Consider the following 57671-nt stretch of genomic DNA (forward strand, 5'->3'; position numbering starts at 1 on the left):
AGCGTCGAGCTGGTGTGAGCGGCGGAGCGGGTCGGGTCGGCGTTACTGCCCGACGGTGTCCCCGAGGTGCGACAGCGACCTGATCTCGACGACCGGACCGGCGAACAGCACCACGAGGGCCACGACGAGCGCGGCACCTGCCAGCACCCAGGCGGTCGCCGTGAGCGGCGGAGCACCTCGGAACGTCGCGTTCTGGTAGTCGCGCCCCGCCCGGATGCCGAGGAAGACCGCGCCTGCCACCCCTGCGTACCAGATCGTGTCCGCGCCGTGCATCGCGATGCCGATCGCGCCGGTCACCAGGAGGACGACGAGGGCGCTGCCGAACATCGTGACACCCCGGCGGCGGAGCCGGATCGCGTCGTCGAGCCGGTTGCGCTGGTACGCCTCGCCCTCGAGGACGCGGTCGGCGAGGTTGAGGGACTGCCCGAGGCGCCCGACGGGGAGGGTGCCGAACGTCGACACCGGCGCCTGGGCGGCGACCGGTGGCGGGACCGGTGCGGCGGTCGGTCTCGTGTGCTCGGTCCATGACGCACCGTCGAACCAGCGCAGCACTCCCGCGGTCACACCGTCGTCGTACCAACCGGCGGCGGGGAGCGAGCTCATCCGCCGATCGTCGCAGGGGGCCGTCGGCCGGTCCGTCAGATTGACGACGATTCACCCGGATACGACAGCGGCACGCGGCTGGGGGAGAGGCGGCGACCGTTAGGCACGTCGACGGCCGTCGTCGTCCGAGGCCTGCGCCCGGGGGAGGTCCACCACCGTCGCGCCGAGCCGGAGGGCGTCGTCCTGGTCGTGGGTGATGAGCAGGACAGTGCGCCCGGCGCACGACTGCGCCACCCGGGCCAGGACCTGGTCGCGGCCGGCGGCGTCGATCCCGGTGAACGGCTCGTCGAGGACCACGAGGTCGGCCTCGGCGAGCAGGGCCCGCGCGATGGCGACCCGCCGACGCTGACCGCCCGACAGGTCGCGCACCGGGCGGCCGAGCGCGTCCGCCGTGAGGCCGAGCGCGCGCAGCTCGGCGGTGACCTCGGCGGCGCCGACGTCGTGGGGCAGCACCAGCCGCACGTTCGCGACCGCGTCGAGGTGCTCGCACAGCCGGTCCTCCTGGAACACGGCCGCGCGCGCACCGCCCAGTCCCCGCACCGAGCCGTCCGCCGGCTCGACGAGCCCGAGCAGGACGCGGCCGAGCGTCGTCTTGCCGCACCCGTTCGGCCCCGTCACCGCGACCACGCCGCCGTCGGGCAGGTCGAGGTCGACGCCGTCGAGGACGGTGTGGCCGCCGAGGTGCACCGTCAGTCCACGGACCGCGATCACGCGGCGGCCCCCGATCCGGCGGAGGAGACCCGGCGCAGGAGCGCCGCGACGACGCGCTCCGCGACGAGGCTCAGGGCGACCACCACACCGGTCCACAGGAACACGTCGGCGCTCTCGAGCAGCACCTTGGCGTCGTAGAGCCGTTCGCCGACGCTGCCGGCCGGCAGCCCGATCACCTCGGCGGCGATCCCGCTCTTCCAGGCCAGCCCGATGCCCACCTGGCATGCGGCCGCGAAGAACGGCAGCACCGCGGGGAGGTCGACCGCGGGCAGCCGGCGCAGGAGCGGGACCTCGAAGACCGCGGCCATCTCGAGCATCGCCGGGTCGCGCTGCCGCACGCCCTCGAGGACCGCGGCGTAGGTCACCGGCAGCACCATCAGGGCGCTGACGACCACCGCGAGCCGGCTGCTGTCCACCCAGATCAGCACCAGGATGATGAAGCTGACGACCGGTGCCGCCCGCACGGCCCCGACCAGCGGCGAGACGAGGGCGTCGACCACCCGCCACCGCGCCGCGCCGACGGCGAGGAGCGCCCCGGCCGTGGTGCCGAGCGCGAACCCCGCGAGGATCCGGACGAGCGAGTACGCGACGCTCGCCCAGAACGGCGCGGTGACGGCGAGCTCCGCGAACCGGGAACCGACCTCCGCCGGGCCGGGGAGCAGCAGGCGCTGCCCGACGGCGAGCGCTGCGAGCTGCCACACGACGAGCCAGAACGCCGCGACCAGGACGAGCCTGGTCGCGCGCGGCACGCGACGGGAGGCCTCAGCCGTCCGCGCGGTAGTAGAAGTCGTCACCGGGCAGGGCTCCTCCCACCGAGGCCGGGTCCGCGGCGTGCAGGACGCCGAGGTACCCGGACAGGGCGGCCTGCATCGGCGCCCCGTCGATGTAGGTGATGTGCGAGCCGGGGATCGCCGCGGTCGCGAGAGGGGCCTTCGGCACGATGCCGGCGGCCGCGATGAGCACGCCGGCCTCGTCGGGGTGCTCGTTGGTGAACTCCGTCGAGGCGGCGTAGTCGGCCAGGAGCTCGTCGAACGCGGCGGCGTGCTCGGCGGCGAACGCCGTGCGGACGACGAGCACTCCGGTCACGAGCTGCGAGTCGGGCGTGACCTTCGCCCACTCGTCCGTCAGGTCGAGCGCGACACGCGCGCCGGGGACCTGCGTGGTCACGACGGTGACGAACGGCTGCGGCAGCATCGCGACGGCGCCCGGCTCAGCCGCGAGCCGGGCGGCGACCTCGGTGTGCTCGCTGAGGTACTCGACCTTCAGGTCGGTGGCCGGGTCGAGTCCGCTCGCGGCGAGCAGGTGCTCGAGGACGAACTGCGGGGACGCCCCCTTGCCGCTCGCGTACACGGTCCGGCCGCGCAGGTCGGCGAGCGAGTGCACGGTGTTGCCGACCTCGACGACCTGCAGGACGCCGAGCGTGTTGATCGCGGCGACCTGCACGGCGCCCTGGGTCTTGGCGTACAGCACGGCGGCCAGGTTGGACGGGATCAGGGCGACGTCGACGTCGCCCTGCAGCACCTTCGGGACGACCTCGTCGGGTGTCCCGTACACGGTGACCTGGTAGTCGTGGCGCGCCTGGCCGTCGGTGACGTCGTCCATCAGGCCGACGAGCCCCATCGTGGTCGGGCCCTTGAGCGAGGCGATCCGGAAGGTCGTGCGCTCGGCGGCGGTCGGCGTGGGTGTGCTCGTCGCGGACCCGGACGCGGTGGGCGCAGCGCCCGGTGTCGTGGTCGACGCGCACCCCGCGAGCAGGGCGACGACGGCGACCGCGACGGCCAGCGCGCGGCCGAACCGGCGGCTCACAGCGCACCGGCCACGGTGGCGTCCTGCGCGGCCGGGCGGAACGGCGCGTACGTGGTGTGCAGCAGGTCGTGCGCCAGCGGCGAGTTCGGTGCTCCGTAGAAGTCCTCGTACAGCCGGAGGACGTCGGGATTCTCCTGGGAGAGCCGCACGGGCGCCGCGCGGTCGATCTGCACCAGCACCTGCTGGCGCTCGCGCACCTCGCGGTCCTGCGGGACGGGGTGGCCCGCGCCGTTGATGCAGCCGCCCGGGCAGGCCATGACCTCGATGAGGTCGTAGCCGACGTCCTCGCCGTCGCGGATCCGGCGGGCCAGCGCGTCCACGTTGTTCAGGCCGCTGATGACGGCCACCCGCACGGTCGTGCCGCCCGCGGTGACGGTCGCCTCCTTGACGCCCGCCAGCCCGCGCACCTCGTGGACGTCGAGGTCCACGGGGGGTGCGCCGGTCAGCTTCTCGACGGCCATCCGCAGCGCGGCCTCCGCGACACCGCCGGACGCACCGAACAGGACGCCCGCGCCGGTGACCCGCGCGTACGGCTCGTCGAACTCGGCCGGGACGATGTCCTCGGGGCGCAGGTGCAGCATCTCGATCATCTCGAGGAACTCGGTGGTGGTGAGCACCGCGTCCACGTCGCGCACCCCGTCGGGGGCGAACTCCGGCCGCGCAGCCTCGTACTTCTTCGCCAGGCACGGCACGATCGAGACCGTGTAGAGCTTCTCGAGCGGGATCCCCGTGCGCTGCGCGAAGTGGTTCTTCACCGTCGCGCCCATCATCTGCTGCGGCGACTTGCAGCTCGACAGGTGCGGGATCAGCTCGGGGAAGCGGCGCTCGACGAGGTTGACCCAGCCGGGGCAGCACGACGTGAACTGCGGGAGGCGTTCGCCGCTGGCGACGCGGTCCAGGAACTCGGTGGTCTCCTCGAGGATCGTGAGGTCGGCCGCGAACGCGAAGTCGAACACCTTGTCGAACCCGACCGCGCGCATGAGGCCGGCCGTGTAGGCACCGGCGGCGTCGGGGGTCAGGCCGTAGTAGTCGGCGATCACGCTGCGCACCGCGGGGGCGACGAAGCCGACGACGACCTTCTCCGGGTCGTGCATCGCCGAGAACACGCCGCCGCGCTCGCGGACGTAGTCCAGCGCGCCGCAGGGACAGGCCCGCACGCACTGGCCGCACGAGACGCAGTCGGTCAGGCCGAGCGGCTGGTCGTTGCGGGTGCCGACGGTCAGGCGCCCGTTGGCGAACTGGTAGGCCAGCACGTCGACGCCCTCGACCTGTGCGCACGCCGCGACGCAGAGCCCGCAGGAGATGCACTTGTTGTCGTCGCGGACGATGAACGGGTGGTCCCGCCTGATCGGCGTGTGCGGCCGCACGTGCAGCGGGGCCGAGAACTCGACGTGGTGGGCGCTCGCGGTGTCCCGCAGCGCGCAGCGGTTCTGCTTGGAGCACCCGCACTCGAGGCACCGGGCCGCCTCGGCCCGCGCCTGCACCTCGGTCAGCCCGAGCTCGACCTCGACGAAGCTGTCGGTCCGCGCGCCCGGAGGCAACGCCGGCATCACCGCGCGGCGGGCGCGCGGCTGCAGCTCGAACTCGTCGCGCGGCAGGTCCTCGAGCGTGCCGCGGCTGCACGTGTAGTCCTCGTGCGACGGACGGACGGCGCCCTCGCGGACGAACTCGTCCATCGCCTGCGCGGCACGGCGCCCGGCGGCCACGGCCTGGATCACGGTCGCAGGCCCGGTCACGCAGTCGCCGCCGGCGAACACGTTCGGCTCCGAGCTCTGCATGGTGGAGCCGTCGATGTCGACGTCGCCCCACTTGTTCAGCCGCACCGGCACGTCGTCCCACAGGAAGCCGGTGTCCGTCGTCTGGCCGATCGCGCCGATGATCGTGTCGGCGTCGATGACGAAGTCGGAGCCCTCGACCATCACCGGGCGGCGGCGGCCCGAGCGGTCCGGTCCCCCGAGCTCCATCCGCGAGCAGTACAGCTGCAGTCGACCGTCGGCCGTCTCGATGCGCGTCGGCGCGGCGAGGAACACCATCTCGACGCCCTCGTGCAACGCCTCCTCGATCTCCAGCGGCTCGGCCGGCATCTCGGCCTGGGTGCGCCGGTAGACGAGCTTCACGGAGCGCGCGCCCTTGCGGAGTGCGGTCCGGACGCAGTCGATCGCGGTGTTGCCGCCGCCGACGACGACCACCGTGTCGCCCACCGGGTCGTCCTTGCCCTTCACCACGCCGCGCAGCCAGCTGATGCCCAGGTGGACGTTCGGCAGGTTCTCGCCGTCGAGCTGCAGCGGCGTGGCGCGCCACGAACCGACCGCGAGGTACACGGCGTCGTACTCGCGCCGCAGGTCGTCGAGCCGCAGGTTCGCACCGAGCGCGACGCCCGTGACGATCTCGACGCCGAGGGCCTGCATGAAGGCGATCTCCTCGTCGAGCGTCGCCTTCGGCAGGCGGTACTCGGGGATCCCGTAGCGCATCATGCCGCCCGGCTCAGGCTGCTTCTCGAAGACCGTGACGCGGTGCCCGGCGAGCGCCGCGTAGTACGCGGCGGACAGCCCCGAGGGGCCGGCGCCGACGACCGCGAGGTGCTTCCCGCTCGGGTCCGCGAGCCGCGGGGTCCACGGCTCGTCCTGCGCCCGGTCCCAGTCGGCGACGAACCGCTTGACGTGGTTGATCGCCACCGGCTCGTCCACGAGGTTGCGGCGGCACTCGGACTCGCAGGGGTGCGGGCACACCCGCCCGCACGCCGACGGGAACGGGTTGCGGTCCTTGATGACCCGGATCGCGGCAGCGAAGTTCCCGGTGGCCACGTGGTTGAGGTACGTCTGGATGTCGATGTTGGCCGGGCACGTCTGCACGCACGGTGCGACGCAGTCCGCGTTGTGGTCGCACAGCAGCTGCTCCAGGCGCACCGCGCGGTACTCCGTCAGGCGCGGGGTGCTGGTCGTCACGACCATGCCCTCGCTGACCGGCGTGATGCAGGCCTTCACGTCCCGGGCGGCGGTGCCGTCGCCGACCTCGACGACGCACAGCCCGCAGCTGCCGTTCGCACGCTCCAGCCGGCTGTCGTGGCACAGCGAGGGGACCTCGACGCCCTCCGCCTGCAGCGCCTTGAGGAGCGTCTCGCCCTCGCGCACCTCCAGCCTCCGCCCGTCCACCGTGACCGGGACGTCTCGCGAACTACCCACCTCGTGCACGCAACCTCCCACGGTCCGTGGCCAGGCGTGGCGGTGCGGTCACAGATCCGGGGGACCGCGACAGCGACGAACGCCTCCATTGGCCCTCGTCATCGACCGTAGGGCCGCAGGTCGGGGCACAAATAGGGACTTCCGACCCAGGTGTGGACGACGGCCGGGAACCTACGTTCACAGAGACCTCGCTAGGTCTGTGAGGACTGCAATGAAGCCCCTCTTCAGGTGTCCGACCTGCCGGGACGACGTCGTCGTCGCCCCGGGGTCGGCGCTGTCATGGAGCCGGTCCGCACGGTCCAGCCCACTTCTCGCCCCCTCGGACGCGCACAGTGACTGCTGACCAGCCCCAGTACCCCGGCCTCCTGGACGTCATCAACGGGAACGGCGCCGTGGCGCACGTGATGAAGCACGTGTGCGGCGGTGTCATCGGCTACCCGATCACGCCCTCGACCGAGATCTCCGAGACGTTCGAGGCCGCCCGTGCCGAGGGCCAGCTCAACGTCTGGGGCAAGCACCCGTTCTTCGTCGAGGCAGAGGGTGAGCACTCGGCGCAGAGCGGCGCCCTGGGTGCAGCCCTCACAGGCGGCAGCTTCATCTCCAACGCCTCGTCGAGCCAGGGCATCCTCTACGCCCTCGAGTCGCACTACGTCACCGTGGGCAAGAAGATCGGCGGCTTCGTCCTCCAGGTCGCGGCCCGCGTGGTCAGCAAGCACTCGCTCAACGTCATGGCCGGGCACGACGACGTCTACGCGCTGCTCCCGGCGGGCTACACCATCCTCTTCGGGTCGAACCCGCAGGAGGCCGCCGACCTCGCTGCGATCGCGTACCGGACGTCGTCCCTGTCGCTGATCCCGGTCGCCAACGCCTTCGACGGCTTCGCCACCAGCCACGTCATGAGCGAGGTGCTGCTGCCCGAGCCCGAGCTCCTCAGGGAGTACCTGGGCGACCCGGCCGGGCGGATCCCTGCCCCGACCGTCGCGCAGGAGATCCTGTTCGGCGCGAAGGGCCGCGTGTTCCAGCTCGGCCGTTACCTGGACCGTCACGCCGCGGACTTCGCGCCCGACGACGTCGGGGCGCTGCGCGCCCACCTGGCCACGATCGCCGAGAAGGTCGAGGACGACGACGCCGGAGGCCTCGTCGCCGAGACGGCCGTGTGGGTGCCCGACGACCTGCGGGCGCAGTGGCGCCGCGCGTGGGTCAACGCGTGGGCCAAGGGCACCCGCCAGCTGGTGCCGGCGCTCGTCGACCCGCACAGCCCTGGCCTCACCGGCCCGGTGCAGAACCAGCCCGACTTCCAGGCCGGCGCGGTCGACCACCGCACGCACTTCGTCTCCGCCGTGCCGTCGCTGGCCCGCCAGGCGATGGCCGAGTACGCCGAGCTGACGGGCCGTGAGTACTCCCCGGTCATGGCGTACGGCTGCGAGGACGCCGACTACGTCATGGTCGGCCTGGGCTCGATCACCGACGACGCCCGCGCCGTGCTGCCCTACCTCCGGGCGCAGGGGCTCAAGGTCGGCGTCGTCTCCGTCAAGATGCTGCAGCCGTTCCCGGAGGCCGAGCTGGTCGAGGCGCTGAGGAGCGCCAAGGCCGTCACGGTCCTCGAGCGGTCCGACGACACCGCGCTGACCCGCCTCGTGACCCAGTCGCTGTTCCGGGCCCGCGCCAACGCGTCCGACCCGTCCCAGCCGGAGTTCCCCGGCATCCCGGCGCTGGCCGCGAGCCCGCGTCTCACGACCGCGATCTTCGGCCTCGGCGGGCACGACGTGCAGCCGCGGCACCTGGTCGCCGCGTTCAAGAACGTGGTGTCGCCGACGGGTTCGCCGCTCGTCTACCTCGGCTCGCAGTTCTTCAGCGACACCGCGTCGGGCGAGCTCGCCGGGATCCAGGAGCAGCTGCGCGCCGCGTACCCGGAGACCGAGCTCATGGCGCTCACCACCGAGCCGAACCCGCAGGTGCTGCCGGACGACGCGCTGCGCATCCGGTTCCACTCGGTCGGCGGCTACGGCACGATCGCCACCGGCAAGCTGCTCACCGACATCCTCGCCGGCGTCCTCGGCATGCACTCGAAGTCGGCGCCCAAGTACGGCTCGGAGAAGAGCGGTGCGGCGACGAACTTCTACATCACCCTGTCGCCGGAGCCGGTACTGCTCACCAACGCCGAGCTCGAGGACGTCGAGGTCGTCGTCTCCCCGGACCACAAGGCGTTCGTCCACACCAACCCGCTCAAGGGACTGGCGGTCGGCGGCACGTTCATCGTGCAGTCCGACCTGGCACCGATCGACGTGTGGCGCAGCCTGCCGGCGCACGCGCGGCGGACCATCCGCGAGAAGAAGCTCACGGTCCTCGTGATGGACGCCTTCAGCGTCGCCAAGAGGCACGCACCGACGCCCGAGCTCGAGACGCGCATGATGGGCATCGCGTTCATCGGCGCCGTCGTCGGCTGGGTCGACAGCATCTCCCAGGGCGCCACGCGCGACGCCATCCTCGAGAAGGTGCGCCACGAGCTGACGAAGAAGTTCGGTCGCAAGGGCGACGCGATCGTCAGCTCGAACATGGCGGTCATCACCGACGCCATCGCGGCGGTCAGCCCGATCGACTACGAGGCCGACGAGTACGGCGCCGTCGACGCCGAGCCGGCCGCCGTGCGGACCCGGTCCGTGGCGCTGTCGGCGTCGATGTGCCCGGTCGCGGCCGAGCCGCGCGCGACGGCGCTGTTCGACCCGGCCTACTACGAGGACCTCGCCGCCCGTCCGTTCCGCGAGGGCACCGTCGGCGAGTCGCCGGTGCTGCCCGGCGCGGGCCTGTTCATGCCGGTCGCCACGGGCGTCCACAAGGACAAGGGCCTCTTCCGGCGCACGGTGCCGGTGTTCGACCCGACGGCCTGCACCGGCTGCCTCGAGTGCGGCATCGTCTGCCCCGACGCGGCGATCCCGAACACGCTGCACGAGATCCACGACCTCGTGCTCTCGGCCATCGGCCAGGTGGACGCCCCCGAGCCGCAGCGCGAGGCGCTGCGCGCGGTGGCCTACACCTGGTCCGAGCGGATCCGCCAGGAGCTCCGGGCGGACGGCGGCGCGACGTCCCTCGCGGCGGTCGCCGCGAAGGCGGTCCCGGACACGGACGAGCGCGCGGTCGCACGGTACGCCGACGCGGTCGTCGAGACGCTCGCGGCCTTCCCGGTCGCGCGGACGCGTCCGTTCTTCGACGCGGCGGAGAAGCAGACGCCGGGTACCGGCGCGCTGTTCTCGGCCGTCGTCGACCCGTGGAAGTGCACCGGCTGCCTGCAGTGCGTCGACGTGTGCGGCCCGCACGCGCTGACCGAGGCGGAGCAGGACGAGAGCCTGATCGACATGCTCGAGCGGCGGTTCGAGACCATGGCCGCGCTGCCCAACTCGCCGAAGCGGTTCGTCGCCGACGCCGTGACCCCCGACGGCGACGTCAAGCGGATGGTCCTCGACCACGCGAACTACTACGCGATGGTCGGCGGCCACGGCGGCTGCCGCGGCTGCGGCGAGGTCACCGCGATCCGCCTGATGACCGCGCTGTCGAGGGCCCTCGGCCAGGAGCGCAAGCGGGCGCACGTCGCGGAGCTCGAGCGCACGATCGAGGAGCTCACCGCCAAGCTCGACACGGTCGAGGACACCGCCCGTCGCAAGCGCCTCGGCGCGCTCGTCGTCGAGCTCGACAAGGCGCTGTACCTCTACGAGGGCGGCCCGACCGGCAACGGCCCGGCGTCGACGGTCATCGCGAACTCGACCGGCTGCTCGTCGGTGTACGCCTCGTCGATGCCGTTCCAGCCCTACCTCGACCCGTGGGTCAACAGCCTGTTCCAGGACGCCCAGCCGCTGGCCGTCGGCCTCTACGAGGGCCTCGCCTCGCAGCTCGTCCCGGAGGTCCGGGCGCTGCGCGACGCGAAGCTCGAGCTGGCCGACTCCTACGACCCGGCGGTCCACGGCAAGGCCGGCGCGACGCTCACGTGGCACGAGTTCACGGCCGAGGAGCGCACGCTCCTGCCGAACGTCCTGACGATCGGCGGCGACGGCGCGTCCTACGACATCGGCTTCGGTGCGATGTCACGCGTGCTGACCAGCGGCACCCCCATCAAGGCGCTCGTGCTCGACACCGGCGGCTACTCCAACACGGGCGGCCAGGCCTCGACGGCCTCGCTGACCGGCCAGGACGCGGACCTCGCCCGCTACGGCAAGGCCCACGCGGGCAAGCGCGAGGTGCGCAAGGAGCTGGGCGTCATCGCGGCGTTCCACCCGAACGTCTTCGTCGCGACCACCGCGACCGCACTGCACGGGCACTTCCTCGCGGCCGCGATGAGCATGCTCGAGTTCGGCGAGGGCGCCGCGGTCATGGAGGTCTACGCCCCCTGCGGCACGGAGAACGGGATCCCCGAGGACCTGTCGAACCGCCGCTCGCGGCTCGCGGTCGAGAGCAGGGTCAGCCCGCTGTTCGTGCACGACCCGCGCAAGGGCGGCACGCTGCCCGAGCGGTTCGACCTCGACGGCAACCCGGACGTCGACAGGCTGTGGAGCACCTCGACCCTCGAGTACGTCGACGAGAGCGGCACCCTGCAGCTGCTGCAGACGCCCCTGACGCCCGCCGAGTTCGCGCTCGGCGAGGTCCGCTTCGCGAAGCAGTTCACGAGGCTCAAGGACGCCGACGAGGCGAACCTGGTGCCGATCGCCGAGTTCGTGGAGCTGTCCGACGACCAGCGGGTCGGCAAGGTGCCGTTCGTCCTCGCGACGGACGCCGACAGGCACCTCCTCAAGGTCGCGTGCTCGCCGGCCATCGTCGCGCTCGTCGAGGACCGCAAGCACCACTGGCAGACGCTGCAGTTCCTCGCCGGGTTCGGCGAGGCGCGGCTGTCCGCGGAGCACAGGGCGGAGCTCGCCGACCTCACGGCCAAGTACCAGGCGGCGTCCACGGCGCGCGAGACCTCGCTCGACGAGATCGCCGCGGCGATGGCCGAGCTCGCCTCGTCCTCGGCCGCACCGGCGAGCATGCCGGCGTTCTCGTTCGGCGGCGGCGCGCCCGCTGCGGCTGCGGCCGCGGCTCCGGAGGCGACGACGGCGGTGGCGGACCGGCCGATCTGGCTGGATCCCGCCGACGAGGTGAGGTGCAACGACTGCGGCACCTGCTACCAGGAGCTCCCGGCGCTGTTCGAGAAGGCCACGATCGTCGTCGACGGACAAGCACGCACCGTCGGCCGCATGAAGCCAGGCGCGCTCGACGGCTTCGTGGTCACGCCGGACGTCGCCAAGCGGATCGCCCGGGTCAAGTCCAACTGCGACGCGGAGTCGATCCACTGATGAGCACCGACACGCCCGTCCACCCGGTCGGCCAGGACGACGTCCTGCGCTGGGTCGGGGCACGCCACGCCCTCGACGCGACGCGCCAGGAGGTGGAGGCTCTCGACGCGACGCGCGGCGTCGCCACGTTCCGGAACCAGCTCGACCTGCTCGAGCGCCGGCTCGTCGCCGACCCGCGCACCTTCCGCGACCTGTTCATCGCGGACGGCATGGCGGCCGTCGCCTGGGAGTTCCGGCAGCCCGAGCTCGGCCGCGACTTCGTCGTGCGCCTGTGGGACATGCTCCTGCGGGACGACGACGTGTCGACGGTGCTCATGCGGTTCATCTGGGACCTGCCCCTCGGCAAGAAGCGCCTCTTCGTCAGGGCGGTCGACGCCCACCTGTCCGACCGCTACCCCATGTTCGCGGGGCTCTCGCACGACTGGCCGGCGGGCAGCACCATCCCGCCGTACGTCCGCGAGGCCGACGACCGCGCCGAGGACTTCGGCCTGGTGAACAAGGGCTACCTCGGCTACATGGACCTCGGGTTCACCCGGCGGGACGTCGACCTGATCGTCTGGCTCGAGGCGATCCGCGACAAGCAGTGCGCCGACGCGCCCTGCGAGCTCGGCGTGTTCCTCGAGGCCCACAAGCCGCCGAAGTTCGGCTGCCCGGTCAAGATCCACATCCCCGTGATGATGGAGCTCATCGGCACCGGGCGGTTCCAGGATGCGCTCGAGCTGCTCGAGTCGTGCAACCCGCTGCCGGACGTCACCGGCCGCGTGTGCCCGCAGGAGCTCCAGTGCCAGGCGGCCTGCCTCCACAAGACGTCGATGTCGATCGGCCAGCTGGAGTGGTTCTTGCCGGAGCGCGACAAGCTCGTGAACCCGGATGGCGACGCGGCCCGGTTCGCCTCGTACCCGAACCCGTGGACCATGGCGGCCAGGCCGCCGGTGGCGATCGTGGGGTCCGGCCCGTCCGGGCTCATCAACGCCTACCTGCTGGCCGCCGAGGGCTTCCCGGTCACCGTGTTCGAGGCGTTCCACGAGCTCGGCGGCGTGCTCCGCTACGGCATCCCCGAGTTCCGGCTGCCGAACGAGCTCATCGACGACGTCGTGCGCAAGATCCGGCTCCTCGGCGGCCGGTTCGTCACGAACTTCGTCGTCGGCAAGACGGCCTCGCTGCAGGACCTGCGCGACGCGGGCTTCTGGAAGATCTTCGTCGGCACCGGCGCGGGCCTCCCGATGTTCATGAACGTGCCGGGCGAGCACCTGCTCAACGTCATGTCGGCCAACGAGTTCCTCACGCGCGTCAACCTCATGCACGCGAACTCGGAGGACCAGGAGACGCCGCTGCCGTTCGTGCAGGGCAAGAACGTCCTGGTGATCGGCGGCGGCAACACCGCGATGGACGCGGCCCGCACGTCGCGACGCCTCGGCGGGAACGTGACGATCGTCTACCGGCGCACCCGCGCCGAGATGCCGGCCCGTGTCGAGGAGCTCGAGCACGCGCTCGAGGAGGGCATCCACCTGCTCCCGTTGCGGTCGCCGTCGGAGTTCCTCGGCGACGGGAACACGGGCTTCGTCAAGGCGGCGACGCTCGACGTCATGGAGCTCGGCGAGCCGGACGCGTCGGGCCGCCGGCGCCCGATGTCGACCGGCAGGACCGACCAGGTCGAGGCAGACCTGGTGATCATGGCGCTCGGCAACTCCTCGAACCCGATCATCAAGGACTCCGAGCCGCGCATCGAGACGTCCAGGTGGGGGACCCTCAACCTGGCCGCGGCCGGGTCGCAGCAGACCACCCTCGAGGGCGTCTACTCCGGCGGCGACGCCACCCGCGGCGGGTCCACGGCGATCAACGCGGCCGGTGACGGCCAGGCAGCGGCGCGCGAGATCATCGGCGACGTCGACGTGCCGCTCGACGACGTCAAGCGGATGGTCGCGGCCGCCCGCACGTACACCGACATGGCGGCCTCGGACGCGGTGATCCTCGCCAAGCGGAACCTCTCGCCCGGGATCGAGGAGTTCGTCGTCCGGGCGCCGGTCGTCGCGAGGTCGGCGCAGGCGGGTCAGTTCGTCCGGGTGTTCACGCGGCCGGGCGGCGAGCTCATCCCGCTCACGCTCGCGGACTGGGACGCGGAGGCGGGCACCGTGTGCCTCGTCGTGCAGGCGGTGGGCGTCAGCTCGATCGAGATGAACGCGATGAAGCCCGGCGACGTGCTCGCGGGAATCGCCGGCCCGCTCGGCCGGCCGTCGGAGCTCCACCGCTACGCGGACGACGAGACGGTGGTGTTCACCGCCGGCGGGCTGGGCCTGCCCCCGGTGCACCCGATCATGCGCGAGCACCTGCGCCTGGGGAACCACGTCACGCTGATCGCCGGGTTCCGGACCAGGGACCTCATGTTCTGGACGGCCGACGGCGAGCGGGTGGCGGACCTCCAGGCGGAGTTCGGCGACCTGCTCGAGGTGGTCTACGCGACGAACGACGGCTCGTACGGGGTCCAGGGCTTCGTCACGAAGCCGCTCGAAGAGATGCTCGAGGCCGGCCGGAAGATCGCCGAGATCGTCACCATCGGGCCGCCGATGATGATGCGCGGCGTCTCCGACCTCACCCGGCCGCACGGCGTCCGCACGGTCGCGTCGCTGAACTCGATCATGGTCGACGCGACGGGCATGTGCGGTGCGTGCATGGTGCCCGTGGTGATCGACGGGAAGCTGGTCCGCAAGCACGCGTGCATCGACGGGCCCGAGATCGACTCGCACCTCATCGACTGGGACAAGTTCCTGCCGCGGTTCGGCCTGTTCACGGCCCAGGAGCAGGCGGCCCGGGCGAGGCACGGCCTGTAGCGCTCGTGCACGTCGGCGCCGGCGGGGCTCCCCCCGGCGCCGACGTGCATGCGTCCTCGCAGCGGTCGAGGTTCGTGACGACGAACGGCTCGATGAGTGCGGGCCACTCCTCAGGAGCGAGTTCGCGACGCCGATCTCGTCACTGTGGCGACAGGATGCGGCCCCGCTCTGCTTCCCCTCGGGCGTCCCGGACCACGAACCCACCATCGAGCCGCTGTGCGCCCGTGAGAGGACCGAGATGAGCAACAAGGACTGGGACGCGACGCTCCGAGAGCGGATCCACCCGCTCACGGCAGAGTCGTACACCGACGGGAAGCTCTCCGACGCGGTCTTCGCCATCGTCGCCGAGTTCGGATCCGCGAGCCGTGGGGCATGGGAGAGAGTCGCGGCAGACCCTGACTCCCCGGAACTCGTGGCCGTCGCCGGCGTGCTCGGGGTCACGACCATCGACCGCAGGAGCAAGAACTACGGGAAGTTCATCAAGGTCATGCACGACCCGGAGCTGACTCGACGGCTGAGCCATCTGCCCGTCTTCCAGATGCTCCTGGCGGAAGCCCTGATGTACTCGTCGGAGGCCGGCGGGCAGAATCTGCTGGAGCAGTCCAAGTCCATCTGCGCTGCCAACTTGCCCGAGTTCGCCGGGCATCACGGCGCGCAGAACCTCATGGTGGAGATCTGTCTGCACATCCTCGACCGCTCACCCGCGGTCGACGAGGAGGTCCTGCGACAGGCCGAAGCGGCCAGCAAGCGCTCGTTGGAACTGTCCGGATACCAGTACGGGAAGTACTTCGCCCACCGCGGGGTCTTGCGTGCCCACAGGGGGCATCGTCTCGAGGGCCTCGCCGACGTTCGCCGCGCGATCGACCTCGAGGCGTCCGAACGCTGGGACTACGCGGCGCGGATCGCCGAGTACGAAGGGACGGCGGCCCGCGTCGAGAGCATCTGCCTGCGGCGGCAGCTCACGGGCGAGGTCGAGGTGGCCAGAGCTGAGATCGAGGGGTCGCGCAGCCAGGTCCTGACGATGACGGGCCTTCTTGCCGCCGTGGTCGCGATCATCGTGGTCAACATCGGGAGCTCGCGGACCACGGCCGCGAGGGCGGACGTCGTTTCCTCCATCTTGGTGGGCAACGGCAGCGTGATCCTGGGGTTCGGACTGCTGATCACGTTGGTGCTCATCCCGCAGAACCGGACGTCCAGGATGCTCTCTGTCATCGTTCCCGCCATCGGCCTGGGCCTGCTCCTCCTCGGTTACTTCATGCCCGAGGTGCCGTCGTCGCCGTGACCAGTGTCGGTCGGCGACGAATGGTCCTTCGTCCAGACGAAGCGAGAGTCAGGAGCTCGTGCACGTGAGCGCGGGCGTGGGCGACGTGCCGCTGCCGAGCAGGCCGAAGGTCGTGGAGCCGCCGGCCGCCAGCCGGCTGTTCCACGACACTCCCTGGACGACGACGCGCCCGCTCTGCGACGACAGCGTGCCGTTCCACACCTGGTCCACCCGCTCGCCGGACGTCTGCCAGCTCACGCTCCACGACGTCGTCGCGGCGCGGGCCAGGACCGTGACCTCGCCCTGGAAGCCGCCGGCCCACGCGTTCACCGTGCGGAACGTGGCGGTGCAGCCGGACGATCCGCCGGTCGGCGTCGGGGTGGGCGTCGGTGTCGGGGTGGGCGTCGGCGTCGGCGTGACCGTCGGTGTCGGGGTGGGCGTCGGCGTGGGCGTCGAGGTGTCACCCCCGGCCGTCGTGTACGTGACCACCGTCCGCGGCGCCGAGCACTTGCCGCCGCAGCTCGCGGGGAGCGAGAAGGAGTACTCGCGGCCGCCGAAGACGTACGCGCCGGTGACGTCCTTGACCCTGATCCGGTAGTCGGTCCCGCCCGCGGTGGTCGGCTTGACCAGGTAGGACTGGCCCATGTCGGTGTTCATCGGGGTCGTCACCCACGCGCCGTCGGTGAAGTGCTCGACGCCGTGGATGCCGTTGGGCAGGTGGTTGATCGAGACCCCGCCCCACCACTTCTCGGAGCCCTGGATGAAGCCGATCTCGATGTCGCCGGAGTAGCTCGGTGCCGGGATGAACTGCCACGTCACCTTGCGGTTGCCCCAGTGCGCAGGCTCGAGGTCGCCGACCGCGGCACCGTTCTTCACGAAGCGGTTGATCGCCTGGTGGGCGAGGTCGATGTGGTACGGGTCGTCACGGCACCACGCGTTGGGGTCGCCGCAGCTGTCGGCGACGAGCATGTCGAGCGTCGCGCCGTTGTACTTGTCCGCGACCCACGCACCGTTGCGGCAGAACGCCTGACCGGCGGCGCCGTCGTTGATGCCCGTGCAGTAGTCGCTGATCGACACCCGCACCCAACGGCCGCAGTTGTGGCCGTTGTCCCACATGCCGATCTTGGGGTCGCCGGCGGCCAGGGGCCGCGAGTACATCGCGTAGTCGCCCGGCGTGTTGAAGACGTTGAGCGCGATCCAGTTCTGCGTCTCGAGCTGGTCCTGCGGCAGGCCGCAGCCCCCGTACGGCGAGCCGAGGTTGTCGAACCACGTCGCGCTGCCGGTGACCGGCTGGGGCTCGCCGCCGGGTGTCAGGGCGTCGGCCGGCGCCTGCGCTGCGACGAGCCAGCCGAGTGCCAGCAGCACGGCGAGCGCACGGCTCCACGAACGGACGTCCCTCTGCCTGGACATGACAGTTCCTCCCGGTGCACGACGGTCGCACCGACTGTGCACCGCCTTGCCGGGTCGGGCGACGGCAATCGCGCGACGCGAGAGGGCCGAATCGATTACGTCCATCCACGGCCCGGCAACAGCGGAGTGAACAAGGTGGGCCCGGTGCGGTACGTGCTGCGTCGTGACCGGTAGCCTGTCCGCCTCGAACCCGGAGGACCTCATGGCCGACACGGACGTCCGCTCGTCCGAGGGCTCCAGCAAGCCCGGCGACGGGCTCGTCGACGAGCAGGACGAGCTCGTCGAGGCCTTCCGTGACGCCGTCGCGCGGCGCATCCCGGACGACGTGCAGATCGTGCCCGCCGACGAGGGCTTCGCGGTCGGCTACCCGGACCCGCTGGTCATGTCCGGACGGGGCGACACGACGTGCACGAGCTTGTGGTCGGTCGTGCGGTGCGACCCACGCACGATGACGTTCACGATCATCGACACGGTCACCGACCGCGAGGTGAGCCGCTTCGGGGCGGGGCTGGCCACGGGCGGGTTTCGTGGCCGCGTCTCGGGCGACCGGGTCGTCCACGTCTACGGCACGCGGCCTGACGGCACCGAGGGGCGGATCGGCACGCACGTCCACAGCGCCCGAGTCCTGCACGAAGCGATCCGCGGCCCCGCGACCGAGCAGGGATGGGTGGAACGTCGACCGGCGTCCGCGATCGTCGGGCTCACCTTCGGACTCGTCGCCGGTGCCGGTCTGGTGGTGGCGGCCGTCGTGCTCGGCGTGCTGTTCCTGAGCGGGCGGCTGCCCTGACCCACCTGCTGCCCTGACCCACCTGCTGCGCGCTCAGCTCGTGGCGAGCTCGTCGACCTGTGCGACGGGCGGGACGCGTCGTCACTCCGACCGCCAGGCGCCGGCGCACGCCTCGATCCATGGAGGTCATCCCCGACGCCGGCGGCCTTCCCCAGATCGAGACCCCGTCACGCCTCACCGAGCTCGTCGGATCCTTCGCCGACCTCCGCACGCCGTCCGGACGCGCCGACGGGTCTGCGTGCGAGTGAGGGGTGAGCGGCGAGCCGGGAGCAGCGGCCCGCTGGCAGGCCGCCGGGCTCTCGACGACAGGCTCGGAGTACGTTGCCCGCATGCCTGCCTTCGCGATCAAGGCACTCACCCAGGAGACGTTCGATGACTTCGCCGCTCTCCTCGAGCGGAGCGCGGGGATGTTCGCCGACTGCTGGTGCACGAAGTTCCATCCCGAGTGCGCGGAGAAGGGCCAGACCGCCGAGGGGAATCGGGCGCTCAAGCGACGTCTGGTGGCCGACGGGCTCGCGCACGCGGCGCTGGTCTACGACGGCGACCGAGCCGTCGCCTGGGCGCAGTACGGATCACCCGAGGAGCTGCCCAGCATCCAGCACCGCAAGGAGTACCTCGCCACTGCCGTGCGACTGCCCGACTACCGGATCACCTGCATCCAGGTCGAGCGCGGCCTTCGCGGTCGAGGCCTCGCCGCGGTCGCCCTGCGCGGAGCCGTGGAGCTGCTCGCGCGGGCCGGCGGCGGCGTCGTGGAGGGCTACCCGCACGACACCGGCGGGGTCAGGAAGAAGAACTCGTCCTTCCTCTACAACGGCACCCGCACGCTCTACGAGCGTGAGGGCTTCGTCTACGACCGACCCAAGGGCCTGGGCAACTGCGTGATGGTGCGCGACGTGGCACCGAGCGCGCGCGACTGAACCGGTCCAGCGCTCGACCCGGAGACGACCACGTCGTCAGCTGGGCTCGACGGCCAGGACCGCGCTGATCCGGCCCCTCACCTCGGCCGGCGAACAGCGGAAGCCCAGGCCTGAGAGGACCGCCAGGGCGGGTGCGTTGGACGCGGCGGTCTCTGCCCGGACCTCCACCGCGCCCCAGTGGCGAGCGACGTCGATGACGGCTCGTAGAGCGGGGTGTGCCCAACCGCGTCCTCGCACTCCGCGTGCGAGCCAGATCCCCGTCTCGAGCGAGCCCGCGTCCCGGGTGCGCTGCAGCCGGACCGACCCGGCGACGCCGTCGGGACCGACGACGGCCCACGTCGTCTCTCCCAGCGGGCCGTCCAGGCCCACACGGCGGTCGCGGTGGAAGGCTGACAGCCATTCCACCCGGCTGGTCGACCACCCGCCGTCGTCGCCGATCGGCGGGGTGACCTCGTCCGGGTGCGCGTCGCGGACGGCGAGCGCGACGAGCTCGACCAAGGTGCGTTCGTCGACCTGCGACAAGGTCACCTCGGCGTCGTGGGTCCCGGGGAGCAGGGGGTCGCCGCGTCGCGTGGGCATGCCACAGCGTAGGAGTCCGCGTGTCCAGGCAGGTCACGACCTGGAGGTAGAGAGGAGGGCAGCAGGTACCGCGCCCGAGCGCCCGTCGTGGGACGAGCTCAGAAGTACTGAGCGAGGGCTGCGGCGCTGCGCCGGTGTGCGTCGGCGCCCTCGGTGTCGCCGGCACCGGTGCACGCGTTCGCCTCGTCCGTGAACCGTCGGACCGCCAGGTCCAGCAGGCTCCGAACGCGACCCTCGGGGTAGGGGCTGCCTTCCTTGAACTCGGCGTACTCGGCCCAACCGAGGACCCTCCGCAGGGCCCGCGCCTGCGCGCTGTCGGTGGTCTCGAGGGTCGCGAGGTCAGCACGCATCAGTCTCAGCGTCGGAGCTTCCTCGTCCATGGGTGCCATCCTGGCGGAAGCCGAGGTCCGGCCGGTGTCTCACCTGGTTGTCCAGATCCTCACGCGGGCCTCGGACGACGGACGCCAGCGTCCTGGACGACGGCGTCGTCGCTAGCCCGGCGGCGGGACCAGCCAGCGGCGGTAGGTCACCGACTGCTCGGTGAACCCGTGGGCCGCGTAGAAGCGTCGGGCCCCGTCGTTGGCCGCTGTGGCGGTCACGGACAGCGCATGGGCGCCCCGACCTCGCGCCCATTCGACGAACGCTGCGACCAGCACGGAGCCGCTGCCGGCGCCGCGGCGCGCCGTCGACACCTGCATGCTCTCGAGGACGGCGACGGGTACGCGGCGAAAGCTGTCCGCGCGGGCGAACCGTCCGACCAGGTGGCCCTGCACCTCGCCGCCGATCCGCAGCGCGAGCAGCACCGCGTCCGGGTCGCCGGCAACCGCCTCCACGTACCCCGCACCGTCGGTCGCCGGCCAGTCCCGGGCGACCACGGGGTCGAACCGGCGCGAGTCGTGCGCCCACAGCCCGTCCAGCGACGCGACCAACCCGGGCACCAGCGCGCCGTCGACCGGGTGCCTGACCGTGATCACCTCGACGGGTTCCATGCCCCGCGACGCTAGACGAGCGACCCGCCCATAAAAAACCCCTGGCGGTAGGACGATGGCGCCGCGGACCACGCAGCACCTGTCGACGCGCACGGACGGCGGGCAGGCCTCCGCTCAGGAGGACGGCGACGCGACGACGACCCGCCGCGCGCCATCGGGGGGCGCCGAGAGCCGGTGCACGCGACGCCGGGCGATCGACGCTCCTGCGCACAACGTCGCGATGAGGAACGGGTGGGTGGCGCCCCGCTCGATCAGTCCCATGACGCCGATCGTCGCACCGTCGACCGAGCGGACGATCAGAGCGAGGTAGCACACCATGGAGACGAGGCCGACGATGCCGACCGTGACGAGCGCTCGCCCCGTGGCGATCGGGAGACCGAGACGTTCCCGAGATCGTCCGAGGACGATGGCGAGGACGTTCCCGCCGATGAAGCCCGCGAACGCGCCCATGCTGTGGAATTCGCCGGTGCCGTCGGAGAGCGCCTCGCCGGAGCCGGGGAACAGTGCCAGCAGGACGCCGCCGCACGCGAGCAGGGCGGCCGGCACGAGGGCGGCCCAGCGGCGCCGACCTGCCAGGCCGCGCAGCAGGGCGACGCCGGTGAGCACGACGAGGCCGAAGGTGAAGAAGCCGGCGTTCATGAGCCAGTACAGGGGTGAGGCCATGAACTGCCCGAACAACGTCGACGGGCCCTGGACCCCGAGGTTGCTGATGAAGTCGTAGGTGTAGCTGTAGGCCGGGTCTGTCCAGGCGGCCGCGGAGACGAACTCGGCGACCAGGAAGATGGCCGGTCCCGCGACGAGGAGGGCGCCGGCGGCGGCACGCTGGCGTGCGTGACCGGAACGCGGGACGGCCGGCGGGGAGGAGGTGGTGCGCGTCACGTTCCGGCCTCGAATCGTCGGTGGTGGGAGTCCAAGAATGGACCGATACCAGGTTTGGTGTCAATCCACCTTTGGTACGCTTCCGACCATGCAGGAGCGAGCAGTGGGCCGGCGGGAGCGCAAGAAGGCCGCGACCCGAGAAGCAATCCGTGACGCCGCTCTCGAGCTCTTCTTCGACCGTGGCTTCGACGCCGTCAGCGTCCGAGAGGTGGCCGAACGGGCCGACGTCTCTCCGACCACGGTGTTCGCGCACTTCCCGCAGAAGGAGTCGCTCGCCTTCTCCGACGAGGACGAGCGACACGAGCGCCTCGTCGCAGCGGTCAGGGACCGGGCGCCCGGAACCACCGTCTCCCACGCTCTGCGGGCCCACTACCTCGCCGAGACTGCCGAGCTCGCCTCCGAGCCGTACGGGCGGGTGCTCGCACTGATGGTGGAGACCCCGTCTCTGGTCGACTACGCCGAACGCATGTGGCTGCGCCACGAAGGCGCGCTGGTCGAGCAGATCACCACAGAGTCGGGTCTTCCGGAGCCCACTGACTCGATCCGCTTGTACGTGCGGTTCGCGCTGCAGATCCCGCTTCTCGCGTCCAGGAGTGCCGACCCACGGGCCGCCATCGACGCCGGCTTCCAGCTCCTCGACGACGGAGCTCGAGCCGTCGCAGTCGACAGCGGGAGGAGATCGGGACAGGGTCGCTGACATCCGGCACCGGCCGCCGCGGCGAGCCCCAGGAGACGGCGCGCTCACAGGGCTTGACGGCTCGTGCGCCCGACGCCCACGTCGAGCCGAGGTCCCGGCCCGTTGACCTCGAGGGAGGTGCCGGTGCGACGATGCCCGGACGACTCGACGGAGGTCCCATGGCTGACGTTCCTGAGCTCCTCGATGCCAATCTGCACCGCGTCTTCAACAACAGGGATGCGGATGCTCGCCGCCGAGTGATCGACGACATCTACACCGACGACGTCACGTTCACCGAACCCGAGGGGACCGTCACGGGCCGCGCCGCCCTCGACGAGCGAGCCGCTGCGCTGCTCGGGAGAACCCCCGCCACCTTCGTGTTCGTCGAGGACGGGCCCCGATACGTCGGCACCAGCACCGGTGCGCTCCCCTGGAGGTTCGGACCGCCCGACGCGCCGGTCGCTCGCGGGATCGACGTCATTACCGTCCTTGACGGACGAATCAGCGAGCTCCTCACGGTCCTCGCCAGCGAGGACTGAGGCCCAGCCGACCTGAGCAGCCGCACCGTACGCGGCCCGTACCCGAGCTTCATCACCTCCGCATGCAGGACGTGCCCGTCCAGGAGTGGTCGCGAGTCACCGAATGAGACTCAGGAGCAGGGCAACCTGGCGCGCGCTGTTCTCAGAGCCGTCGATGACCACGTCCGCCCGTGCGCGAGACGGCGCGACGTAGTGCTCGTGCGCGTCGCGCCCCCGCTCGAGGTGCCCGCGCAGGACCGCCGAGACGTCGTGACCTTCGTCGAGCTTGCGAAGCGCCCTGCGAGCGAGCCGCACGTCCGCGGGCGCATCCACGTAACCACGCCAGCGCACCCACCCGTCGAGGTGCGACAGCGTCAACGCGAACATGCCCTCGACGACGACGAGCGGCGGATCGGCACGCAGCGCCTCGCGGATGGCTGTCACGACGCGGTCGCCGTCGATGGACTCCGGTGAGCTCCTGTCGACGATGCGGCCGTCACCGTCGAACCGGAGCACGCTCGGCGCCAGTTCGGGGTCCGTGTGGTACCAGGCATCCAGATGCAGCACTCGGGCACCGGGCACGCTCTCGGCGAGCGCCAGAGCGAGCGTCGTCTTGCCGGCCCCCGCTCCGCCGCCGAGTGCAAGGACCGGAGGCCCCTGCACCGGGATGGGGCCCGGAGGTGGTGTCGGTGAAGGCCGGCTGCGAGATGGCACTCGGCGCCGCCACCTCCCACCATCTGCGTGATGGCTGCAGCTCGGAGCGGCAGCAACGGACACGCTAACGCGACGCCGCCGCTCGGGCGTACGCCCGCCACGCCTGCGGTGGGCGCGAAGGTGAGCCGATCTGCCGGTCATGCCGATGTCCGGACGGGTCGGCGACCTGCGGTGCCCGCTGGCCGGGCCATGACGAGGGACTCAGGAGACGTGACCGGGCCTGGTCGCGTGCAGCAGGTAGTCAGCCACGAGCCGCGGTTGCACGAGCGGCAGCAGGTGCCCGCCCGGGAGCGTGTCAGCCTCAACCCCGAGCCGGTCGCGAGCGACCCGGCGCTGCAAGCCGACCGGGAAGAAGCGGTCGTCATCGCCGGCCAGAACACGAATCCTGACGGGCGGCCACGCCGTGAAGTCACACACCGACTCGAAGGCGATGTCGGCCTCGGAGCGCTGGTACGGCTCACCTTCGGCCACGACCTCGGCGTCGACGTCGTGCAGGAAGTACGTCGCGACATCGAAGGGACCGTAGCCACCGGCGCGGGCCGCTTCGCCTTGGGCCTCGGATGCGCCCGTGTTCGCCCACCAGTCGCGTGCGGTCTCGCCAGGTTGGGGGACCATCGCGCTCACGAACACCAGCTCGCGGACGGGGACCCGCTCGCACACGAGCGGGGCCGTGAAGCCTCCGAGCGATCCTGCGACGACCACGACCTCAGACCGTGAACCGATCGCGTCGACCACCAGCTCGGCGTAGCGAGTCAGTCCGGCGGCTTCGTCGTCGCCGGGCAGGTCGACCGCGATCACTTCGTGGCCGGCCTCGACCAGGAGTGGAGCCACCCGACTCCACACCCATGCCGAGCCGCCGGCGCCTGGGATGAGAACGAAAGTTCGTACCACCGACTGTGGCTCGACCAGTACGAGCTCCTCAACGGGAGCGGCTGGGAACCAGTCAGCGTCCTCGACAGGGACCTGCGGTGGTTGCGGGTCACCCGGCCAGTCGGGCGGGTACTCGTCAGGGAGGCCGTCCCGATACGGCTGACTGAGGGCCTCAAGGGTGAGCTGGCTGTCGGTGTGCTCGGGCGACTGGTGCGGTGGTCGTTCCACTTCTGCCTCTTTCGTCGCGTGTCTCCGACAGTGGCACGAGCCACGCTCAGCTCTCGGATGCTTGCAGAGGGACGACTAGGTGAGACCCCCGTCTCGCCCGGTTGTCCACGTGCTCACCCCTGACCGAATCCCGCCTCCCGAGCCTTGATGATCGCGTCCGCCCGCCCAGCGGCGTGCAGCTTGGCGTAGATCGACGAGACCACGTTGCGCACGGTCTTGTTCGACAAGAACAAGTCGCGCGCGATCGCGTCGTTGGTGCGCCCGACGGCGAGCAGGTCGAGCACCTCGCGCTCGCGATCGCTGAGCCCGGGGAAGGCCGACGTCTGCTTGGCGGGGCCCGGAGTGCCGACGAACAGCGCGGCGACTCGCCCCGCCAGAGCCGCACCGAACACCATCCCGCCCGCATGGGCCGCCCGCACGGCGTTGCGCACCTCGTCGGCACCCGAGCCCTTGAGCAGGTAGCCCGACGCCCCGGCGCGCACGGCTGAGAGCACGGTGTCCTCGTCCTCGTTCATGGTCAGGACGACCACCCGCACGCCGGGCTCGCGGGCGGTGATCCGACGCGTCGCCTCGATGCCGTCCAGCTCAGGCATCTGGATGTCCATGACCACGACGTCGGGGACCACCTCGCCGACGACGTGCAAGGCGTCGACGCCGTTGCGGGCCGTGCCGACGACCTCCATGCCGTCGAGCGCCCCGAGGAGCGCGACGAGCCCGTCGCGCACGATCTGGTGGTCGTCGACGACGACGACCCGGATCGGCGGGTTCATGACAGCGCCTCCTCTGGGTTCTGGGGACTCAGCGGGAGCCAGGCCCGGACCCGCGTGCCGCCCTCCGGTGGGCACGTGACCTCGCTGAGGCCGCCGAGCTCTTCAGCTCGCTCCCGCAGCGAGAGCAACCCGACGCCGGCCTGGCGGTCGGGGGCGATGCCGCGGCCGTCGTCGGACACCTCGACGACGAGACGGCCGTCGGCGGTGGTGAGCCGCACGACGCAGCGGCCGGCGCCGGCGTGCCGGGACGCGTTGGTCAGGGCCTCGGCGGCGATCCGGTAGGCCGCAACCTCGACGGCTGCCGGCAGCGCGCTGAGCCCGTCGGCCTCCAGGACGGTCTCGTACGGCTGCGACTCCGACAGCTGGGCCAGCGCGCCCACCAACCCGCGGTCGTCCAAGGCGGGTGGCCGCAGGTCGTGCACGAGTCGCCGGACGTCGGCGACGACCTCCTGCACGTCGGTCGTCGTCGCCTCGAGATGTCCTCGGGCCGCGTCGGGGTCGCGATCCAGCAGCAGGCGCGCTGACTCCAGGCGGAAGGCCACCCCGGCGAGGGCGGGGCCCAGGCCGTCGTGCAGGTCGCGGCGGATTCGTCGGCGCTCCTCCTCGCGGGCCAGCACCATCCGTTCGCGGCCCAGCTGGAGCTCGTCGGCCATCCGGCTGGCTCGGGCCGCGGTGGCCGCCTGCCGGACCAAGTCGCCGAGAAGCTTCTCGTCGTGGCCCGACAGCCGGGTTCGCAGGCCGCGGGCGGGGAGGACCAGGCGGCCGATGGGGGCGTCACGGTAGGTGATCGGGAGGGTGCGGGTCTGATCCGGTCGGGCGCCGTACGAGGCGACCAGGTGCTCGCCACCGGGACGGTCGACCTCGACGCTGACGAAGCCGATGCCGAACGCGTCGGCCACCGACCGCGTCACCGCGGCGAGCTGCCCGGCGGCGTCGTCGGTCGTCTCCAGGGTCGACGCCAGGCCGGCGATCGCGTCGTACGGGTCGGCGCGGCGGCCGAGCATCACGCGGCGGACCAGCCGGCTGAGCTGCTGCCGCAGGGGTCCGTAGAGGACCGCCGTGAGGACGAGCACCAGGAGCACGACCTGGCGCTGGTCGAGCGCGCTGCCGAGCAGCGTGGTGAGGGCGGCCAGCACGGCGAGGTCCACCGCCACGATCACCAGTGACAGCGCGCCGTACAGCGTCGTACGCCTGAGCAGGTCCTCGACGGGGACGAGGTCCGGGTCGACGATGCCCACAGTCATCGCGGCCGCGGGCAGCAGGACGACGAGCAGCAGCACGATGCTCTGCACCACGGCGAGCTCGGACACGAGAGTCAGGGGGAGCAGGATCGCCATCACCAGCACCGACCAGGCCAGCCAGCGCAGCCGGTCCCGCTCCACTCCGCGACTGCGCCGGTAGCGCACGACCACCGACGCCATGGCGACCAGAAAGCCGACGGCCTGCGCGGCCAGGGCGACAGGAGCGATCGCGGCGGTGAACGACGGGGGGAGCGGGAGGGTCCAGGCGTCGGCGTCGACGTCCGCAGGGAGCGGCACGTCGCCGGTGCCCATCGGGCTCATCAGCACGACGCACGCCGCCACGAGCATGGCGCCGAGCGCGATCCGGCAGACGACACCCCAGCGGCCCGGCAGGAAGCGCCCCGTCGGGAAGATCATGAGCAGCACGGCGACGGTGGCCGGCAGGAAGGCGCCCAGCCGGTTGAGCACCCACAACGCGGTATCGGCGCCGGCGAGCGAGCCGTCGGCCCGGACGGCGAACCCGACGTAGGACTGGGCCACTCCGTCGAGCGACCAGAACAGGCCGAGGGCCGCCAGCGCAGGGCCGAACCGATGCCGCGGGTCGTGCTCGACGATCACGAGGGCCAGGACGACGAGCGCGAGGCCAAGTGCCGCGTAGGGCCATCCGGGGCCTCCGGCGAGCGCTGGACCCGGTCCCTGGGCAGGGGCGCGGAGGTCGAGGGCGATGCAGACCAAGAGCGCCCCGACGGCAGCGACGAGCACGGCCACCTCGGCGGCGCGTGTCCAGCGCGCGGCTTGCCTCGTCACGCGGACATTGTGGTGCCCGTCCGTCCCGGAGCGGGACGGACGGGCACCGTGTCCGACGGGCGAAGTCGTCACCGGGAGGCGGTGCGGTACACGCGGTCGCCGAACGTGAGGGCGATCCCCGTGACCAGCAGCCACAGGGCGCCGGTGACGCCTGACATGTACTCCAACGGCGAGATGCCGAGGATCACGGTCAGACCGCCCAGGATCAGCCCGACCAGCCCGAGCCAGCGGGTGACGACCCCGCGGCGCGAGGCGACGAACAGGCCGAGACCTGCCAGACCCGTGAGGGTCCACAGCCACGGGACCGTGCCGATCCAGTGGTTGTACATCGCGGCGGTGGCGTCGTCGACGATGCCGCCCTGCAGCAGCGGGACCATGTACTCGGTGTCGAGCGCGCTGCCCAGGATCGAGACGACCGCGGTGCCGACGAGGCCGGCGGCGGCGACCAGCGGCACGAGGCTGTCCGGCATGGCGTCCCGGAGCCGGCGGTGCAGCCCGGCGCCGAACACGATCATGAGGATCGCGCCGAGGACAGTCACGCTGTGGAGGGCGAACATCGCGGGGGCCTTGTCGACCAGCGCCGAGGCGATGCCGCTCGTCGAGCCGGCGAACTGCTCGCGGTAGACCACGTCGACGCTGGAGGACAGCACGATCGTGGCGAGACCGGCGACGGCGGAGGCGATCCCGGCGACTGCCCAGCTGCGCGAGGGCTGCCGGCGCGGGGAGGGGGCTGGGTCCTGGACGTCCGAACGGACGGGGTTGGTGGTGGTGACGCTGGTGGTCATCATCGGGATCCTCTCGAGGTCGTGGTTTCTTCCGATGACCTGACGATGTCGGGCCCGGTGTCCCGCCGGACAGGGACAACTGGGCACGGCTCGTCCCGCGTGCACTGGCCCGACCGAGGCACCCCGACGCGCGAGCTGTTCTCCTGACGGCGACTGCGAGTGCAGCACGTGGCCGACCGATCACGCCGGTGAGTTCCCACTGGGACGAGCCGGCGGTTCATCCACCTGCCTTCAGCCGGAACGCGAGGCGGCGGGGCGCCTGCACGCGATAGCTGTCCGTCACCAGCTCGGCAACCTCGACCCAGTCCGTCTCGTCGTCCAGCACCATTCCCACGACATTCACACCCCAGTCGGCCCGGAAGAACGGAGGGCCGGCATGCGCCAGCGCGGCCAACTCCCCGGGCGGCGCCCGGAAGGTCATCAGGATGGCCGGATCGTCCAGATCGATGTACGCCGACCGCCTCTCGTCGGTGGTGTAGACGTGCAGGAACGTCCGCCGGCGAATCCGCCACCGCAGGCCGATCCACGCCGGCTCCTCGTACGCCTCGGGCAGTTCCCCGCAGATCACCCGGAGCCGGCCCACAACGGCGGGTGGAACGTCCGGGACGCCGCTCATCTGTACCTCCCGCGCCCATCCTCCCCGCCGGGTAGGACGTCAGCACATCAGCACATCAGAGTCTCCGGGGTTGGCGGGGCCGCGCCGACGTCGAAGAACGCCACGCCGATGACAACTTCGCGCGAGAGTGACAGGTCCAGTGCGAACCCACACAGACGCCCAGTCCCCGGGGCCCGGCCGTGCGGGAATGACCCGAGCCACCCAAGAGTTGAGCCAAGCAGACTCAAGTTTCACCGCCTCGAACTTGCGCCCGGCGAACCGCCCGCGCAAACTTGAGCGCGGCGGACTCAAGAGCGGCCCGCGCACACCGGGCCAACTCAGACCCACGCACGACACGAAAGAAGGCAGACACATGGCACGAGCAGTCGGCATCGACCTCGGCACCACGAACTCGGTGGTCTCGGTCCTCGAGGGCGGCGAGCCCACGGTCATCGCCAACGCCGAGGGGTCGCGCACGACGCCGTCGGTGGTCGCGTTCTCCAAGACGGGTGAGGTCCTGGTCGGCGAGATCGCCAAGCGCCAGGCCGTCACGAACGTCGACCGCACGATCACGTCCGTCAAGCGCCACATGGGCACGGACTGGTCGCAGGCGATCGACGACAAGAAGTACACCGCGCAGGAGATCAGCGCGCGGGTGCTCTCCAAGCTCAAGCGTGACGCGGAGGCCTACCTGGGCGAACCCGTCACCGAGGCCGTCATCACGGTCCCGGCGTACTTCAACGACGCCGAGCGCCAGGCGACGAAGGACGCGGGCACCATCGCGGGCCTCAACGTCCTGCGCATCATCAACGAGCCCACCGCGGCCGCGCTCGCGTACGGCCTGGAGAAGGGCAAGGAGGACGAGCTCATCCTCGTCTTCGACCTCGGCGGCGGCACGTTCGACGTGTCCCTCCTGGAGGTCGGCAAGGACGACGACGGCTTCTCGACGATCGAGGTCCGCGCGACGTCCGGCGACAACCGCCTCGGCGGCGACGACTGGGACAACCGCATCGTCGAGCACCTCGTCTCCGAGGTGAAGAACACGACGGGCGTCGACCTGTCCAAGGACAAGATCGCCCTGCAGCGTCTGCGTGAGGCGGCCGAGCAGGCGAAGAAGGAGCTGTCGTCCGCGACGGCCACCAACATCTCCCTGCAGTACCTGTCCATGAGCGAGAACGGGCCGGTCCACCTGGACACCAAGCTCACGCGCGCGCAGTTCCAGCAGATGACGCAGGACCTGCTCGACCGGACGAAGGCGCCGTTCCACTCGGTCATCAAGGACGCGGGCATCAAGCTCGCGGACATCGACCACGTGGTGCTCGTCGGCGGCTCGACCCGCATGCCCGCGGTCACCGAGGTCGTCAAGGAGCTCACGGGCGGCCAGGAGCCGAACAAGGGCGTGAACCCGGACGAGGTCGTGGCCGTCGGTGCCGCGCTGCAGGCCGGTGTCATGAAGGGCGACCGCAAGGACGTCCTGCTCATCGACGTCACCCCGCTGTCCCTCGGCATCGAGACCAAGGGTGGCGTGATGACCAAGCTCATCGAGCGCAACACGGCCATCCCCACCAAGCGGTCGGAGATCTTCTCGACGGCCGAGGACAACCAGCCGTCCGTCCTCATCCAGGTGTTCCAGGGCGAGCGTGAGTTCGCGCGGGACAACAAGCCGCTCGGCACGTTCGAGCTGACCGGCATCGCGCCGGCGCCGCGTGGCGTCCCGCAGATCGAGGTCACGTTCGACATCGACGCGAACGGCATCGTGCACGTGTCCGCCAAGGACCGCGGCACGAACAAGGAGCAGTCGATGACCATCACCGGCGGCAGCGCCCTCCCCAAGGAGGACATCGACCGCATGGTGAAGGAGGCCGAGGAGCACGCGTCCGAGGACAAGAAGCGCCGTGAGGACGCCGAGGCCCGCAACTCCGCCGAGCAGCTCGTCTACTCGACCGAGAAGCTCCTCGTCGACAACGCCGACAAGCTGCCCGAGCAGGTCAAGACCGACGTGCAGGCCGCGGTCGGCGAGCTGAAGGTCGCCCTCGAGGGCACCGACACCGACGAGGTGAAGGCCAAGACGCAGCACCTCGCGCAGGTCAGCCAGAAGATCGGCGAGGCGATCTACTCGTCGAACCAGAGCGCTGACGCCGCGCCGGAGCAGCCGGCCGCGAGCGCGAGCGACGAGGACGTCGTCGACGCCGAGATCGTCGACGACGAGGACGAGGCCGCCAAGTGACGTCCGAGAACACGCCGTCGTCGGGGTCGGGTCAGCCCGACCCCGACGAGGGGGCCCCGCGCTTCGTCGACAAGCGCCGCATCGACCCGGAGACGGGCCAGGTGCGCACGCCGGAGGAGCAGGTCCTGGCTGACGCCGAGTCGATCGCGGCGAACGCCGAGGAGACGGTCGTCCTGGAGGGTCTCGTCGAGGCCCAGCGGATCGCGGCCGAGCGGCTCGAGGAGCTGCAGCGCTCGCAGGCGGCGTACTACAACCTCGAGCAGCAGTACTCGTCGTACGTGAAGCGTGCCAAGGCGGACCAGGTGGCGGCCCACGACCGTGGCGTCGCGTCTCTCGCCGAGGCGCTCATCCCGGTGCTCGACGACATCGAGCTGGCCCGCCAGCACGGCGACCTGACCGGCCCGTTCGCGTCGATCGCCGAGAAGCTGCAGGCCACGCTGTCCCGGCTCGGCATCCAGCAGTACGGCGAGGCCGGCGAGACGTTCGACCCGGCGGTCCACGAGGCGCTCATGCACGCGCACTCGGCGGACGTCACCGAGCCGACGGTCCAGATGGTGCTGCAGCACGGGTACCGCACGGCCGACCGGGTGCTCCGTGCGGCCCGTGTCGCCGTGGTCGACCCGGAGGCGTGAGAATCAGCGACACACGAAGGAGGGAGGCGCCGTGACCGGGCAGGACTGGCTCGAGAAGGACTTCTACGCGGTTCTCGGCGTCCCCAAGGACGCCGATGCGGCGACCATCAAGAAGGCGTACCGCAAGCTGGCGCGCGAGAAGCACCCGGACCACAACCCGGGTGACGCGTCGGCGGAGGCGAAGTTCAAGGAGGTCGGCGAGGCCTACTCGGTCCTGTCCGACACGGAGCAGCGCCAGCAGTACGACCAGCTGCGGGCCATGGCCGGCGGTCCCCGGTTCACCGCCGGGGGCCGCGGCGGTGCCGGCGGCTTCGAGGACGTGTTCGGCGGGATGTTCGGCGGCCAGCAGGGCAGCCGGACGCGGTACTCGACCGGCGGCGGGGCCAACTTCGAGGACCTCCTCGGCGGCCTGTTCGGTCAGGGCGGCGGCGGCTTCCAGCGGGGCCCGCAGCAGGGTGCCGACCTGGCCGCGACCGTCACGCTGCCGTTCCGGCAGGCCGCGGAGGGGTCCACGGTGTCGCTCGGCGTCGAGGGGCGCACGGTCAACGCCCGCATCCCCGCGGGCGTCCGCGACGGCCAGAAGATCCGGCTGCGCGGCAAGGGCCGGCCCGGTGACGGGGGCGCCCCGGCGGGCGACCTCGTCGTCACGGTCAACGTGACCCCGCACCCGGTGTTCTCCCTCGACGGCGAGCACGTGCGGATCACGGTCCCCGTCGCGTTCGACGAGGCCGCGCTGGGCGCGACGATCGAGGTCCCCACGCTCGACGGCTCCACCGTGCGGGTCAAGGTGCCGGAGGGCACGCCCTCCGGGCGGGTCCTGCGCGTCAAGGGCAAGGGCATCACGCGGGCGAAGACGACGGGTGACCTGCTGGTCACCGTGCAGGTCGTCGTGCCGCAGCGTCTCAGCGGCGCGGCGCGGGAGGCCGTCCAGGCGTTCGGCATCGCGACGTCCGGGGAGGACGTGCGGGCCGACCTGCTCGACGCCGCCAGGAAGTGACCTGACGTGCCGTCCGAGGACGCCCGCCTGTTCGTCATCTCGGTGGCCGCCGAGCTCGCCGGCATGCACCCGCAGACCCTGCGGCAGTACGACCGGCTCGGGCTGGTGTCACCGGGCCGGACGAGCGGGCGCGGGCGGCGCTACTCGCTGCGGGACATCGCCACGCTCCGGGAGATCCAGCGGCTCTCGCAGGACGAGGGCGTGAACCTCGCGGGCATCAAGCGCATCCTCGAGCTCGAGCAGGAGATCGACGGTCTGCGCCGGCAGGTCGAGTACCTGCGCGCGTTCGTCGAGCCGGGCCGTCGCGTGTTCACCGCCGACCCGCGCGGCGACGTCGTGGCCGTCCCGCGGGGCCTGCGCGCCACCCGCCGCCCGAGCCCCGCCGCGGAAGCCGGCGCGGTCGTCCTCTGGCGCCCGTCCCCCCGCTGACCTGGGCCTCGAGGCGTGACGTCCCTAGACTCCGGCGAGTGACGTTCGACCTGGATCGCGCCCGTCGGGAGACCCCCGGCACCGCCACCGTCGCCCACCTCAACAACGCCGGCAGCGCGCTGCGCCCCCAGGTCGTCACCGACACCGTCCTGGCCCACCTGCGCCGGGAGGACGAGATCGGCGGGTACGAGGCCGAGGACGAGGCCGCCGACCGGCTGGCGGCCGTGTACGCGTCGGTCGCCCGGCTGGTCGGTGCGCACCCCGACGAGATCGCCCTCGTCGAGAGCGCCACCGTCGCGTGGGACGTCGCGTTCGCGTCGATCCCGCTGCGCGCCGGGCAGCGCATCCTCACGGCCCGCACCGAGTACGTCAGCAACGCCATCGCGCTCCTGCAGGCGTGCGAGCGCACCGGCGCGACGCTCGAGGTCGTCGAGGACGACGAGCACGGCCAGGTCGACGTCGACGCCCTCGCGGCCCGTCTCGACGACGACGTCGCACTCGTCGCCCTCACGCACGTCGCCACCGGCGGTGGCCTGGTCAACCCCGCGGCGGCGGTCGGCCGGCTGACCCGTGCCGCCGGTGTCCCGTTCCTGCTCGACGCGTGCCAGTCCGTCGGCCAGCTCCACGTCGACGTCGACGAGCTGGGCTGCGACCTGCTCGCGGCGACCGGACGCAAGTTCCTGCGGGCCCCGCGCGGCACGGGCTTCCTGTACGCGTCCCGCGCGATCACGCCGCACCTCGTCCCGCCGGTGCTCGGCCTCGACGCGGCCACGTGGACGTCGGCCACGACCTGGGAGCCTGCGCCCGACGCCCGCCGGTTCGAGACGTGGGAACGCAACGTCGCCGGCCTGCTCGGGCTCGGCGCGGCCGCGGAGTACGCGCTCGGGTGGGGGACCCGCGCGATCGAGGAGCGCGCGGTCGAGCGGGGGGAGCGGCTGCGCGGGATGCTCGCGGAGGTCCCCGGCGTCACGGTCCGGGACAAGGGCGTGCAGCGCTGCGCGATCGTCACGTTCACGGTCGACGGGGTGCCCGCGGCCGACGTCCGCGACGCGCTGCGGGCGGCGGGCGTCAACGTGAGCGTCACGAGGTCGACGTCGTCGCAGCTCGACCTCGCCGCCCGCGGGCTCACCGAGGTGGTCCGGGCGTCCCCGCACTACTACACGTCGGACGACGACCTGGAGCGCGTGCTCGCCGCGCTGCCGCGGCGCTGACCTCGGCGCTGACCTCGGCGCGGACAGCCGACGACCCCCGGTGACGGCTCACCGGGGGTCGTGCGCGGCTGGTGCGAGTGCCGGCGTCAGTGCTGCTGGCCGTACGGCGACGTCGTCCCGTCCGGGCCCTGCCCGTACGGCGAAGGGGCCGGCGCGAACCGGGGGTCGCCGGTGGTGCCGGGCTGCGGCTGCTCCCACGGCGGGGTCGGGGCGGCGCGGTACCCGTACGACGCGGCGACGGGGTAGCCGGCCGCCGGGTAGCCGCCCACGGCGGCGCGCAGCTCACGCAGCTCCCGCTCGATCGGCCACTCCTTGAAGCAGAACATCAGGAGCACCACGATGTTGGCGATCGGCACGAAGCACAGCGCCGCGTACCAGCCCGAGTAGCCGGCCTTGCGGGCGACGCGGACGTAGCAGTAGATGCCGAACGCGATCGCGGCGGCGTAGAAGACGAAGAAGATGACCATCACTGCGGCGGGCATCGCCGAGGACGTCGAGGCGTAAGGGTCGTCCATGGTCGGCCCCTTTCAAGATGACTGCCGGGCGGGCAGGGGCACCCGGCACGCGGGTGCGGCGGACGCTCACGGCACCGGGCCGTGCGCAGGTGGAGCGCGAGCGAGGCTATCCGGCGGACGGACGGGATGGACAGGCCGAACCCCTCCATAGGCGTCAGATTCACTCGTCGGGACCCGAACGGCGGATATCCGACGGCACAATGCTGCGGTGCAGCGGACAGCGCTCGGGATCGACGTCGGGACGACGAACGTCAAGGTCGCGCTCGTCGACGTCGCCGACGGCCACGTGCTCGGCCTCGCGGCGGCCCCGACCCCGTCGCCCGCGGACCTGCCGGCCGTGCTCGCCGGCCTCGTCACGCGGGCGCTCGGGCACGGCCCGGCACCCGAGGCCGTCGGGATCGCGTCGATGGCCGAGACGGGCGTCCCGCTCGACCCGGACGGGGAGCCGCGCGGCAACTGGCTCCGGTGGGACGGCCACCGCGCCGGTGCCGAGGCCGCGGCGCTCGCGGACCGGCTCGGCCGTGCCGACCTGTTCGCCGCGACCGGTGTCCGGGCGAGCGCGAAGGTGCCGCTCGCGACGTGGGCGTGGCTGGCGACCCACCGGCCGGACGACCTGCGCGGCGGCCGCTGGGCCGGGGTCGCGGACCTCGTCGGCCTCGCCCTCACCGGCCGGCTCGCCACGGACCACACGCTCGCGGGCCGCACGATGGCGTACCGGCTCGGCAGCCCGGGCGAACTCCCGACGGCGTTCGACGCCGACCTGCTCGCCGAGGTCGGCCTGCGTCCCGAGCAGGTGCCGGACGTCCTCGCACCCGGCGAGCTGCTCGGCGGCGTCCGTCCCGGACCGTTCACGGATGCCGGTCTGAGGGCGGGCACCTCGGTCACGATCGCCGGGCACGACCACGCCGTCGGCACGTGGGCGGCCGGTGTCCGCGCCGCCGGGCAGGTCGCCGACTCCGTCGGCACGGCCGAGGCCGTCTGCACGCTCCTCGCGGACGACCCGTCGCCCGGCCCGGTCGCCGACGCGGGCATGAGCCTGGTCCGCACGGTCGGCGGACGGCTGCCCGCACTGCTCGCGGGCTCGTCGTCCGCGGGCGCCACGATCGCGTGGTGGCTGCGCGCGCAGGTGCCCGACGAGGACCCCGCCCGGCTCATGGCGGACGTCCTCGCGCTCGGCGACGACCCCGGACCGGTCGTCGTCCTGCCGTACCTCGCCGGCCGGCAGACGCCGCACCCCGACCCGGACGCCCGCGTGCGGGTCGTCGGCGTGGGCTCGGCCACCGCACGCACCCACGGGCTGCTGCTCGGCCTGGCGCTGCAGGCCCGCTGGATGCTCGACACCCAGCTCGCCCTCGCGGGCGGCCTCACGCCCGAGGACGTCGCGGTGCTCGGCGGCCCGATGGCCGTCAACCCGGCGTGGCTGGGGCTCAAGGCCCGGGTGTCGCCCGCGCCCGTGCGCCGCGTGGACGCCGCCGAACCGGTCGCGGCCGGCGCCGCCCTCCTGGCCGCCGAGCGCGCGGGCGTGCTCGACGGCCCGGCGCCCGTGCTGCCGAGCACCCCGGCCACGCCGCCGCGGCGGGACGACCCGGCGATGGCCGCGGCGTACACCCGCTTCGTCGCCGCCGCCCGCGCGCGGCCGGCGGTCGGGTTCCTGCACACCGGCGCGATGCACCCGCCCACGTTCGACGCGCTGCTCGCCGACCTCGCCCCGCACGTCGGTGCCGCCCACGTGGTCGACACGGGCCTCCTCAGAACGGTGCGCCGCGACGGCGTGACCGACGAGGTCCGGGCCGCCGTCGCCGAGCACCTGCGTGAGCTCGAGCGGGCGGGCGCGTCGGTGGTCCTCGTGACCTGCTCGTCGATCGGGGAGGCCGTCGAGGTGGCAGCCGCGGCCGTGCGCATCCCGGTGCTGCGGGTCGACCGCCCGATGGCCGCCGAGGCGGTCGCGCTCGCCGGGGACGGCGGCCGGGTCGTCGTGCTCGCCACGCTCGGCTCGACGGTCGGCCCGACGAGCCGTCTCGTGGGTGCCGCGGCCCGGGACACCGGGGTCGAGGTCCAGGTGGAGGCCGTCGTGGTGCCGGGCGCGGCCGAGGCCCGGGACGCGGGCGACGACGACACGGCCGACCGGCTGGTCGCCGAGGCCGTCGTCGGGGCCGCCGCGCGTGCCGACGTCGTCGTCCTGGCCCAGGCCACGATGGCCGCCGCCGCCCGCGCCGCGGTGGCGACGCCCGTCCTCACGTCTCCCGCGACGGGCCTCGCCGCCGCCCTCGCGACGCTCACCACCCACGGCTTGCCCCTCTGACGCCCAGGTCAGGGCGCATGTCAGCACGTGTCAGCCCTCGTGTCAGCGCCGTGTCGGTGCCGTGTCAGGCACCCCGGGCAGGCTGACGGCCATGACCACAGACCTGGTGATCGAGGCAGAAGGCCTCATCAAGCACTTCGGGGAGACGAAGGCCCTGCAGGGCGTCGACCTCTCCGTCGCCCGCGGCACCGTCCTCGGCGTGCTCGGCCCCAACGGGGCGGGCAAGACGACGGCGGTCCGCATCCTGTCGACGCTGCTCGTCCCGGACGGCGGCCGCGCCCGCGTCGGCGGCTTCGACGTCGTCAAGGACGCCGAGCGTGTCCGTCAGACCATCGGCCTCACGGGCCAGTACGCGTCCGTCGACGAGGACCTCACCGGACGCCAGAACCTCCAGCTCATCGGCGTCCTGCTCGACCTCGGCAAGGCGCAGGCGAAGGTCCGCGCGGCCGAGCTGCTCGAGTGGTTCGACCTCACGGACGCCGCCGACCGCCCGGCCAAGACGTACTCGGGCGGCATGCGCCGCCGGCTCGACCTGGCCGCGAGCCTCGTCGGGCGGCCGGACGTGATCTTCCTCGACGAGCCGACCACGGGTCTCGACCCGAGCAAGCGCGAGGACATGTGGAACGTCGTCCGGTCGCTGGTCGACGACGGCTCCACGGTGCTGCTGACCACGCAGTACCTCGAGGAGGCCGATGCGCTGGCCGACGAGATCACGGTCATCGACCACGGTCGCGTCATCGCGCACGACACCCCGGACGGCCTCAAGCGGATCGTCGGCGGCCAGACCCTCGAGGTCCGCCCGTCCGACCTGAGCCGGCTGGAGGAGACGGCCGCGATCCTGCGGCAGGTGTCCGACGGCCGCGCCGACGAGATCCGCAAGGGCGTCCTCGCCGTCCCGGTGAGCAACGACGAGGCGATGACCGCCACGGTCGCCCGTCTCGCCGCAGCCGGCATCGCCGTCACCGAGCTGTCCCTGCACCTGCCGAGCCTCGACGAGGTGTTCTTCACCCTCACGGGTCGCACCGCGTCCGAGGACGACACGACCACCACGAAGGAGGTGGCGGCATGAGCACCACCACGCTCGACGCACCCCGTCGCCCGTCGACCCCGAGCGCCGCGGCGCCGCGTCCGACGAAGCGTCCGTTCCCGCTGGTCCGCCACTCGCTGGCGCTCGCCAAGCGCAGCCTCATCAAGACGTGGCGCACGCCCGAGGCCCTGATCGACGTGACGCTGCAGCCGATCATCTTCCTGGTGATCTTCGTCTACATCTTCGGTGGCGCGGTCGCCGGCGGGACGCAGGAGTACCTGCAGTTCCTGCTGCCGGGCATCCTCGCCCAGACGATCGCGCAGGGCGCCATCGCGATCGGCGTGAACCTCAACACCGACCTGGAGAAGGGCATCTTCGACCGGTTCCGGTCGCTGCCCATCCCGCGCTCGGCCCCGCTCGTCGGCGCCGTGTCCGGCGACGTCGTCCGGTACGTCATCGTGACGATCTCGACGTTCGCGATCGGCTACGTCATGGGCTTCCGGATCACCACGGACCCGCTCAGCGCCATCGCCGGGTGCCTCCTCGCGATCCTGTTCGCCCTGTGCCTGTCGTGGGTGTCGGTGTTCGTCGGCATGAAGGTCCGCACGTCGGGCGCCGTCCAGGGGATCATGTTCCTGGTCATCATGCCGCTGAGCTTCGCGTCGAACGTGTTCGTCCCGACGTCCTCGCTGCCGTCCTGGATGCAGACGTTCGTGGCCTGGAACCCGCTGACCCACCTGGTGGCCTCGATGCGCGGCCTGTTCCTCGGCGCGCCGCTCGGCAACCACGTGTGGTGGACGCTGGCGTGGTGCGTCGGCCTGGTCGTGGTGTTCATGCCGCTGGCCCTGCGGGCGTACCGCAAGAAGGTCTGACCGACAGGTCGAGAAGGACGGGCGGTCCGGCGCACAGCCGGGCCGCCCGTCGGCGTCCGTCGGCGAGCGTCCGCCGGTGGGCGTCAGTCCGCCAGGACGCCTGCCAGGAGCTCACGGATCCGCGGGCCGAGCGTCACCGCCGGTCGGGCTCGCAGCGCGGCGACTGCGGCGGCCTGCTCCTCGACGTCGCCGAGCGTCGCCGCCAGGCTGTCGCCGAGCTCCATGCGGAGCATCGCCGCGAGGTTCGCCCCGAGCCGGATGCCGAGCGCCCACAGCTCGCGGGCCTCGTCGTCCCGCCCCTCCCGGGCAGCGAGCTCGGCCCCGCCGAGAGCCACCGAGCCCAGGACGGGCATGTCGGTGGTCGCGTCCGCGTCGGGCAGCGCCAGGCGCAGGAGCTGACGGGCCCGCTCCCGGGCGTCGCGGGACCGGGCCGGCACCTGGTCGGCCACCCCGAGGTGCACCACAGCCGTCGCGACGCGGAACACGCTGCGCGCCTGCGGGATCGGCATGCTCGCCTCCTCGTCGACGACCGCGGCCGCGGCGTCGGCGTGATGGACGGCGTCGTCGAACCGCCCGTTGCGCCACGCGACGTGCGCGAGCCCGAGCAGGGCCTGCGCCACGTCGACGGGGTCGGCCGGCGAGTCGACGACCTCCTGCAGCACCCGGACGGCCTCCTGGTCGCCGCCGAGCGCCCGCTGCACGTCGAGCAGCACCCGCGCGGACCGGGCGTCCTGCATGGCGCCGACGAGCTCGAGGTGCTCGATGCCCCGGCGCAGCCACAGCTCCGCATCCGCCGCCCCGCGCTGCCCGTCCCACTGGCCGACGCCCTGCGCCGCCATGCCCATGCCCCAGTGGTCGCCGATCTGCTCGAAGCGGTGGTACGCCTCCATCGCGTCCGACGCCGAGAACTCGGCCTCGCCGGTGTTCTCCCGGATCGCGGCGCGCAGGAACAGGCCCAGCCCTTGCAGGTACGGGTCGTCGGAGTCGATGAGGGGCAGCGCCTCGACGTCCTCCATCCGCGTCCAGCTCAGGCCGGGCAGCGTCGCGACGAGCGTGGCCATCCGCGGCTCGACCTCGTCCGGTCGCTCCGCGAGCACCTGGCGGGCCCCGCGCCACGCGAGCGCCATGAGCCGCACGGACTCGATGGCCCCGGCGTTGACCGTGGCGAACAGGCAGGTCGCGACGAGCCGGTCGCCGTGCGGCAAGGGCCGGCCGGCCGCGCGCCCGCGGACCAGCGCGGAGGTGCGCCGCGCGGCGGGGGAGTCGACGTGGAACAGCTGCGTGGACCACGCGACGACCTCGAGGTGCAGCCCCCGGATCGTCCAGAGCTGGAAGAGCGCGGCCGTGATGTCGACGGCGGGGGGCTCGTCGTCGTGCGCGACGGCCCACCGCAGCGCCGCGAGGAACGTGTCCTGCTCGGCCGCGCACCGGGTGAACGCCGCGATCTGCCCGTGCCCGATGAAGTCGTCGCGCAGGAGCACGCACTCGGCGGCCGACCAGCGCACGAGCCCCTCCATCGCCGCGGGCCGCCCGCCGACGGCGTCGAGCCGGGCGGTGCCGTACTCCCGGACGGTCTCGAGCATCCGGTACCGGGCGGGGCCCTCGTCGCTCTCGTCGAGGGTCAGCAGCGACTGCTCGACGAGCATCGCGAGCCCGCGCCGCACCCGGCGGTCCTCCTGCCCGGACACGGCGAGGGCGGTGTCCGCGGTGAACGGTGCGGGGATCACGGCGAGGCGTTCGAGCAGGTCACGGTCGGGCGGGTCGAGCAGCTCGCGGCTCCAGTCGACCATCGCCCAGAGGCTGGCGTGCCGCTCGGGCAGGCCGCGCAGGGCGTCGTCGAGCAGCGCGAACCGGTCGGACAGCCCGTCGAGGACGTCGTCCACGGGCATCGCCCGCAGCCGGGCCGCGGCGAGCTCGAGGGCGAGCGGCAGGTTGTCGAGGCGGTGGCACAGCTCCCGGGCCCGTTCCTGGTCCCAGCCGACGGTGTCCCGCCCGGCGCGCGCCCGCGACTCGAGCAGCGCGAGGGCGTCGTCGTCGGGCAGCGCGCGCAGCCGGTGCACGACCTCGCCGACGATCCCGAGCGGCGCACGGCTGGTGGCGAGCACGACGACGTCGGGCGGTGCGGCGGCGAGCAGGTCCGTCACCACGGCGGCCGCCGCGTCGAGCACGTGCTCGCAGTTGTCGAGCACGACGAGCCCGTCGAGGTCCTGCGCGGCGAACCGCAGCCGCTCCTCCGGGGCGAGCAGGCGCCGCCCGATGGCGATGTCCGGTCCCGCGGCCGCCGTCTCCGCCCCGCCGAGCGCCGCGAGGACCGCCGGCAGCACCTCGGCCGGGTCGTGCACGCCGGCGAGCTCGACGGCGCGCACGGACGTGCCGAGGGCCGCCGCCCGTCGTGCGACCTCGGTCGCGAGCCGGGTCTTGCCGGCCCCGCCCGTCGCCATGACGGTGACGAGCGGTGCCTCCTTGAGCGCCGTCTCGACGGCGACCACGTCGGCGTCCCGGCCGACGAGCACCGTCGCGGGCCGTCGCCAGGACACGGGCAGCGCCACGGTCGCGCGCGGCGCGGCGGGCGGGGCCGGACGGGTGGGGGCGGGGCTCGGTGCGAGCTCGCCGCGCAGCAGCGCGAGATGGGCCTGCGCCACCACGGGCGAGGGGTCGGTGCCGTACCGCTCGGCGAGGTCGGTCCGCAGGTGGTCGACGACCTCGACGGCCTCCGCGTCCCGGCCCTGGGCGGCGAGGACGCGCACGAGGAGGGCGACGAGCGGCTCGTCGGGCGGCGTGCGCAGGGCGACGGCGCGCAGGTCGTCGACGGTGCCGGTGGTGTCGCCGAGCGCGAGGCCGGCCTCGGCGCGGACCGCGGCGACGTCGGCCAGGAGCCGGGCCGTCGCGGCGTCGGTCAGGTCGGGGACGAGCGGGACGAGCGCGCGGGCCTCGCCGGCGAGCGCACGGGCGGCGGTGGGGTCGTCGGAGCGCAGGGCGGAACGGGCGCGGGCGACGAGCGCCGCGACCTCGTCGGTGTCGACCTCCAGGCCGTCGGTGGGCAGCCGGTAGCCGCCGGGCGCGGCCGCGACGGCCAGGCCGAGACGGCGCGCCCGTGAGACGAGCGCCTGCACCGCGCCGGTCGCGTCGTCCGGCGGGTCGCCCTCCCAGACGTCCTCGACGAGCGCGGCCGACGACACGGCGCGCCCGCGGGCGTCGAGCAGGGCACGGACCACCGCGACGAGCCGGTCGCCCCGGACGGCCCGGCCGTCGACGGCGAGCGTCCCCAGGGTCGTGATCTGCACCGGCACAGCATCCCTCACCCGCGGCCCGCGAGGGGCGCACCACCACGGACCTGGCCCGGACGACGCACCGGGCCGGTCGCACGTGGCGACCGGCCCGGTGCCCGCTGCGCGGGAGGGGTGGGGGTGGTCAGGCGTAGGCGCCGGCCGGCTGGGCCTGGGCGCCGGCGCCGCGGTACGTGCTGCCGTCGAGCCAGAGGATGTACAGGAAGATCAGGCTGAGGAAGAACAGCCCGGCGGTGAAGCCCGCGCCGTGCCCGAACGACGTCGACAGCGCGTGCAGCACGATGACCGTGATCACGATGTTCACGATCGGGATGAGGTACAGGACGATCCACCAGGCCGGCTTGCCGGTGATCTTGAGCAGGACGATGGCGTTCCAGATCGGCACGAAGGCCTGCCAGCCGGCCTCGCCGGCCTTGTTGAAGATGCCGAACAGCGGCAGGGCGCCGATGACGTAGCCGACGAGGTAGCCGATGAACAGGCCCGGGCCGAAGGTGGGGGTCGTGTCCGTCGCAGCAGCGAGAAGTGTGTGCATGCGCGGAACGTAGCGGCAGCGGGGCGGACAAGTGGGGCGTTTCGTGCATCAGTTCGGTCACGGGCGTGGACGTTCGGCCGTTCGGCCGTGTCGATGAGGGTCGTGCGGGGCTGCCGGTTCGGCCGTTCGGGGGACCCCGGCACCGACTTCGTCGGACCTGCGGCGTGTCGCCGTACGGCGCGTCGGGACGAAGCGGACCGTGCCCTTGTGGACGTGCGTGTGCACCGTCCTGTGGGGCCGATGTGGACAGCTGCAAAGGTGCAGGCCAGGGGTCGTGTCAGAGGTCGTCGATACCCTGGTCGTTCTCCACAGGATGAAAAAACGACACGGATGTAACACAAGCCCTAGTGGTCGCTTGCGGGCCGCACCCCCAGGTGTAGTGTTGCCGACGACGCGGTGGGGGAGCCGCAGTCGGCCCGGGGAGGGCCCAGAAAACTCGCGTGAGCACCCTCGTGGAGCGCCGCGCAGAACAGGCAAGAGGGAGAGCCACGATGTCGATCACGGTCTACAGCAAGCCGGCGTGCGTGCAGTGCAACGCGACCTACCGCGCACTCGACAAGCTCGGTACCGAGTACACCGTCGTGGACATCAGCGAGGACGCCGACGCCCGTGACTACGTCATGTCGCTCGGCCACCTCCAGGCCCCCGTCGTGATCGTCGACGGCGAGCACTGGTCGGGGTACCGCCCCGACCGCATCAAGGCGCTCGGCGAGCGCCTGGCGACCGCGGTCGCCTGACCAGTCGTACGTCGACCGGCACCTGACGGTCGGTCGTCGAGCGGGCGGCGCGAGCCGCACCCACGGACGCCCCGGGCCGGCGCAGGCCACCACCGCGCCGGCCCGGCGGGCATCCTTCAGCACGCCCGGACGGCCCGCACGCACCGGCCGTCCGACGTCCGACCCGAGTGAGGGAGCATCGCGATGAGCTCGCTCGTCTACTTCTCCTCCGCCTCGGACAACACCCACCGTTTCGTGCAGAAGCTCGGTCTTCCCGCGCAGCGCATCCCGCTGCGTCCGACCGAGCCGTTCCTGCACGTCACCGAGCCGTACGTGCTGATCGTGCCGACGTACGGCGGAGGGAACGAGGGTGGCGCAGTACCCCGGCAGGTCATCAAGTTCCTCAACGACGAGGACAACCGTGCTCTGATCCGCGGCGTGATCGCGGCAGGGAACACCAACTTCGGCGAGAAGTACTGCATCGCGGGGGACATCGTCGCGGCCAAGTGCCGCGTCCCCTACCTGTACGGCTTCGAGCTCATGGGAACGAACGAGGACGTCACCCGCGTCCGTGAGGGATTGAGGACATTTTGGCAGCGACAGTCGCAGATACCCGCGTAGAGCTGACGGGGCTGGACTACCACGCCCTCAACGCGATGCTGAACCTCTACGGCGCGAACGGCGAGATCCAGTTCGACAAGGACCGTGAGGCCGCGCGGCAGTACTTCCTGCAGCACGTCAACCAGAACACGGTGTTCTTCCACGACCTCGACGAGAAGCTCGACTACCTGGTCGAGAACAAGTACTACGACCCCGAGGTCCTGGCGAAGTACGACCGGTCGTTCATCAAGACGCTGTTCCAGTACGCGTACTCGAAGAAGTTCCGGTTCCAGACGTTCCTCGGCGCGTTCAAGTACTACACCTCGTACACGCTGAAGACGTTCGACGGGAAGCGGTACCTGGAGCGCTTCGAGGACCGCGTCTGCATGGTCGCCCTGTCGCTCGCCGAGGGGGACCAGGACTTCGCGGTCAACCTCGTCGACGAGATCGTCAGCGGCCGGTTCCAGCCGGCGACGCCGACGTTCCTCAACCTCGGCAAGGCGCAGCGCGGCGAGCCCGTGTCCTGCTTCCTGCTGCGCATCGAGGACAACATGGAGTCCATCGCGCGCGGCATCAACTCCGCGCTGCAGCTCTCGAAGCGCGGCGGCGGCGTGGCCCTCCTGCTGAGCAACATCCGCGAGCACGGTGCGCCGATCAAGCACATCGAGAACCAGAGCTCCGGCGTCATCCCCGTGATGAAGCTGCTGGAAGACTCGTTCTCGTACGCCAACCAGCTCGGTGCCCGTCAGGGTGCCGGTGCCGTGTACCTGCACGCGCACCACCCGGACATCTACCGGTTCCTCGACACCAAGCGCGAGAACGCCGACGAGAAGATCCGCATCAAGACCCTGTCGCTGGGCGTCGTGATCCCGGACATCACGTTCGAGCTCGCCAAGAAGAACGAGCCGATGTACCTGTTCTCCCCGTACGACGTGGAGCGCGTGTACGGGGTGCCGTTCGCGGACATCGACGTGACCGAGAAGTACTACGAGATGGTCGACGACGCGCGGATCCGCAAGTCGAAGATCAACGCCCGCGAGTTCTTCCAGACGCTCGCCGAGCTGCAGTTCGAGTCGGGCTACCCGTACGTGATGTTCGAGGACACGGTCAACCGTGCGAACCCGGTCAAGGGCAAGATCACGCACTCGAACCTGTGCTCGGAGATCCTGCAGGTCTCCACGCCGTCGACGTTCAACGAGGACCTCTCGTACGACCACGTCGGCCGGGACATCTCCTGCAACCTCGGCTCGATGAACATCGCGCTGTCGATGGACTCGCCGGACTTCGGCAAGTCGGTCGAGACGGCGATCCGTGCCCTGACCGCGGTGTCGGACCAGACGGACATCGAGTCGGTCCCGTCGGTGAAGAAGGCGAACGCCGGCGGCCACGCCATCGGCCTCGGCCAGATGAACCTGCACGGGTACCTGGCGCGCGAGCGGATCTTCTACGGGTCCGACGAGGGCCTCGACTTCACGAACATCTACTTCTACACGGTGGCGTACCACGCCATCCGCGCCTCGAACCTGCTGGCGCAGGAGCGCAAGCAGAAGTTCTTCACGTTCGAGGACTCCAAGTACGCGACGGGCGAGTACTTCGAGAAGTACATCGAGAAGTCGTGGGAGCCCCGCACCGAGCGGATCAAGGCGCTGTTCGCGGACGCCGGCGTGCACATCCCGACGCAGGACGACTGGCGTGAGCTGGCCGCCCTGGTGAAGGAGCACGGCATCTACAACCAGAACCTGCAGGCGGTCCCGCCGACCGGCTCGATCTCGTACATCAACCACTCGACGTCGTCGATCCACCCGATCGCGTCGAAGATCGAGATCCGCAAGGAAGGCAAGATCGGCCGCGTCTACTACCCGGCGCCGTTCATGACGAACGACAACCTGGAGTACTACCAGGACGCGTACGAGATCGGCTACGAGAAGGTGATCGACACCTACGCCGAGGCCACGCAGCACGTCGATCAGGGTCTGTCCCTCACCCTCTTCTTCAAGGACACGGCGACGACTCGTGACCTCAACAAGGCGCAGATCTACGCCTGGAAGAAGGGCATCAAGACGATCTACTACATCCGCCTCCGCCAGCTCGCCCTGGAGGGGACGGAAGTGGACAATTGTGTTTCCTGCATGCTGTGACCTGCGGAAATGGCGCTGAATGACATCCTGGTGCCGGGCGTCGTGGGCTATGTCTACGGCGTCCGGCTCCAGGATGCGGATGACGAGTACCGATACATCGGGATGACGGAGTCGACCGTCGCTCGCCGGTTCGCGCGCCACCTCGGCGAGGCGCGACGCGGCCGGCGAACGCCGTTCTACGACTGGCTTCGCAAGCATGCGGACGAGGTCTCGGTCGACGTGCTCGAGCGGGTGACCGGTTCTCGGGCGGAGCTCGGTGAGGCAGAGATTCGCTGGATCGCACGCCGCCGATCCGCGGGAGACGCACTTCTCAACCTCACCGACGGCGGTCTCGGCCCGACGGGTGTCGTCTGGACCGACGAGCAGCGCGACGCCGCCCGGGTCCGATCGACGGGCCGGGAGGGCGTCAGTCGGCCGGGCGCGCTCAACCCGTTCTTCGGGCTGACCCACAGTGCAGAGCAACGCGCCACGTGGGTGCGCAGTCGTGCCGGGACGAACGCGGGCGACACCAACCCCAACTTTGGGAAGTTCGGCCCGGACCACCCCAGCTTCGGTCACACCATGAGCGACGAAGCGCGCCGAGCACTCTCCGAGGCACGCAAGGGCGCTGGCAACCCCAACTTCGGCAAGACGGCGAGCGCGGAGACGCGAGCGAAGATGTCCGCAGCACGGCGTGGCCGCCCGATGCCGTCGAGCCGGCGCAGCGCCCACACCAGGTATCACACCAACAGAGGCATGCGGAGCTCGCGATGCGGGTTCTGCGACACGATCGTCGAGCAGCAGTTCGCCCTGCTCGTATCTCAGGGAGATGAGAACGCATGACCCCCACCGGGAAGCTGAAGCTGATCGACCGCGTGTCGGCGATCAACTGGAACCGGCTCGAGGACGAGAAGGACGCCGACGTCTGGGACCGCCTGGTCGGCAACTTCTGGCTGCCGGAGAAGGTGCCGGTCTCGAACGACATCCAGTCGTGGGCCACGCTCACCGAGCAGGAGAAGACGCTCACGATGCGCGTCTTCACCGGCCTGACGCTGCTCGACACCATCCAGGGCACCGTCGGCGCGGTCAGCCTCATCCCGGACGCGATCACGCCGCACGAGGAGGCCGTCTACACGAACATCGCGTTCATGGAGTCGGTGCACGCCAAGTCGTACAGCTCGATCTTCTCGACGCTGTGCTCCACCAAGGAGATCGACGAGGCGTTCCGCTGGTCGGAGGAGAACCCCAACCTCCAGCGCAAGGCCGAGATCGTCATGGAGTACTACAAGGGCGACTCGCCCCTGAAGCGGAAGGTCGCGAGCACGCTGCTCGAGTCGTTCCTCTTCTACTCGGGCTTCTACCTGCCCATGTACTGGTCGAGCCGCGCCAAGCTGACGAACACGGCCGACCTGATCCGCCTGATCATCCGCGACGAGGCCGTGCACGGGTACTACATCGGCTACAAGTTCCAGAAGGGCCTCGAGAAGCTGTCGGCCGAGGAGAGGGCGGAGCTCAAGGACTACACGTTCGAGCTGCTCTTCGAGCTGTACGACAACGAGGTGGAGTACACGCAGGACCTGTACGACGGCGTCGGCCTCACCGAGGACGTCAAGAAGTTCCTGCGCTACAACGCCAACAAGGCCCTGATGAACCTCGGCTACGAGGCGCTGTTCCCGCGCGACGAGACGGACGTCAACCCGGCGATCCTGTCCGCGCTGTCGCCGAACGCCGACGAGAACCACGACTTCTTCTCCGGGTCGGGCTCGTCGTACGTCATCGGCAAGGCCGTCAACACCGAGGACGACGACTGGGACTTCTGACCCGTCGCTTGCACGACAGCCCGGGCCGGCGACAGCCCGGGCTGTCGTGCGTCCGGCCAGGTCAGGTCAGAGTGACGACGGAGGCCGCGCGGCGCACGCGGGTTCCGTGTGAGGATCGCGGGCCTTTCGCATGAGGCCTCTTCGACATCGGTCGTCCGTGCACCGGGTCCTACAGCGGCCCGGGTGAGATCCCGGTCCGGACAATTCAGACATGGGTCGCTAGGGTGACGAGCGGGCCGTGATGGCGCGCGGTCCACCACCACCGCCCTTCGGAGGCCGCCGTGCTCCCCGATGACCTGCTCGTCGAGCTCCTTCCGCGTGAGCCTCCGCAGTACGCGGGTCGGCAGGTCGAGGCTTCGACCGCGGGCGAGTACCTGCTCGGCGCATGGACCCAGGTGATCCGGGGCGCGCTGGAGGAGCGGGCGCGATACGACGATCAGTTCGCGCGAGACGTGCGGCGAGCGGTGTTCGTCGGGATCGGCGTCTTCCGCGCGCCTTGGCGCTCCGACGGATTCAACGGCCCGTTCCGGGTGGTCCACGGGTATCAGTTCGGCGTGGCGCTCCTGTCAGCGCATCGACCCGAGCCCCGAACGGAGATCGGCGCTTTCGGCGAACCGATCCGTCAGATGGAGACCGAGTTCCGGTGGCACGGTTCGCCGCCCGACGAGGGCCGCATCGCCGCGTACTTCGAGGACGGCGGAGACCTGTTCGGCGTCACCGCGCGGCACGTCGTAGACGGCCTGCCCGCAGGTCGTCGCGCGCCCGTGTCCTGCGAGCACGGCACGGGGACGACGATGGTGCGCGGCGGTGGCCCGTACGTCGACGCCGCGACCGTACGACTGGGCTGCACAGTCAGGCCGCTGCGCGCCACGGGTGGCTCGCGCTCGGCGCGCGCAGGTGAGCAGGTCTGCCACCACTTCGACTCGGGGCTGTGCACCACGAAGATCGTCGAGCTGCAGAGCACGACCCAGTTCCGGTCGGCCGTCATGCCGCAGCACTTCCTCACCGACGACCACGGACATCCAGCGGACAGCGGCGCGCTGGTCTCGTCTGCTGTCAACGGCGACATGTGCGGCATCTACCTGGGCGAGTGCACCGCGCGCGACCCGGACGGGTCGCTCGCGACGTACGGGTTCGGGCTCGACCTGCCGCAGGCACTCGACGTGCTCGGCATCACCTCACCCCTGGCTGGAGCGACCCATGCCTAACTACCAGCTCGTCCTCGCGTCGTCCGCTGAGCTCTCGCTCGACGACACCGGTGGCCCCTATTTGGTCGACCAGCACAGTGGCACAGACAGGATCCTGCAGGCCGTCGACAGGCTCGGCGAGGTCTGGGAGGTCGCCGTCGAACGACTGTCGGGGCTCGCCACGACCACCCGGAGCGCGGTCGCCGGCTCGCCGTTCGAGCTGGACTCCATCGAGTTCAACCTGGGTATCGAGGCGGGTCTGACGGTGGGGCTCGTGACGAAGGGCGAGGCGTCGGTGTCGCTGCGCTTCACCCGCAGGCCGGAAGCGGGCGACGGGTAGCACGAGCTGCCTCAGCCGGCCTGCACCCGCGCGCCACCCTCCGCATGACGAGATCGGTCGCCCGTGCTCAGCGCAGTGGCAGCTCGATCGTCGCGACGGCTCCGCCGCCGTCCCGGTCGTCGAGCAGGAGCCGTCCGCCGTGCCGTTCGGCGACCTCCCGGACCAGTGCCAGGCCGAGACCGAAGCGTGGCCGCGTCGGCGGCGTGCGGTCGGCACCGTCGCCGTGGGACCGTCCGCAGCGCGAGAACCGCTCGGTGAGGCGTCGGCGGTCCTGCGGTGACTGCGGCAACCCGTCGCCTTCGTCGGATACGGAGATCCGGACGGTCCGCCCGGCGTGGCCGGCAGCCCGACGGCGGCTGGGCGTCCTCACCCCGCTGGTGGCCCTGGCGGCGCTGGTGTGCGTCCCGCTGGGCCACGCAGGCGGGCGGGTGGCTCGAGGAGCACGTGCCGGAGAGCCCGCTCGTCGACGAGCGAGACCGGGACGTCTCCGACCTGCGCCGACGCGTCCGGACCGGCGCGAGCGCTCGATCGCAGCTGAGGGTTGCCTCACCTAAAAACGTGGGTTGACCTGCGGAATCGTCGTCCGTGGCAGTAGCAGGACGAGCCCGCCGGGTCTACGGTCGATGGAAAGCCGGTCCACCCCTCAGCCCCCGGAGGTCGTCGTGACAGAGCTCATGGAACTGCCCACCGTGTCCGAGTGCTCGGTCGAAGGCTGTTCGTACAACGACCACTCGCACTGCCACGCGGCGGCCGTGACGATCGGCGGCGTCGCCGGTGGGGACGCGCAGTGCGCCACGTTCATCCCGCTCGGCGTGAAGGGCGGCCTCGACAAGGTCATCACCCACGTCGGCGCGTGCCAGCGGCAGGACTGCACGCACAACTCGCACCTCGAGTGCACCGCGGCGTCGGTCCGGGTGGGCGCGGGCCACGACATCGCCGACTGCCTGACGTTCGCGCCGGCCTGACCCCGGCCGCACGCGCCGACGGGCCCCGATCGCCGCAGCGGTCGGGGCCCGTCGGCGTCCGGGGGATGTCCGAGGCCCCGGGGGAAGGTCGTCAGGCCGGGTGGCGGGCGATGTCGATGAGCTGTTCGACGAGCACGGCGGCCTCGGGCACGAGGTCGCGCTCGCCGGGGACGAGCGACGGGTCGAGGGCCCGCAGGGCCGCCGCGTCGGCGATGGCACCGGTCGGGTCGACGTCGGTCGCGCCGAGGAAGGCCGCCAGCAGGACCCGCGCGGCCTGCGAGTAGACACCGCCGGCGTCGACGACGACCTCGGCCAGGATGAGCGCGGTCAGCGCGACGTCGAGCTCGGCGGTCCCGGTGCGGGCGTTCGACCAGTCGACGACGGTCGGTCCGTGGGACTCGGAGAGGATGACGTTCCCGGGGTGCAGGTCGAGGTGCACGACGGTCGGCCCGCCGGGCACGCGCGGCCACGGTACGTCCGTCTGGGCGGCGTGCAGCTCCGGCGCCGGCACGGCGTGCAGGCGGGTGTGCAGGTCCGCGAGGATCGCCGCACCGTCGGGGAGGGAGACCTCTCCGGCGGCGAGCGCCTGGAGCAGCGTGGGGCCGTGCAGCCGTTCGAGGACGATGTCGGCGCCGTCGACGCCGAGCACCGCCGGTGCGGGGAAGCCGTGCGCGACGACGTGCCGCAGGATCTCGGCCTCGGGGGCGGCGTCCCGCCCGGACCGGTAGCGGCGCAGGACGGTCGCGTCGTCGAGGGCGAAGACGTCGGCCGCGGTGCCCGACGCGAGCAGCGGACCGGGCTGCTCGTCGGTGGCGTGGTGGTGCTGAGGGGAGTGCTCCGGCTGCGTCGGGACGTCCGGGGCACCGCCGGTGGCGGGCGGGCCGCCGACGGGCGAGGGGCGTCCCGCGGGGTCGCTGGGAGCCAGTTCGGCGGGGTTCATAGGACGACGGTAGACGCTTTGCCCCGATGTGTCCCCCGTCGGGGGTGGATCGCTTCCTGACCTGGGGAAGGAGTGTCCATGAACTGACACACACGGACGTTTGACCTGATCGTGGGCCGCCCCGGCGTGCCTCCGGGGCGGCCGTCAGGGCCGCGCGATGCGCGCGAGCGTCTCCACGGCCTGCTCGTGCGTCGACGGCAGCAGCTCCACCCACACCCGGACCGGCCGCCGCGTCGCGTGCCCGACGTCGAGCGTCGCCACTCTCCGGCCGATCTCCGCGTGCAGGTCGTCGAGGTGCGTGCCGAGGTCGTCCTGCGGGCGCGACAGCACCGCGAACACACCGCCGCCGAGCGTCGCCATGGGGTGCCCGTGACCGAACGTGCTGGTCATCGCGGCGCCCACTGCCGCCGACCGGGCGGCCCGGGCAAACGGGTCGACGTAGCCGTTCGCGACGTCGACGAGCACCAGGTGGTGGTCGAAGTCCGCGTCCCGGGCGTCGTGGTACGCCTCCGCGAGCCGGACGGCGAGGTACTGCTGCGTCGGCAGGCCCGACTCCGGGTCGAGGCTCGTGCCGAACGCGACGGCGCCCGCCTGGGCGTCGGCCCACCCCTCGCACAGGGCACGCAGGACCGCGCGCGGCGGTTCGGGCTGGCCGGTCGTGCGGTACAGGCAGGCGAGGTCGTCGATCGTCTCGCCGACGCCCACGCCGTCGTAGCCGCGCGCACGGCCGAGCTGCTCGGCGGGCGCGGCGGCGTCCTGACCGGTCAGCAGGGCGAGCGCGAGCGCGTCGACGGCGGGGTGGTACCAGTCGGCAGGGCGCAGCCAGACGGACGCGACGCTCTCGTCGCGCCAGCGGTCACGGAGCGCCGCCGGCACGGCGGAGTCGAGGCCGATGTTCATCGTCACGCCGGATGAGAGGCGCCGGCGGCGGGGGTGTGACGCGGGTAAACGGTTTTTCACCCGCGTTCACCCGATCGGTTGCAGCGCCGACCGCTTCGTTGCGAAAGTTGTCGGTTAGTGTGCACGGGGCGTTTCATGCTGATTCACCCGAACAGTGACGGATCATTCTGGACGGGTCGACGGGACGCTGACGGGAGCGGGTGTGAGTTCCAGCGCAGACCTCGAGAGCGGCGTCGTCGCAGACGCCGACCTCCTCGCGGCCGTGCGGGCGGGGGACTCGTCGTCGTTCAGCGCCCTCTACGAGCGGCACGCGGGCGCGGCGTTCGTCGTGGCCCGCCAGTACACGGACTCGAAGGCGGACGCCGACGACGTCGTGGCGGACTCCTTCACGGCGGTGCTCGGCGCTCTGCAGCGGGGCAACGGTCCGGACGCCGCGTTCCGGGCGTACCTGTTCACCGTCGTCCGGCGCGTCGCCGCCGTCCGCCGCACCTCCGCCCGCCGCGTCGAGCCGACGGACGACGTCGCGACGCTCGAGGCCGGTACCGCGCTCGCCGGCACCGCCGAGGAGCCCACCCTCGAGGGGTTCGAGCGGGGCGTCGTCGCCCGCGCGTTCCACTCCCTGCCCGAACGCTGGCAGGCCGTCCTGTGGCACACCGAGGTCGAGGGCCTGAGCCCGGCCGAGATCGCCCCCCTGCTGGGGCTCACGGCGAACGGCGTCGCGGCCCTGGCCTACCGGGCCCGCGAGGGACTGCGGCAGGGCTACCTGCAGCAGCACCTGCAGGACCCGATGGACGAGGGCTGCCGGGCGGTCGCCGGCAAGCTCGGTGCCTACGTGCGCGGCGGGCTCGGCACGCGCGAGACGACGCAGGTCGAGAAGCACCTCGAGGGCTGCGGCGAGTGCCGCGCGCTCGTGCTGGAGCTCAGCGACGTCAACCACGGCCTGCGGGCGGTCATCGCCCCGCTCGTGCTGGGCCTCGTCGGGGTCGGCGCGCTCGCGACCGCGCTCCCCGTGGGCGGCGGGCTCGCCGCGGGCGCGGCGGCGCTCAGCGCGGGCCACACGGCCGGGACGTCGGCGGGCGCCGCGGGTGGGGCCGCCGGTGGCACCGCGGCGGCAGCGACGGCCGGCGGTTCGGGCGGGACCGCGGGCGGTGCTGCAGGTGCCGGGGCGGTCGCGACCGGCGCGACGGCCGCCGTCGGGGCGGGCGGTGCCGCGGCAGGTGCGGGCACGGCCGCGGCGGGCGGCATCGCCGCGTTCTTCGGGTCAATCCCGCTCGGTGCCGCCGCGATCGCCGCCGGGGCCATCGCGGTGGCGGCCGCCGCGACTGCGGGCATCCTCGCGCTCACGAACGGCGACACCCCGGTGGCCGACCCCGCACCGTCGTCGAGCGTGACGCCGAGCGTCACTCCGACACCCACCCCGACCCCGACGCCGACGCCGGGCCCCACGACGACCACGCCGGCCCCGACGGACCTGCCCACGCTCCCGCCCGACGACCAGACCACGACCGGGACGCCACGGAACGCGACCGGCGGGCTGACGGCGTCGGACGACGAGGACACCACCGACACGGCGACCCCGCTCGCCGCGCCGACGACGGATCCGCCCGTGGAGCCCCCGGTCGAGCCCGGCCCGGCCCAGGTCGCGGTCGACCTGCCGGACGGCGGGCTCGTCCTCGCCGCGGGCGTCGCCGGGCAGGAGCTCGCGATCGGCGTGCGCAACACCGGCGGCTCGACCGTCACGAACCTCCTCGCCGAGGTCACGCTGCCCCCGGGCGTCACCGTCGACGCGGCCATGCCGGTCGCGGTCCAGGCGACCGGTCGGTTCGCGCCGATCTCGACGGCCGGCTGGGTCTGCACCGACGGCTCGGCGACCGGCGTCGCGCAGTGCACCCTGCCGTCGCTGGCGCCGATGACCGCCGCACAGCTGGTGCTGTCGGTGTCCATCGACGAGGCGTTCGACGCGGTCGACGGCCAGCTCGGGCTGCGGGTCACGGGTGGCGGCCTCGACTACACGGCGCCCCCGATCCCGCTGCGGATCAGCCCGTCTGCGCCCCGGCTCGCCCTCGCGGCCGAGCCGTCCGCGCTGACGCTCGTGTCCGGGCGCGAGCGGGTGCTCGACCTGGCGCTGGCGAACGCGGGCGGGTCGCCCGTCGGCGCCACCCCGGCGAGCGCGACGATCGACGTGCCCGTGGGGGTCGGCTGGAAGGTCGCGGCCGGGTCGGCACCGTGGACGTGCGCCGAGGCGGAGCCAGCGCCCAGCCTGCCGCGCGCGGCGGCGGCCGCGGTCGTCAGCGCCTCCACGACCGTGCGGTGCGAGCTGTCGACGCTGGCCGCCCGGGCACCGGCCCCGCTCGCCCTCGCGCTCGCTGCCGACGTCCCGGGGGCCGTCGCGGGGCGCCAGCTCTCGGTCGCGCTCGCCCCGTCGGGCTCGCGCCCGCCCCAGACGTTCGCGGTGCCGTTCGACGTGGTCCGGCCCGCGCACCTGACGATCTCGGGGGACGCCGGCGGGGCCGTCGCGCTCGGCAGCACCACGTCGGTCGGGCTGGCCGTCGTCAACGACGGCGACCTCGACACGTCGGGCGTGCACGTCACGCTCGGGCGGCCCGAGACGGTCGCGTGGGACCCGGCGTCCGTCGGCGGCGGCTGGACGTGCACGGGGACGCGCACGCAGGCGTCGGCGGACTGCGTCTCGGGTCCGCTCGCGACCGGGCAGGAGCGTGCGCTCGTCGTCCCGCTCGAGGCCGTCCCGGGCGCCGTCGGTGACCTCGGCGCACTCTCTGCCGCGGTCGGCGGCGACGACGCCGACGTGTCCGGCCCGCACGCGGTGCACCTCACGGGCACGCGACCCGTGCTGCACCTCGCCGCCGACGACCCCGAGGTCCACGTCGTCGACGACTCACCGGGCACCGTGTCGTTCACCGTGTTCGTCGACGACGGCGCCGGTGCCGCCGACGCGGCGGACCTCGTCGCGACCGTCACGCTGCCGCCGCAGCTCACCGCGACACCGCCCACCGGGAGCCCGTCGACCTCGCAGTGCACGGTCCTCGCGGCCCGCACGATCCGCTGCGACTTCGGCGACGTCGAGGCGGGCGGCTCGGTCCAGGCCCTCGTGGACGTGCAGGCCGCGGGCAGTGCGCGGGGCTCCGTCACGGTCGACGCGCAGGCGGCGGGGAGCGAGGTCGTCACGGGACGCTCCGAGGTCGTCACGTCGTCCGGCGGTCTGAGCCCGCGCGTGCGGTTCGACGGCGGCTGGAGCGTCACGGAGGTCGGTGCGCCGCTGCTCTCGTGCCGCGCCACCGACCCGCTGTGCCGGTCCGCGCTCGAGAAGGGCGACCGGGACAACAACGGGCTCGAGATGGTGCCGCTCGACGAGGCACGCGCCCCGGGCGCGGTCCCGCCGTACCCCGGCGCCGCCGTGTCGTCGACCGCGCAGCTCGCCGTCCCCGCCGGCCGCGAGATCGCGTTCGCCGGCCTGTACTGGTCGGCGAACATCGGCCCCTACGACACGTGGAGCAGCCCGCGGGAGTCCGCCCGGCTCCGCGGCCCGGGCGGCTCCTACGTCGACGTCCACGGCTCGCTCGTCGCGACGCCGTACGACAACGCCGGCCGGCAGTACTACCAGTCGTTCGCCGACGTCACGCCGCAGGTCGCCGCCGGTGGCTCGGGTGCGTGGTCGGTCGCGGACGTCGCCGTCAGCGCGACCCGCAAGGACGGCGACCGCACCTACTACGCCGGCTGGGCGCTCGTCGTGGTCTACGCCGACCCCGGGTCCGACGCGTCCGTCACCGTGTACGACGGCGGCTCGTGGATCGGGACGTCGCTCGCGCCGCCGGCCTTCCAGTTCGCGGCCGAGGCGGGCACGTCGGCGCGGGTCGGTGTCGTGGCGTGGGAGGGCGACCGGACCAGCAGCGGCGACCGGCTGGAGCTCGACGGCACCCCGCTGGTCCCGCAGCGGTGGAGCGGCACCGGTCCGACGGGCGGTGGCTCGGGCGACAACGCGTTCGACTCCACGGCGACCGGGTGGCGTGCCACGAACGCGCTCGGCACCGACGCCAAGGGGTTCGCCCCGACGGTCCTGAAGCAGGACGTCGGCACGCTGCAGGCCCGGACGACCGGCGACCAGTACCTCGTCGGCGCCATCACGCTCCGGACGAGCCCGCAGCGCTGACGCGTCCCGCCCGCTGCCGCGGGGGAGACGGCGCTCAGTCGGCCGGTTCGACGACGGCCGCCACCGCCGCCTCGACGGGCACCACGCCCGAGGTGAGCTCCAGCACGAGCCCCGCGGTGTCCGGCCGGTGCAGCACCGCCGCGAGCACCGCCGCGACGTCCGCCCGCGGCACCGCCCCGCGCGGCACCGACGTGTCCAGCCGGACCGTGCCCGTCGGCTCGTCGTCCGTCAGCCGGCCCGGCCGCACGACCGTCCAGTCCAGGTCACGCTCGCGCAGGTCCGCCTCGCTGGCCGCCTTGGCCCGCAGGTAGGTGGCGAACACCCCGTCCGTCCCCGCCGGCGGCTCCCCGTCGACGCCCATCGACGAGATGAGCACGTACCGCCGCACCCCCGCCTGCGCGGCCCCGTCGGCGAGCAGCCCCGCGGCCGCCCGGTCGACCGTGTCCTTGCGCTCGGCACCGCTGCCCGGACCCGCCCCGGCGGCGAACACCACCGCGTCCGCGCCGGACACCGCCTCCGCGACGTCCCGGGCGTTCGCGCGCTCGAGGTCCAGCACGACGGGCTCCGCGCCGTCCGCCTGGACGTCCTCGACGTGCGCGAGCTGCCGCACGAGCGCCACGGGCACGTCACCCCGTGCGCTGAGGGCCCGCGACAGGTGTCGGGCCACCTGTCCGTGCCCGCCTGCGATCGCGATGCGCATGGCGTCCACGGTAGGCAGGACGGTGCGACCCGGCGACCGGGGGCCCGCGCCGGGCCAGGCCGTGCGACCGATCAGTCGCAGGGCGGGTCGAGGAGGCGCAGATGGGTCAGCCGCTCACCGACCTGGCGGACGTCGCCCGACCCACCGGGCACGAACGACAGGGCCGTGGCCGTCTGCGCGCCGGGGAGCAGGTCCTCGGCGATCTCGCGGAGCAGCTCGGCGACCTCGGCGAGCTGGGCGCTCGACGGGTGCGCGGCCTCGTCGGGCAAGCTCACGTGCAGCACGAGGCCGGCGCGGGCGGCGGGTTCGAGCCTGGATGGCGACAGCGGTGCAGGGACGGTCATGGGTGTCTCCGAGGAAGCGCGGCGGGACGGCGGCGGGGCCGTGGGGTGATCGGTCGGTGAGGGTCAGGACCGATGACACGCATAGCGCGCGCATACGCGGACGAGCACCCATCGGGTGTCGTGCGTGCATGCGGGGAGAGTCACCCGGGCATGGTGGCACGGGGGTGGCGGGGCGCCAAGGGGTTTCGTCCGGATCTCAGGTCGTGGACCGGGCCGGGCGCTGCGGTCAGACGATGCCGTACAGCCGGTCGCCCGCGTCGCCGAGGCCCGGCACGATGTACGCCTTGTCGTTGAGCCGCTCGTCGACGGCCGCCACGACCACGGAGACGTCCGCGCGGTCGCCGACGAACTCCTCCACGACCTTCA

General features: G+C 72.3%; 49 protein-coding genes (1 of these 49 running past the window's edge). 24 read left to right on the forward strand and 25 right to left on the reverse strand.

Features of this window, described 5'->3' with window-relative positions; genetic code table 11:
- Nucleotides 1–42: 42 nt before the first annotated feature.
- The 5 genes from Cch01nite_RS09675 to Cch01nite_RS09695 all read right to left on the reverse strand — a co-directional run bounded on the left by Cch01nite_RS09675 (nucleotide 43) and on the right by Cch01nite_RS09695 (nucleotide 6323).
- Nucleotides 43–603, reverse strand: a complete 561-nt coding sequence (locus tag Cch01nite_RS09675) for a DUF2510 domain-containing protein (RefSeq protein ID WP_203752233.1) — start codon at nucleotides 601–603, stop codon at nucleotides 43–45.
- Nucleotides 604–702: 99 nt separating this feature from the next.
- Nucleotides 703–1314 carry an ATP-binding cassette domain-containing protein gene (locus Cch01nite_RS09680; protein WP_203752236.1) on the reverse strand — a complete coding sequence of 204 codons (612 nt, stop codon included), beginning with the start codon at nucleotides 1312–1314 and terminating at the stop codon, nucleotides 703–705.
- The gene (locus Cch01nite_RS09685; RefSeq protein WP_239070215.1) at nucleotides 1311–2063 is read right to left on the reverse strand and encodes an ABC transporter permease; all 753 of its coding nucleotides are present in this window, start codon (nucleotides 2061–2063) and stop codon (nucleotides 1311–1313) included. Before Cch01nite_RS09685 ends, Cch01nite_RS09680 begins: the two co-directional genes overlap by 4 nt.
- Before the next feature lie 13 nt (nucleotides 2064–2076).
- On the reverse strand, nucleotides 2077–3120 hold the full coding sequence (locus Cch01nite_RS09690) for an ABC transporter substrate-binding protein (RefSeq protein WP_203752242.1): 1044 nt from the start codon (nucleotides 3118–3120) through the stop codon (nucleotides 2077–2079).
- On the reverse strand, nucleotides 3117–6323 hold the full coding sequence (locus Cch01nite_RS09695) for a [FeFe] hydrogenase, group A (RefSeq protein ID WP_308439226.1): 3207 nt from the start codon (nucleotides 6321–6323) through the stop codon (nucleotides 3117–3119). Before Cch01nite_RS09695 ends, Cch01nite_RS09690 begins: the two co-directional genes overlap by 4 nt.
- Before the next feature lie 311 nt (nucleotides 6324–6634).
- Here Cch01nite_RS09695 and Cch01nite_RS09700 point away from each other — a divergent pair, with 311 nt between their 5' ends.
- From Cch01nite_RS09700 to Cch01nite_RS09710, 3 genes are all read left to right on the forward strand, one after another.
- Nucleotides 6635–11623, forward strand: coding sequence for a 2-oxoacid:acceptor oxidoreductase family protein (locus Cch01nite_RS09700; protein WP_203752261.1), 4989 nt, complete (start codon nucleotides 6635–6637; stop codon nucleotides 11621–11623).
- Entirely contained in the window at nucleotides 11623–14451 is a 2829-nt protein-coding gene (locus tag Cch01nite_RS09705) for a sulfide/dihydroorotate dehydrogenase-like FAD/NAD-binding protein (RefSeq protein ID WP_203752265.1), read from the forward strand. Before Cch01nite_RS09700 ends, Cch01nite_RS09705 begins: the two co-directional genes overlap by 1 nt.
- Before the next feature lie 238 nt (nucleotides 14452–14689).
- On the forward strand, nucleotides 14690–15733 hold the full coding sequence (locus tag Cch01nite_RS09710; RefSeq protein WP_203752268.1) for a hypothetical protein: 1044 nt from the start codon (nucleotides 14690–14692) through the stop codon (nucleotides 15731–15733).
- 48 nt (nucleotides 15734–15781) lie between these two features.
- Here the strand turns inward: Cch01nite_RS09710 and Cch01nite_RS09715 are convergent, their stop codons facing one another.
- Entirely contained in the window at nucleotides 15782–17122 is a 1341-nt protein-coding gene (locus Cch01nite_RS09715; protein ID WP_203752271.1) for a cellulose binding domain-containing protein, read from the reverse strand.
- A gap of 163 nt (nucleotides 17123–17285) precedes the next feature.
- Between Cch01nite_RS09715 and Cch01nite_RS09720 the strand changes: the two genes are divergently transcribed.
- Complete coding sequence (locus tag Cch01nite_RS09720) at nucleotides 17286–17909, forward strand: hypothetical protein (RefSeq protein WP_203752274.1); 624 nt, start codon at nucleotides 17286–17288, stop codon at nucleotides 17907–17909.
- Between the two features lie 329 nt (nucleotides 17910–18238).
- The gene (locus Cch01nite_RS09725) at nucleotides 18239–18826 is read left to right on the forward strand and encodes a GNAT family N-acetyltransferase (protein WP_203752277.1); all 588 of its coding nucleotides are present in this window, start codon (nucleotides 18239–18241) and stop codon (nucleotides 18824–18826) included.
- A gap of 36 nt (nucleotides 18827–18862) precedes the next feature.
- On the opposite strand, the gene Cch01nite_RS09730 is transcribed toward Cch01nite_RS09725, so the two are convergent.
- From Cch01nite_RS09730 to Cch01nite_RS09745, 4 genes are all read right to left on the reverse strand, one after another.
- The gene (locus Cch01nite_RS09730) at nucleotides 18863–19405 is read right to left on the reverse strand and encodes a GNAT family N-acetyltransferase (RefSeq protein WP_203752280.1); all 543 of its coding nucleotides are present in this window, start codon (nucleotides 19403–19405) and stop codon (nucleotides 18863–18865) included.
- Between the two features lie 98 nt (nucleotides 19406–19503).
- Nucleotides 19504–19755, reverse strand: a complete 252-nt coding sequence (locus tag Cch01nite_RS09735; RefSeq protein ID WP_203752283.1) for a hypothetical protein — start codon at nucleotides 19753–19755, stop codon at nucleotides 19504–19506.
- Between the two features lie 141 nt (nucleotides 19756–19896).
- Nucleotides 19897–20394 carry a GNAT family N-acetyltransferase gene (locus Cch01nite_RS09740; RefSeq protein WP_203752286.1) on the reverse strand — a complete coding sequence of 166 codons (498 nt, stop codon included), beginning with the start codon at nucleotides 20392–20394 and terminating at the stop codon, nucleotides 19897–19899.
- A gap of 114 nt (nucleotides 20395–20508) precedes the next feature.
- Nucleotides 20509–21273 carry a DUF998 domain-containing protein gene (locus tag Cch01nite_RS09745; RefSeq protein WP_239070220.1) on the reverse strand — a complete coding sequence of 255 codons (765 nt, stop codon included), beginning with the start codon at nucleotides 21271–21273 and terminating at the stop codon, nucleotides 20509–20511.
- 88 nt (nucleotides 21274–21361) lie between these two features.
- On the opposite strand from Cch01nite_RS09745, the gene Cch01nite_RS09750 reads away from it, so the two are divergent.
- Together Cch01nite_RS09750 and Cch01nite_RS09755 are read left to right on the forward strand one after the other, a co-directional pair.
- Nucleotides 21362–21970, forward strand: coding sequence for a TetR/AcrR family transcriptional regulator (locus Cch01nite_RS09750; RefSeq protein ID WP_203752289.1), 609 nt, complete (start codon nucleotides 21362–21364; stop codon nucleotides 21968–21970).
- A gap of 131 nt (nucleotides 21971–22101) precedes the next feature.
- Nucleotides 22102–22488, forward strand: coding sequence for a nuclear transport factor 2 family protein (locus tag Cch01nite_RS09755; RefSeq protein WP_239070222.1), 387 nt, complete (start codon nucleotides 22102–22104; stop codon nucleotides 22486–22488).
- A gap of 96 nt (nucleotides 22489–22584) precedes the next feature.
- On the opposite strand, the gene Cch01nite_RS09760 is transcribed toward Cch01nite_RS09755, so the two are convergent.
- From Cch01nite_RS09760 to Cch01nite_RS09785, 6 genes are all read right to left on the reverse strand, one after another.
- Nucleotides 22585–23034 (reverse strand): hypothetical protein, encoded by a 450-nt coding sequence (locus Cch01nite_RS09760; RefSeq protein ID WP_203752292.1) that lies wholly within the window; start codon nucleotides 23032–23034, stop codon nucleotides 22585–22587.
- Nucleotides 23035–23382: 348 nt separating this feature from the next.
- The gene (locus tag Cch01nite_RS09765; RefSeq protein WP_275407195.1) at nucleotides 23383–24072 is read right to left on the reverse strand and encodes an alpha/beta fold hydrolase; all 690 of its coding nucleotides are present in this window, start codon (nucleotides 24070–24072) and stop codon (nucleotides 23383–23385) included.
- 320 nt (nucleotides 24073–24392) lie between these two features.
- Nucleotides 24393–25049, reverse strand: coding sequence for a response regulator transcription factor (locus Cch01nite_RS09770; RefSeq protein WP_203752309.1), 657 nt, complete (start codon nucleotides 25047–25049; stop codon nucleotides 24393–24395).
- The gene (locus Cch01nite_RS09775) at nucleotides 25046–27097 is read right to left on the reverse strand and encodes a sensor histidine kinase (RefSeq protein WP_203752312.1); all 2052 of its coding nucleotides are present in this window, start codon (nucleotides 27095–27097) and stop codon (nucleotides 25046–25048) included. The genes Cch01nite_RS09770 and Cch01nite_RS09775 overlap by 4 nt, the downstream gene beginning before the upstream one ends.
- A gap of 68 nt (nucleotides 27098–27165) precedes the next feature.
- Nucleotides 27166–27882 (reverse strand): hypothetical protein, encoded by a 717-nt coding sequence (locus tag Cch01nite_RS09780; protein WP_203752314.1) that lies wholly within the window; start codon nucleotides 27880–27882, stop codon nucleotides 27166–27168.
- A 217-nt stretch (nucleotides 27883–28099) separates the two neighbouring features.
- A complete protein-coding gene (locus tag Cch01nite_RS09785) occupies nucleotides 28100–28498 on the reverse strand; it encodes an MmcQ/YjbR family DNA-binding protein (protein WP_203752316.1) in 399 nt (132 codons plus the stop codon).
- Nucleotides 28499–28850: 352 nt separating this feature from the next.
- On the opposite strand from Cch01nite_RS09785, the gene dnaK reads away from it, so the two are divergent.
- From dnaK to Cch01nite_RS09810, 5 genes are read left to right on the forward strand one after another with little or no spacing between them, the layout of a single operon-like run.
- The gene (gene dnaK / locus Cch01nite_RS09790) at nucleotides 28851–30704 is read left to right on the forward strand and encodes a molecular chaperone DnaK (protein WP_203752332.1); all 1854 of its coding nucleotides are present in this window, start codon (nucleotides 28851–28853) and stop codon (nucleotides 30702–30704) included.
- The gene (grpE, locus tag Cch01nite_RS09795; RefSeq protein ID WP_203752352.1) at nucleotides 30701–31336 is read left to right on the forward strand and encodes a nucleotide exchange factor GrpE; all 636 of its coding nucleotides are present in this window, start codon (nucleotides 30701–30703) and stop codon (nucleotides 31334–31336) included. Before dnaK ends, grpE begins: the two co-directional genes overlap by 4 nt.
- 31 nt (nucleotides 31337–31367) lie before the next feature.
- Nucleotides 31368–32333 (forward strand): DnaJ C-terminal domain-containing protein, encoded by a 966-nt coding sequence (locus Cch01nite_RS09800; protein WP_203752369.1) that lies wholly within the window; start codon nucleotides 31368–31370, stop codon nucleotides 32331–32333.
- 6 nt (nucleotides 32334–32339) lie between these two features.
- On the forward strand, nucleotides 32340–32762 hold the full coding sequence (locus Cch01nite_RS09805; RefSeq protein ID WP_203752373.1) for a heat shock protein transcriptional repressor HspR: 423 nt from the start codon (nucleotides 32340–32342) through the stop codon (nucleotides 32760–32762).
- A gap of 38 nt (nucleotides 32763–32800) precedes the next feature.
- On the forward strand, nucleotides 32801–33973 hold the full coding sequence (locus tag Cch01nite_RS09810) for an aminotransferase class V-fold PLP-dependent enzyme (RefSeq protein WP_203752376.1): 1173 nt from the start codon (nucleotides 32801–32803) through the stop codon (nucleotides 33971–33973).
- 86 nt (nucleotides 33974–34059) lie between these two features.
- Here the strand turns inward: Cch01nite_RS09810 and Cch01nite_RS09815 are convergent, their stop codons facing one another.
- A complete protein-coding gene (locus Cch01nite_RS09815; RefSeq protein ID WP_203752379.1) occupies nucleotides 34060–34488 on the reverse strand; it encodes a DUF805 domain-containing protein in 429 nt (142 codons plus the stop codon).
- Between the two features lie 208 nt (nucleotides 34489–34696).
- Here Cch01nite_RS09815 and Cch01nite_RS09820 point away from each other — a divergent pair, with 208 nt between their 5' ends.
- The 3 genes from Cch01nite_RS09820 (at nucleotide 34697) to Cch01nite_RS09830 (ending at nucleotide 38689) form a co-directional block, all read left to right on the forward strand.
- Nucleotides 34697–36790, forward strand: a complete 2094-nt coding sequence (locus tag Cch01nite_RS09820) for an FGGY family carbohydrate kinase (protein ID WP_203752382.1) — start codon at nucleotides 34697–34699, stop codon at nucleotides 36788–36790.
- 91 nt (nucleotides 36791–36881) lie between these two features.
- Nucleotides 36882–37859, forward strand: a complete 978-nt coding sequence (locus Cch01nite_RS09825) for an ATP-binding cassette domain-containing protein (protein ID WP_203752398.1) — start codon at nucleotides 36882–36884, stop codon at nucleotides 37857–37859.
- Nucleotides 37856–38689, forward strand: a complete 834-nt coding sequence (locus Cch01nite_RS09830; RefSeq protein ID WP_203752401.1) for an ABC transporter permease — start codon at nucleotides 37856–37858, stop codon at nucleotides 38687–38689. Before Cch01nite_RS09825 ends, Cch01nite_RS09830 begins: the two co-directional genes overlap by 4 nt.
- A gap of 83 nt (nucleotides 38690–38772) precedes the next feature.
- On the opposite strand, the gene Cch01nite_RS09835 is transcribed toward Cch01nite_RS09830, so the two are convergent.
- Nucleotides 38773–41973, reverse strand: a complete 3201-nt coding sequence (locus tag Cch01nite_RS09835; protein WP_239070226.1) for an ATP-binding protein — start codon at nucleotides 41971–41973, stop codon at nucleotides 38773–38775.
- Nucleotides 41974–42100: 127 nt separating this feature from the next.
- Complete coding sequence (locus Cch01nite_RS09840; protein ID WP_203752404.1) at nucleotides 42101–42508, reverse strand: DUF5684 domain-containing protein; 408 nt, start codon at nucleotides 42506–42508, stop codon at nucleotides 42101–42103.
- 491 nt (nucleotides 42509–42999) lie between these two features.
- On the opposite strand from Cch01nite_RS09840, the gene nrdH reads away from it, so the two are divergent.
- The 7 genes from nrdH to Cch01nite_RS09875 all read left to right on the forward strand — a co-directional run bounded on the left by nrdH (nucleotide 43000) and on the right by Cch01nite_RS09875 (nucleotide 49288).
- Complete coding sequence (gene nrdH, locus Cch01nite_RS09845) at nucleotides 43000–43245, forward strand: glutaredoxin-like protein NrdH (RefSeq protein WP_203752407.1); 246 nt, start codon at nucleotides 43000–43002, stop codon at nucleotides 43243–43245.
- A 183-nt stretch (nucleotides 43246–43428) separates the two neighbouring features.
- Nucleotides 43429–43845, forward strand: a complete 417-nt coding sequence (gene nrdI, locus Cch01nite_RS09850) for a class Ib ribonucleoside-diphosphate reductase assembly flavoprotein NrdI (RefSeq protein ID WP_203752410.1) — start codon at nucleotides 43429–43431, stop codon at nucleotides 43843–43845.
- Nucleotides 43815–45962 carry a class 1b ribonucleoside-diphosphate reductase subunit alpha gene (nrdE, locus tag Cch01nite_RS09855; RefSeq protein ID WP_203752413.1) on the forward strand — a complete coding sequence of 716 codons (2148 nt, stop codon included), beginning with the start codon at nucleotides 43815–43817 and terminating at the stop codon, nucleotides 45960–45962. The genes nrdI and nrdE overlap by 31 nt, the downstream gene beginning before the upstream one ends.
- Before the next feature lie 9 nt (nucleotides 45963–45971).
- Entirely contained in the window at nucleotides 45972–46784 is an 813-nt protein-coding gene (locus Cch01nite_RS09860) for an NUMOD3 domain-containing DNA-binding protein (protein ID WP_203752416.1), read from the forward strand.
- Nucleotides 46781–47761, forward strand: coding sequence for a class 1b ribonucleoside-diphosphate reductase subunit beta (gene nrdF / locus Cch01nite_RS09865; RefSeq protein WP_203752419.1), 981 nt, complete (start codon nucleotides 46781–46783; stop codon nucleotides 47759–47761). The genes Cch01nite_RS09860 and nrdF overlap by 4 nt, the downstream gene beginning before the upstream one ends.
- 281 nt (nucleotides 47762–48042) lie before the next feature.
- Complete coding sequence (locus Cch01nite_RS09870) at nucleotides 48043–48969, forward strand: hypothetical protein (RefSeq protein ID WP_203752422.1); 927 nt, start codon at nucleotides 48043–48045, stop codon at nucleotides 48967–48969.
- Entirely contained in the window at nucleotides 48962–49288 is a 327-nt protein-coding gene (locus tag Cch01nite_RS09875) for a hypothetical protein (protein WP_203752425.1), read from the forward strand. Before Cch01nite_RS09870 ends, Cch01nite_RS09875 begins: the two co-directional genes overlap by 8 nt.
- Nucleotides 49289–49355: 67 nt before the next feature.
- On the opposite strand, the gene Cch01nite_RS23010 is transcribed toward Cch01nite_RS09875, so the two are convergent.
- A complete protein-coding gene (locus Cch01nite_RS23010; RefSeq protein WP_308439228.1) occupies nucleotides 49356–49838 on the reverse strand; it encodes a sensor histidine kinase in 483 nt (160 codons plus the stop codon).
- A 124-nt stretch (nucleotides 49839–49962) separates the two neighbouring features.
- Here Cch01nite_RS23010 and Cch01nite_RS09885 point away from each other — a divergent pair, with 124 nt between their 5' ends.
- On the forward strand, nucleotides 49963–50253 hold the full coding sequence (locus Cch01nite_RS09885) for a DUF1540 domain-containing protein (protein WP_373309918.1): 291 nt from the start codon (nucleotides 49963–49965) through the stop codon (nucleotides 50251–50253).
- Nucleotides 50254–50344: 91 nt separating this feature from the next.
- Here the strand turns inward: Cch01nite_RS09885 and Cch01nite_RS09890 are convergent, their stop codons facing one another.
- Nucleotides 50345–51193, reverse strand: coding sequence for a phosphotransferase (locus Cch01nite_RS09890; protein ID WP_203752434.1), 849 nt, complete (start codon nucleotides 51191–51193; stop codon nucleotides 50345–50347).
- Nucleotides 51194–51337: 144 nt separating this feature from the next.
- The gene (locus tag Cch01nite_RS09895; protein ID WP_239070271.1) at nucleotides 51338–52093 is read right to left on the reverse strand and encodes a hypothetical protein; all 756 of its coding nucleotides are present in this window, start codon (nucleotides 52091–52093) and stop codon (nucleotides 51338–51340) included.
- Between the two features lie 202 nt (nucleotides 52094–52295).
- Here Cch01nite_RS09895 and Cch01nite_RS09900 point away from each other — a divergent pair, with 202 nt between their 5' ends.
- Nucleotides 52296–56261 carry a sigma-70 family RNA polymerase sigma factor gene (locus tag Cch01nite_RS09900; RefSeq protein WP_203752440.1) on the forward strand — a complete coding sequence of 1322 codons (3966 nt, stop codon included), beginning with the start codon at nucleotides 52296–52298 and terminating at the stop codon, nucleotides 56259–56261.
- A gap of 34 nt (nucleotides 56262–56295) precedes the next feature.
- Here the strand turns inward: Cch01nite_RS09900 and Cch01nite_RS09905 are convergent, their stop codons facing one another.
- From Cch01nite_RS09905 to upp, 3 genes are all read right to left on the reverse strand, one after another.
- Nucleotides 56296–56961 carry an SDR family oxidoreductase gene (locus Cch01nite_RS09905; protein WP_203752443.1) on the reverse strand — a complete coding sequence of 222 codons (666 nt, stop codon included), beginning with the start codon at nucleotides 56959–56961 and terminating at the stop codon, nucleotides 56296–56298.
- A gap of 71 nt (nucleotides 56962–57032) precedes the next feature.
- Nucleotides 57033–57305: a hypothetical protein gene (locus Cch01nite_RS09910; RefSeq protein ID WP_203752446.1), complete on the reverse strand. Its 273-nt coding sequence runs from the start codon at nucleotides 57303–57305 to the stop codon at nucleotides 57033–57035.
- Between the two features lie 226 nt (nucleotides 57306–57531).
- Nucleotides 57532–57671, reverse strand: the 3' portion of a protein-coding gene (gene upp / locus Cch01nite_RS09915; RefSeq protein WP_203752449.1) for a uracil phosphoribosyltransferase. Its footprint extends 496 nt past the window's final position; 140 of the gene's 636 nt are visible here — the last part of the coding sequence; its start codon lies beyond the right edge, outside the window; its stop codon occupies nucleotides 57532–57534.

The sequence above is a fragment of the Cellulomonas chitinilytica genome, from assembly GCF_016862675.1.
Classification (GTDB): Bacteria; Actinomycetota; Actinomycetes; order Actinomycetales; family Cellulomonadaceae; genus Cellulomonas; species Cellulomonas chitinilytica.

Excerpts from the sequence above, each read along its gene's own strand:
- Cch01nite_RS09675 (WP_203752233.1), bottom strand. The coding sequence starts at position 603 with ATGAGCTCGCTCCCCGCCGCCGGTTGGTACGACGACGGTGTGACCGCG.
- Cch01nite_RS09705 (WP_203752265.1), top strand. The coding sequence starts at position 11,623 with ATGAGCACCGACACGCCCGTCCACCCGGTCGGCCAGGACGACGTCCTG.
- Cch01nite_RS09710 (WP_203752268.1), top strand. The coding sequence starts at position 14,690 with ATGAGCAACAAGGACTGGGACGCGACGCTCCGAGAGCGGATCCACCCG.
- Cch01nite_RS09715 (WP_203752271.1), bottom strand. The coding sequence starts at position 17,122 with ATGTCCAGGCAGAGGGACGTCCGTTCGTGGAGCCGTGCGCTCGCCGTG.
- Cch01nite_RS09725 (WP_203752277.1), top strand. The coding sequence starts at position 18,239 with ATGCCTGCCTTCGCGATCAAGGCACTCACCCAGGAGACGTTCGATGAC.
- Cch01nite_RS09730 (WP_203752280.1), bottom strand. The coding sequence starts at position 19,405 with ATGCCCACGCGACGCGGCGACCCCCTGCTCCCCGGGACCCACGACGCC.
- Cch01nite_RS09735 (WP_203752283.1), bottom strand. The coding sequence starts at position 19,755 with ATGCGTGCTGACCTCGCGACCCTCGAGACCACCGACAGCGCGCAGGCG.
- Cch01nite_RS09740 (WP_203752286.1), bottom strand. The coding sequence starts at position 20,394 with ATGGAACCCGTCGAGGTGATCACGGTCAGGCACCCGGTCGACGGCGCG.
- Cch01nite_RS09750 (WP_203752289.1), top strand. The coding sequence starts at position 21,362 with ATGCAGGAGCGAGCAGTGGGCCGGCGGGAGCGCAAGAAGGCCGCGACC.
- Cch01nite_RS09755 (WP_239070222.1), top strand. The coding sequence starts at position 22,102 with ATGCCCGGACGACTCGACGGAGGTCCCATGGCTGACGTTCCTGAGCTC.
- Cch01nite_RS09770 (WP_203752309.1), bottom strand. The coding sequence starts at position 25,049 with ATGAACCCGCCGATCCGGGTCGTCGTCGTCGACGACCACCAGATCGTG.
- Cch01nite_RS09780 (WP_203752314.1), bottom strand. The coding sequence starts at position 27,882 with ATGACCACCAGCGTCACCACCACCAACCCCGTCCGTTCGGACGTCCAG.
- Cch01nite_RS09785 (WP_203752316.1), bottom strand. The coding sequence starts at position 28,498 with ATGAGCGGCGTCCCGGACGTTCCACCCGCCGTTGTGGGCCGGCTCCGG.
- dnaK (WP_203752332.1), top strand. The coding sequence starts at position 28,851 with ATGGCACGAGCAGTCGGCATCGACCTCGGCACCACGAACTCGGTGGTC.
- Cch01nite_RS09815 (WP_203752379.1), bottom strand. The coding sequence starts at position 34,488 with ATGGACGACCCTTACGCCTCGACGTCCTCGGCGATGCCCGCCGCAGTG.
- Cch01nite_RS09825 (WP_203752398.1), top strand. The coding sequence starts at position 36,882 with ATGACCACAGACCTGGTGATCGAGGCAGAAGGCCTCATCAAGCACTTC.
- Cch01nite_RS09830 (WP_203752401.1), top strand. The coding sequence starts at position 37,856 with ATGAGCACCACCACGCTCGACGCACCCCGTCGCCCGTCGACCCCGAGC.
- Cch01nite_RS09840 (WP_203752404.1), bottom strand. The coding sequence starts at position 42,508 with ATGCACACACTTCTCGCTGCTGCGACGGACACGACCCCCACCTTCGGC.
- nrdH (WP_203752407.1), top strand. The coding sequence starts at position 43,000 with ATGTCGATCACGGTCTACAGCAAGCCGGCGTGCGTGCAGTGCAACGCG.
- nrdI (WP_203752410.1), top strand. The coding sequence starts at position 43,429 with ATGAGCTCGCTCGTCTACTTCTCCTCCGCCTCGGACAACACCCACCGT.
- Cch01nite_RS09860 (WP_203752416.1), top strand. The coding sequence starts at position 45,972 with ATGGCGCTGAATGACATCCTGGTGCCGGGCGTCGTGGGCTATGTCTAC.
- nrdF (WP_203752419.1), top strand. The coding sequence starts at position 46,781 with ATGACCCCCACCGGGAAGCTGAAGCTGATCGACCGCGTGTCGGCGATC.
- Cch01nite_RS09875 (WP_203752425.1), top strand. The coding sequence starts at position 48,962 with ATGCCTAACTACCAGCTCGTCCTCGCGTCGTCCGCTGAGCTCTCGCTC.
- Cch01nite_RS09885 (WP_373309918.1), top strand. The coding sequence starts at position 49,963 with ATGGAACTGCCCACCGTGTCCGAGTGCTCGGTCGAAGGCTGTTCGTAC.
- Cch01nite_RS09890 (WP_203752434.1), bottom strand. The coding sequence starts at position 51,193 with ATGAACCCCGCCGAACTGGCTCCCAGCGACCCCGCGGGACGCCCCTCG.
- Cch01nite_RS09895 (WP_239070271.1), bottom strand. The coding sequence starts at position 52,093 with ATGAACATCGGCCTCGACTCCGCCGTGCCGGCGGCGCTCCGTGACCGC.
- Cch01nite_RS09905 (WP_203752443.1), bottom strand. The coding sequence starts at position 56,961 with ATGCGCATCGCGATCGCAGGCGGGCACGGACAGGTGGCCCGACACCTG.
- Cch01nite_RS09910 (WP_203752446.1), bottom strand. The coding sequence starts at position 57,305 with ATGACCGTCCCTGCACCGCTGTCGCCATCCAGGCTCGAACCCGCCGCC.